Source organism: Exiguobacterium sp. UBA1053, from assembly GCF_002316465.1.
Classification (GTDB): Bacteria; Bacillota; Bacilli; order Exiguobacteriales; family Exiguobacteriaceae; genus Exiguobacterium_A; species Exiguobacterium_A abrahamii.
The window spans coordinates 171,760-229,430 of record NZ_DCDO01000003.1; the positions used below are offsets into that span (position 1 = coordinate 171,760).

General features: G+C 48.9%; 55 protein-coding genes and 1 other annotated feature (1 of these 56 running past the window's edge). Of the genes, 17 read left to right on the forward strand and 38 right to left on the reverse strand.

Annotated elements, in window-relative coordinates:
• The first annotated feature begins 4 nt into the window (after positions 1-4).
• The 4 genes from lexA (at position 5) to glpK (ending at position 3,555) form a co-directional block, all read left to right on the forward strand.
• A complete protein-coding gene (gene lexA / locus B3G15_RS01895; protein ID WP_023467770.1) occupies positions 5-619 on the forward strand; it encodes a transcriptional repressor LexA in 615 nt (204 codons plus the stop codon).
• Positions 620-650: 31 nt separating this feature from the next.
• Positions 651-1,121: a metal-binding protein gene (locus tag B3G15_RS01900; RefSeq protein WP_290715034.1), complete on the forward strand. Its 471-nt coding sequence runs from the start codon at positions 651-653 to the stop codon at positions 1,119-1,121.
• 186 nt (positions 1,122-1,307) lie between these two features.
• Positions 1,308-2,009: an MIP/aquaporin family protein gene (locus B3G15_RS01905; RefSeq protein WP_023467768.1), complete on the forward strand. Its 702-nt coding sequence runs from the start codon at positions 1,308-1,310 to the stop codon at positions 2,007-2,009.
• A gap of 43 nt (positions 2,010-2,052) precedes the next feature.
• Complete coding sequence (gene glpK / locus B3G15_RS01910) at positions 2,053-3,555, forward strand: glycerol kinase GlpK (RefSeq protein ID WP_290715039.1); 1,503 nt, start codon at positions 2,053-2,055, stop codon at positions 3,553-3,555.
• A 469-nt stretch (positions 3,556-4,024) separates the two neighbouring features.
• On the opposite strand, the gene dhaM is transcribed toward glpK, so the two are convergent.
• Genes dhaM through dhaK form a run of 3 tightly spaced genes read right to left on the reverse strand, consistent with a single transcriptional unit; the run spans position 4,025 to position 5,981 of the window.
• Positions 4,025-4,393 carry a dihydroxyacetone kinase phosphoryl donor subunit DhaM gene (gene dhaM, locus B3G15_RS01915; RefSeq protein ID WP_195865422.1) on the reverse strand — a complete coding sequence of 123 codons (369 nt, stop codon included), beginning with the start codon at positions 4,391-4,393 and terminating at the stop codon, positions 4,025-4,027.
• A complete protein-coding gene (dhaL, locus tag B3G15_RS01920; RefSeq protein WP_290715043.1) occupies positions 4,386-4,988 on the reverse strand; it encodes a dihydroxyacetone kinase subunit DhaL in 603 nt (200 codons plus the stop codon). Before dhaL ends, dhaM begins: the two co-directional genes overlap by 8 nt.
• 24 nt (positions 4,989-5,012) lie before the next feature.
• Positions 5,013-5,981: a dihydroxyacetone kinase subunit DhaK gene (dhaK, locus tag B3G15_RS01925; protein WP_290715045.1), complete on the reverse strand. Its 969-nt coding sequence runs from the start codon at positions 5,979-5,981 to the stop codon at positions 5,013-5,015.
• A gap of 155 nt (positions 5,982-6,136) precedes the next feature.
• Here dhaK and B3G15_RS01930 point away from each other — a divergent pair, with 155 nt between their 5' ends.
• Both B3G15_RS01930 and B3G15_RS01935 read left to right on the forward strand, forming a co-directional pair.
• Positions 6,137-6,838, forward strand: a complete 702-nt coding sequence (locus B3G15_RS01930; RefSeq protein ID WP_023467762.1) for an AzlC family ABC transporter permease — start codon at positions 6,137-6,139, stop codon at positions 6,836-6,838.
• Positions 6,817-7,143: an AzlD domain-containing protein gene (locus tag B3G15_RS01935; protein ID WP_290715050.1), complete on the forward strand. Its 327-nt coding sequence runs from the start codon at positions 6,817-6,819 to the stop codon at positions 7,141-7,143. Before B3G15_RS01930 ends, B3G15_RS01935 begins: the two co-directional genes overlap by 22 nt.
• Positions 7,144-7,456: 313 nt before the next feature.
• Here the strand turns inward: B3G15_RS01935 and B3G15_RS01940 are convergent, their stop codons facing one another.
• The 6 genes from B3G15_RS01940 to hflX form a co-directional block, all read right to left on the reverse strand.
• Positions 7,457-7,732 carry a GNAT family N-acetyltransferase gene (locus B3G15_RS01940; RefSeq protein WP_290715053.1) on the reverse strand — a complete coding sequence of 92 codons (276 nt, stop codon included), beginning with the start codon at positions 7,730-7,732 and terminating at the stop codon, positions 7,457-7,459.
• Positions 7,707-7,943, reverse strand: coding sequence for a (4Fe-4S)-binding protein (locus B3G15_RS01945; RefSeq protein WP_050678346.1), 237 nt, complete (start codon positions 7,941-7,943; stop codon positions 7,707-7,709). The genes B3G15_RS01940 and B3G15_RS01945 overlap by 26 nt, the downstream gene beginning before the upstream one ends.
• Before the next feature lie 116 nt (positions 7,944-8,059).
• Complete coding sequence (glnA, locus tag B3G15_RS01950; protein ID WP_023467759.1) at positions 8,060-9,406, reverse strand: type I glutamate--ammonia ligase; 1,347 nt, start codon at positions 9,404-9,406, stop codon at positions 8,060-8,062.
• A gap of 45 nt (positions 9,407-9,451) precedes the next feature.
• Positions 9,452-9,850 (reverse strand): MerR family transcriptional regulator, encoded by a 399-nt coding sequence (locus tag B3G15_RS01955; RefSeq protein ID WP_023467758.1) that lies wholly within the window; start codon positions 9,848-9,850, stop codon positions 9,452-9,454.
• Positions 9,851-9,990: 140 nt separating this feature from the next.
• On the reverse strand, positions 9,991-11,268 hold the full coding sequence (locus B3G15_RS01960; protein WP_290715064.1) for an aminotransferase class I/II-fold pyridoxal phosphate-dependent enzyme: 1,278 nt from the start codon (positions 11,266-11,268) through the stop codon (positions 9,991-9,993).
• A 2-nt stretch (positions 11,269-11,270) separates the two neighbouring features.
• Positions 11,271-12,512 (reverse strand): GTPase HflX, encoded by a 1,242-nt coding sequence (hflX, locus tag B3G15_RS01965; RefSeq protein ID WP_290715067.1) that lies wholly within the window; start codon positions 12,510-12,512, stop codon positions 11,271-11,273.
• A gap of 138 nt (positions 12,513-12,650) precedes the next feature.
• On the opposite strand from hflX, the gene B3G15_RS01970 reads away from it, so the two are divergent.
• Positions 12,651-13,622 carry a tyrosine-type recombinase/integrase gene (locus tag B3G15_RS01970; RefSeq protein WP_064300207.1) on the forward strand — a complete coding sequence of 324 codons (972 nt, stop codon included), beginning with the start codon at positions 12,651-12,653 and terminating at the stop codon, positions 13,620-13,622.
• Between the two features lie 107 nt (positions 13,623-13,729).
• Here B3G15_RS01970 and hfq read toward each other — a convergent pair whose 3' ends face one another.
• Positions 13,730-13,978: an RNA chaperone Hfq gene (hfq, locus tag B3G15_RS01975; RefSeq protein WP_023467753.1), complete on the reverse strand. Its 249-nt coding sequence runs from the start codon at positions 13,976-13,978 to the stop codon at positions 13,730-13,732.
• Between the two features lie 48 nt (positions 13,979-14,026).
• Positions 14,027-14,953, reverse strand: a complete 927-nt coding sequence (gene miaA, locus B3G15_RS01980) for a tRNA (adenosine(37)-N6)-dimethylallyltransferase MiaA (RefSeq protein WP_290715072.1) — start codon at positions 14,951-14,953, stop codon at positions 14,027-14,029.
• A gap of 507 nt (positions 14,954-15,460) precedes the next feature.
• On the opposite strand from miaA, the gene B3G15_RS01985 reads away from it, so the two are divergent.
• Positions 15,461-15,988: a hypothetical protein gene (locus B3G15_RS01985; RefSeq protein ID WP_290715075.1), complete on the forward strand. Its 528-nt coding sequence runs from the start codon at positions 15,461-15,463 to the stop codon at positions 15,986-15,988.
• A 37-nt stretch (positions 15,989-16,025) separates the two neighbouring features.
• Here B3G15_RS01985 and B3G15_RS01990 read toward each other — a convergent pair whose 3' ends face one another.
• Together B3G15_RS01990 and B3G15_RS01995 are read right to left on the reverse strand one after the other, a co-directional pair.
• Positions 16,026-17,024 (reverse strand): ABC transporter permease, encoded by a 999-nt coding sequence (locus B3G15_RS01990; protein WP_034785942.1) that lies wholly within the window; start codon positions 17,022-17,024, stop codon positions 16,026-16,028.
• On the reverse strand, positions 17,017-17,937 hold the full coding sequence (locus B3G15_RS01995; protein WP_029341234.1) for an ABC transporter ATP-binding protein: 921 nt from the start codon (positions 17,935-17,937) through the stop codon (positions 17,017-17,019). The genes B3G15_RS01990 and B3G15_RS01995 overlap by 8 nt, the downstream gene beginning before the upstream one ends.
• Before the next feature lie 126 nt (positions 17,938-18,063).
• Here B3G15_RS01995 and B3G15_RS02000 point away from each other — a divergent pair, with 126 nt between their 5' ends.
• Positions 18,064-18,828, forward strand: a complete 765-nt coding sequence (locus B3G15_RS02000) for an SGNH/GDSL hydrolase family protein (protein WP_023467747.1) — start codon at positions 18,064-18,066, stop codon at positions 18,826-18,828.
• Between the two features lie 38 nt (positions 18,829-18,866).
• On the opposite strand, the gene B3G15_RS02005 is transcribed toward B3G15_RS02000, so the two are convergent.
• Positions 18,867-19,217: a DoxX family protein gene (locus B3G15_RS02005; RefSeq protein WP_029341233.1), complete on the reverse strand. Its 351-nt coding sequence runs from the start codon at positions 19,215-19,217 to the stop codon at positions 18,867-18,869.
• Positions 19,218-19,424: 207 nt separating this feature from the next.
• On the opposite strand from B3G15_RS02005, the gene B3G15_RS02010 reads away from it, so the two are divergent.
• Both B3G15_RS02010 and B3G15_RS02015 read left to right on the forward strand, forming a co-directional pair.
• The gene (locus B3G15_RS02010) at positions 19,425-20,555 is read left to right on the forward strand and encodes a S1C family serine protease (RefSeq protein ID WP_023467745.1); all 1,131 of its coding nucleotides are present in this window, start codon (positions 19,425-19,427) and stop codon (positions 20,553-20,555) included.
• Between the two features lie 77 nt (positions 20,556-20,632).
• Positions 20,633-21,880: a lysine N(6)-hydroxylase/L-ornithine N(5)-oxygenase family protein gene (locus B3G15_RS02015; protein WP_047391148.1), complete on the forward strand. Its 1,248-nt coding sequence runs from the start codon at positions 20,633-20,635 to the stop codon at positions 21,878-21,880.
• A gap of 57 nt (positions 21,881-21,937) precedes the next feature.
• Here B3G15_RS02015 and B3G15_RS02020 read toward each other — a convergent pair whose 3' ends face one another.
• Together B3G15_RS02020 and B3G15_RS02025 are read right to left on the reverse strand one after the other, a co-directional pair.
• Positions 21,938-22,798: a DUF4003 family protein gene (locus B3G15_RS02020; protein WP_064300209.1), complete on the reverse strand. Its 861-nt coding sequence runs from the start codon at positions 22,796-22,798 to the stop codon at positions 21,938-21,940.
• A 124-nt stretch (positions 22,799-22,922) separates the two neighbouring features.
• A complete protein-coding gene (locus tag B3G15_RS02025) occupies positions 22,923-24,635 on the reverse strand; it encodes an ABC transporter ATP-binding protein (protein ID WP_214857183.1) in 1,713 nt (570 codons plus the stop codon).
• 195 nt (positions 24,636-24,830) lie between these two features.
• Here B3G15_RS02025 and B3G15_RS02030 point away from each other — a divergent pair, with 195 nt between their 5' ends.
• Positions 24,831-26,264, forward strand: coding sequence for a C40 family peptidase (locus tag B3G15_RS02030; RefSeq protein WP_064300211.1), 1,434 nt, complete (start codon positions 24,831-24,833; stop codon positions 26,262-26,264).
• 251 nt (positions 26,265-26,515) lie between these two features.
• Here the strand turns inward: B3G15_RS02030 and B3G15_RS02035 are convergent, their stop codons facing one another.
• Positions 26,516-27,718 (reverse strand): helix-turn-helix domain-containing protein, encoded by a 1,203-nt coding sequence (locus B3G15_RS02035; RefSeq protein WP_290715093.1) that lies wholly within the window; start codon positions 27,716-27,718, stop codon positions 26,516-26,518.
• Between the two features lie 120 nt (positions 27,719-27,838).
• On the opposite strand from B3G15_RS02035, the gene B3G15_RS02040 reads away from it, so the two are divergent.
• The gene (locus B3G15_RS02040; protein WP_290715096.1) at positions 27,839-29,107 is read left to right on the forward strand and encodes an MFS transporter; all 1,269 of its coding nucleotides are present in this window, start codon (positions 27,839-27,841) and stop codon (positions 29,105-29,107) included.
• 19 nt (positions 29,108-29,126) lie between these two features.
• On the opposite strand, the gene B3G15_RS02045 is transcribed toward B3G15_RS02040, so the two are convergent.
• Positions 29,127-30,137, reverse strand: coding sequence for an LLM class flavin-dependent oxidoreductase (locus B3G15_RS02045; protein ID WP_023467737.1), 1,011 nt, complete (start codon positions 30,135-30,137; stop codon positions 29,127-29,129).
• Positions 30,138-30,300: 163 nt separating this feature from the next.
• Here B3G15_RS02045 and B3G15_RS02050 point away from each other — a divergent pair, with 163 nt between their 5' ends.
• The 3 genes from B3G15_RS02050 (at position 30,301) to B3G15_RS02060 (ending at position 32,167) form a co-directional block, all read left to right on the forward strand.
• Entirely contained in the window at positions 30,301-30,786 is a 486-nt protein-coding gene (locus B3G15_RS02050) for a pyridoxamine 5'-phosphate oxidase family protein (RefSeq protein WP_290715101.1), read from the forward strand.
• Positions 30,787-30,905: 119 nt separating this feature from the next.
• Positions 30,906-31,874, forward strand: coding sequence for a cation diffusion facilitator family transporter (locus B3G15_RS02055; protein WP_029341224.1), 969 nt, complete (start codon positions 30,906-30,908; stop codon positions 31,872-31,874).
• Positions 31,871-32,167: an MGMT family protein gene (locus tag B3G15_RS02060; protein WP_023467734.1), complete on the forward strand. Its 297-nt coding sequence runs from the start codon at positions 31,871-31,873 to the stop codon at positions 32,165-32,167. Before B3G15_RS02055 ends, B3G15_RS02060 begins: the two co-directional genes overlap by 4 nt.
• Before the next feature lie 63 nt (positions 32,168-32,230).
• On the opposite strand, the gene B3G15_RS02065 is transcribed toward B3G15_RS02060, so the two are convergent.
• The 9 genes from B3G15_RS02065 to B3G15_RS02105 form a co-directional block, all read right to left on the reverse strand.
• Positions 32,231-32,752, reverse strand: coding sequence for a hypothetical protein (locus B3G15_RS02065; RefSeq protein WP_214857180.1), 522 nt, complete (start codon positions 32,750-32,752; stop codon positions 32,231-32,233).
• 61 nt (positions 32,753-32,813) lie between these two features.
• On the reverse strand, positions 32,814-34,463 hold the full coding sequence (locus B3G15_RS02070; protein WP_290715109.1) for an aromatic amino acid hydroxylase: 1,650 nt from the start codon (positions 34,461-34,463) through the stop codon (positions 32,814-32,816).
• A 60-nt stretch (positions 34,464-34,523) separates the two neighbouring features.
• Positions 34,524-34,728, reverse strand: a binding site (T-box leader).
• A 70-nt stretch (positions 34,729-34,798) separates the two neighbouring features.
• Positions 34,799-35,944, reverse strand: a complete 1,146-nt coding sequence (locus tag B3G15_RS02075) for an FUSC family protein (RefSeq protein WP_023467731.1) — start codon at positions 35,942-35,944, stop codon at positions 34,799-34,801.
• A 105-nt stretch (positions 35,945-36,049) separates the two neighbouring features.
• Positions 36,050-37,984: a PTS fructose transporter subunit IIABC gene (locus B3G15_RS02080; protein WP_290715114.1), complete on the reverse strand. Its 1,935-nt coding sequence runs from the start codon at positions 37,982-37,984 to the stop codon at positions 36,050-36,052.
• An 18-nt stretch (positions 37,985-38,002) separates the two neighbouring features.
• Entirely contained in the window at positions 38,003-38,923 is a 921-nt protein-coding gene (gene pfkB, locus B3G15_RS02085; RefSeq protein ID WP_035408794.1) for a 1-phosphofructokinase, read from the reverse strand.
• Entirely contained in the window at positions 38,920-39,666 is a 747-nt protein-coding gene (locus B3G15_RS02090; protein WP_029341218.1) for a DeoR/GlpR family DNA-binding transcription regulator, read from the reverse strand. The genes pfkB and B3G15_RS02090 overlap by 4 nt, the downstream gene beginning before the upstream one ends.
• A gap of 287 nt (positions 39,667-39,953) precedes the next feature.
• Positions 39,954-40,778, reverse strand: coding sequence for a fumarylacetoacetate hydrolase family protein (locus tag B3G15_RS02095; RefSeq protein ID WP_064300220.1), 825 nt, complete (start codon positions 40,776-40,778; stop codon positions 39,954-39,956).
• 131 nt (positions 40,779-40,909) lie between these two features.
• Complete coding sequence (locus B3G15_RS02100; protein WP_023467725.1) at positions 40,910-42,352, reverse strand: SulP family inorganic anion transporter; 1,443 nt, start codon at positions 42,350-42,352, stop codon at positions 40,910-40,912.
• A 72-nt stretch (positions 42,353-42,424) separates the two neighbouring features.
• Entirely contained in the window at positions 42,425-43,333 is a 909-nt protein-coding gene (locus B3G15_RS02105) for a TetR/AcrR family transcriptional regulator (RefSeq protein ID WP_035398167.1), read from the reverse strand.
• Positions 43,334-43,502: 169 nt separating this feature from the next.
• On the opposite strand from B3G15_RS02105, the gene B3G15_RS02110 reads away from it, so the two are divergent.
• A complete protein-coding gene (locus tag B3G15_RS02110) occupies positions 43,503-44,975 on the forward strand; it encodes a DHA2 family efflux MFS transporter permease subunit (protein WP_023467723.1) in 1,473 nt (490 codons plus the stop codon).
• Here the strand turns inward: B3G15_RS02110 and B3G15_RS02115 are convergent.
• The 11 genes from B3G15_RS02115 to B3G15_RS02165 all read right to left on the reverse strand — a co-directional run.
• Positions 44,954-45,484, reverse strand: a complete 531-nt coding sequence (locus B3G15_RS02115; protein WP_064300221.1) for a 4Fe-4S single cluster domain-containing protein — start codon at positions 45,482-45,484, stop codon at positions 44,954-44,956. The genes B3G15_RS02110 and B3G15_RS02115 overlap by 22 nt on opposite strands.
• The gene (locus tag B3G15_RS02120; RefSeq protein WP_290715128.1) at positions 45,456-47,285 is read right to left on the reverse strand and encodes an anaerobic ribonucleoside triphosphate reductase; all 1,830 of its coding nucleotides are present in this window, start codon (positions 47,283-47,285) and stop codon (positions 45,456-45,458) included. The genes B3G15_RS02115 and B3G15_RS02120 overlap by 29 nt, the downstream gene beginning before the upstream one ends.
• Positions 47,286-47,525: 240 nt before the next feature.
• On the reverse strand, positions 47,526-49,565 hold the full coding sequence (locus B3G15_RS02125; RefSeq protein WP_064300223.1) for an ATP-binding protein: 2,040 nt from the start codon (positions 49,563-49,565) through the stop codon (positions 47,526-47,528).
• Positions 49,566-49,666: 101 nt separating this feature from the next.
• The gene (locus B3G15_RS02130) at positions 49,667-50,191 is read right to left on the reverse strand and encodes an AAA family ATPase (RefSeq protein WP_064300224.1); all 525 of its coding nucleotides are present in this window, start codon (positions 50,189-50,191) and stop codon (positions 49,667-49,669) included.
• 101 nt (positions 50,192-50,292) lie between these two features.
• The gene (locus B3G15_RS02135) at positions 50,293-50,976 is read right to left on the reverse strand and encodes an LrgB family protein (protein WP_023467718.1); all 684 of its coding nucleotides are present in this window, start codon (positions 50,974-50,976) and stop codon (positions 50,293-50,295) included.
• A complete protein-coding gene (locus B3G15_RS02140) occupies positions 50,969-51,358 on the reverse strand; it encodes a CidA/LrgA family protein (RefSeq protein WP_050677344.1) in 390 nt (129 codons plus the stop codon). Before B3G15_RS02140 ends, B3G15_RS02135 begins: the two co-directional genes overlap by 8 nt.
• A 428-nt stretch (positions 51,359-51,786) precedes the next feature.
• The gene (gene mutL, locus B3G15_RS02145; protein WP_290715136.1) at positions 51,787-53,619 is read right to left on the reverse strand and encodes a DNA mismatch repair endonuclease MutL; all 1,833 of its coding nucleotides are present in this window, start codon (positions 53,617-53,619) and stop codon (positions 51,787-51,789) included.
• A gap of 10 nt (positions 53,620-53,629) precedes the next feature.
• Positions 53,630-56,161, reverse strand: a complete 2,532-nt coding sequence (gene mutS / locus B3G15_RS02150) for a DNA mismatch repair protein MutS (RefSeq protein ID WP_290715139.1) — start codon at positions 56,159-56,161, stop codon at positions 53,630-53,632.
• A gap of 62 nt (positions 56,162-56,223) precedes the next feature.
• Positions 56,224-56,661, reverse strand: coding sequence for a RicAFT regulatory complex protein RicA family protein (locus B3G15_RS02155; RefSeq protein WP_023467714.1), 438 nt, complete (start codon positions 56,659-56,661; stop codon positions 56,224-56,226).
• A gap of 112 nt (positions 56,662-56,773) precedes the next feature.
• The gene (locus tag B3G15_RS02160; protein WP_290715142.1) at positions 56,774-57,601 is read right to left on the reverse strand and encodes a DNA-3-methyladenine glycosylase family protein; all 828 of its coding nucleotides are present in this window, start codon (positions 57,599-57,601) and stop codon (positions 56,774-56,776) included.
• Positions 57,598-57,671: the 3' end of a DUF445 domain-containing protein gene (locus tag B3G15_RS02165; protein ID WP_290715144.1), read on the reverse strand. The gene runs 1,195 nt beyond the window's last position; only the last 74 of its 1,269 coding nucleotides appear in the window; its start codon lies beyond the right edge, outside the window; the stop codon is at positions 57,598-57,600. The genes B3G15_RS02160 and B3G15_RS02165 overlap by 4 nt, the downstream gene beginning before the upstream one ends.

Genomic DNA, 57,671 nt, shown 5'->3' on the forward strand with positions numbered 1-57,671 from the left:
TCGTATGCGGAAAATGTCTAAGCGCCAACAAGAGATTCTCGACTACATCGTCTCTGAAGTGAAACTGAAGGGGTATCCACCATCAGTTCGTGAAATCGGAGAAGCAGTCGGACTCGCGTCTAGCTCGACGGTACACGGTCATTTGGATCGACTCGAGAAACGGGGAATGATTCGCCGTGACCCGACGAAACCACGTGCGATTGAGATATTGCTTGATAAGCCTGAAGAAATCACGGAAGCCATCGTCCATGTTCCCGTCATCGGGAAAGTCACAGCAGGTCTTCCGATTACAGCGATTGAAAACATCGAAGAACAGTTCCCGCTCCCTGCACATTATGTAGGAAACGAAACGGTCTTCATGTTGACAATCGATGGTGAATCGATGATTAACGCAGGTATTCTTGACGGCGATCGTGTCATCGTGCGCCAACAAAACACAGCAGAAAACGGAGAAATCGTCGTAGCTATGACCGAAGATAGCGAAGCGACGGTGAAACGGTTCTTCTTAGAAGATCAACAGGTACGTCTACAACCAGAAAATGACTCGATGGATCCGATGTATTTCGATAATGTCTCCATTCTTGGTAAGGTAATCGGCGTGTATCGGACGATTCATTGACGGAGGGACCAGTTACGACTGGTCTTTTTTCATGCCTTCAGGAAATGTACATGATACCGTCAATACCGTCGCACTGACGGGTTACGTTGCGTATTCGGTCGCAACGCAACAAACCGATTGGTTACCAACCGCCATCGGTATCGCTGTCGGTACCCTTTGGTTGTCACCCGACCTCGATTTAAAGTCAGAACCGTATTATCGCTTTGGACCATTTCGAGTCCTTTGGATGCCGTACGTCAAAATCATGCCCCATCGCTCGATCTGGTCACATGGACTGATCATCGGAGACATTATCCGGCTTCTTTATAGTGCTGCGATTCTGATTCCGCTACTATTTTTAAGTCTATATTTTCAGGTTCTTGATTCTACTATGATTGATTCGTGGTTCGCTTCCTTGCCTGCATTCGTCGTCGGTATCATGGTGGCAAGTACGATTCATATCCTACTAGATTATTCCAGCAGTTGGTTTCGACCTAAAAAAAGAAAAAAACGTCGTCGGTAACACCTCTTTTGCTTGCTTGCAAGCAGAATGAGGTGTTTTCTTATCCACTTTTTCGTATCTTTAAACATCAAAATAAAAAATTTCCATTCCTATATTTCAATTATATGTATTGAAAACGTTCTCAATTCGGAGTAATTTAAAGTAGAAAGGCCATTATCTGCTTTAATCCAAAGGGAGGGTTTTTGCATGAATAACTTTGTATTGGAAATGATCGGTACGATGATCCTCATCCTGCTCGGGGATGGAGTCGTCGCCGGTGTCGTCTTGAAAAAGACGAAATCGGAAAACAGCGGATGGATCGTCATCACGTTCGCTTGGGGTCTTGCCGTCATGACAGCAGCATTCGTCGCTGCTGAAAGTGGAGCACACTTGAACCCCGCATTGACGATCGCACTTGCTTTGAACTCTGACCTACCGTGGGCAGACGTTCCGATCTACATTGCCGGACAACTTGTCGGAGCTTTCATCGGCGCCATTCTCGTTTGGCTTCATTACATGAAACATTTTGAAGCGACTGATGATCAAGCTGCAAAACTCGGTGTATTCGCAACAGGTCCAGCGATTCGTCATACGCCGTCGAACTTGATTTCTGAGATCATCGGGACATTTGTTCTCGTCTTCGGTATCTTGGCACTCGGTTTAACAACGTTCGGAGATGGCTTAAAACCACTCATCGTCGGTTTACTCGTCGTCGTCATCGGTCTCTCGCTCGGTGGTACAACAGGGTATGCCATCAACCCGGCTCGTGACCTTGGACCGCGTATCGCGCACGCTATCCTACCGATTCCGAATAAAGGTTCATCTGACTGGGGCTATTCATGGATTCCTGTCGTCGGTCCGATCATCGGTGGAGCGATTGCCGTGTTCATCTATCAATTGATCTACTAAGATCACGTCTCACTAACACATACCGCTCAAGGGGGATTTCGAAATGGAAAACAAGTATATCCTAGCACTCGACCAAGGTACGACAAGCTCACGTGCAATCATCTTCGATCACGATGGGAAAATCGTCAACTCGGCACAACGGGAATTCAAACAGTACTTCCCACAACCAGGCTGGGTCGAGCATGATGCAAACGAAATCTGGGGTTCGATTCTTGCCGTCATGGCCGAAGCACTCGGAACTGCAGATATCAAACCTGAGCAAATCGCTGGAATCGGCATCACGAACCAACGTGAAACGACGGTCGTCTGGAACAAAGAAACAGGTAAACCGGTCTATCACGCACTCGTTTGGCAATCGCGTCAAACGTCTGGTATCTGTGACGACTTAAAAGAACAAGGTTTGAACCAGAAGTTCCGCGATAAAACAGGACTTCTGATTGATGCCTACTTCTCTGGAACGAAAGTCAAATGGATCCTCGATAATGTCGAAGGTGCGCGTGAGCAAGCGGAGAACGGTGAATTGCTCTTCGGTACGATCGATACGTGGCTCGTTTGGAAACTGTCTGGTGGAAAAACGCACATCACGGACTACACGAACGCTTCACGAACATTGATGTATAACATCTACGAACAAAAATGGGATGAAGAGTTACTCGATATCCTCGGTGTTCCTGCTTCGATGTTGCCAGAAGTTCGTCAGTCGAGTGAAGTCTACGACAAAACGGTACCGTATCACTTCTTCGGTTACGAAGTGCCAATCGCTGGTATTGCGGGTGACCAACAAGCCGCACTCTTCGGTCAAACGTGCTTCGAAGCGGGTGAAGGGAAAAACACATACGGAACAGGTTGCTTCATGCTCATGAACACAGGTGAGAAAGCTGTTTCTTCTGATCATGGACTCTTGACGACGATCGCTTGGGGCGTTGATGGAAAAGTCGAATATGCGCTAGAAGGTTCAATCTTCGTCGCTGGTTCTGCGATCCAGTGGCTCCGTGATGGACTCCGGATGTTGAAACACGCGAAAGATTCGGAAGGTTACGCAACAAAAGTCGACTCAACAGACGGTGTTTATGTCGTTCCTGCCTTCGTTGGTCTTGGTGCGCCGTACTGGGATTCAGATGTTCGCGGAGCAATCTTCGGATTAACACGCGGAACTGATAAGGAGCACTTCGTTCGGGCAACGCTTGAATCACTCGCTTACCAAACACGCGACGTGTTAACAGCGATGGAACAAGATTCTGGTATCGAACTGAAGACACTCCGTGTCGACGGTGGTGCTGTAGCTAACAACTTCTTGATGCAGTTCCAATCGGACATTCTCGGCGTTCCTGTTGATCGTCCGCAAATTAACGAAACGACAGCACTCGGTGCAGCCTACCTTGCTGGATTAGCTGTTGGTTACTGGAAAGATAAAGCGGAAATCAAACAACAATGGAAGCTGGATCACCAGTTCAAACCAGAGATGAAAGAAGACGATCGCGAACAACGCTATGCTGGATGGCAAAAAGCGGTGGAAGCGACAATGGTCTTCAAACCATCAAAATAAAACAATTGACCCGGTTCCTTTTGCAGAGGGACCGGGTTTTTGATATCCAATAATATAAAAAACCACTCTTCGCTTTATTGCAAAGAGAGCTCAGACTGTAGACAAAAGGGCTGATTCCAAAAAATGATGCGTTTTTTCACGCCCTTTCCTCAGGCGAGACACCAGCCAGTTTTCCTGCTTCATTCAAGCAGGAAAGCGGGTCTTATTTGTCTCTGACAGCGTAAATATGCGCTTGTTCCTGTAGGAGTGGCGTGTGACGCATCTTTTTTTATACTCGGAAGAAAGATCAGAGAAGCGTTTTGTTCACTCGACATCGCTTCCTAGGGAAAAACAAGCAAGAGCGACCCTGCAGCGAAGCGAAGCGGCGCGATGCTTGTCCCAGGAAAACGATTCGAGGCGAACAAAAAAGCGCAATCCTTCTCATTAGAGAACAATTGCACTTTGTCTTCAGTATCGAGGGCTTCACCAATTATTTACCGAACTCTTTTTTCAATCCGTCTTCAATCTCATCAACGGATTTCGACTGTCCGCTAAGAACAGCCGCTAAAAACGCGCCTTCGACGAGTGGTGCGTCGATAAACCGAACCGTCCGTTCGCCACTATATAGTTCAAGGGCCAGTTCCGTGTTCATCGTCGCAGAACCGATATCCGTTAAAACAACTCCATCATCGTCCAGTGTATTTAGTGTTTCTTCGATTCGCGTCGCGTCCGTTCCGATGCTACCGTCCTCAAGACCTGCCGCTACTAAGACTGGCGTATCCGGTGCCATCTCTGCTAACAGTTCCTTTAGTCCAGCTGCAAGTTTTTCACTATGGGAAACGAGTACAAGATTAACCATGAAGCACCTCCGCGATTTCGCCGAGTAACAAAGCACTCGATAGACTACCTGGGTCCTGAACGCCTTCCGTCGCTTCACCGAAATAAGACGCACGCCCTTTCGTTGCGATACGCGCTTTCGTATCAGCAAGCGCTTGATCGATTGCCGCTCTCAAATCCCCTTCTTGCGAGAGCGCCTCTTGGAACGGTGTCCAGATATCGACCATCGTCTTTTGACCGAATTCCGATTTCCCACGCGATTTGATGCCTTCCGTCGCTTCATGGAAAGCATCCGCGAGTTCTGCACCTTCGACTTCCGTTTTCCCTTTGAACGCACCAGCGAACTTAACGAATGCCGTGCCGTACAAAGGACCGGATGCCCCACCGACCGTCTTGATCAGCGTCATCCCGACCTCTTTCGACAAAGCTCCTAAGTCCTCATACTCGCCGTGTTCTTCTAACGTCTTTTGGACTGCTTGGAAGCCACGTGACATATTGATCCCGTGGTCCCCGTCCCCGATTTCCCGGTCAAGGTCCGTCAATTCATCCTTGTGCTGTTCAATCTTTTCCGCTGCTTTGATGAGCGCGCTTCGTAACTGTTCCGTCGTCAACTTCATCTTTGTACACCCCGTTTATCTAAATTAGAATCCAATCACTTTCGTTTCTGCATCGAGATACCCAAGCAGTTCATCATCCACTGGTAAAAGCGTGATTGAGAATCCGTGCATCTCGAGCGACGTCATATAGTTTCCAACGAACGAACGGGCAATCTCGTAACCATGTGCCTGAAGTTCTTCCGCGACGTATTTATACGTGATATACAGTTCGGATTCTGGTGTTCCACCCATCCCATTCACCATGACGGCAACTTTTTTGTCTGGTACCTCTTTCGTCAGACGATCGAGCAACTCTTTAACGATCGCATCCACGGAAGCGACCGCTTTTCGCTCGAGTCCTTTTTCACCGTGGATCCCGATTCCGATCTCCATCTCGTCATCATGCAACTCAAAGCCTGGCTTGCCACTCTCCGGCATGTAACATGGCGAGAGTGCCATTCCGATCGAACGAACGCCCTGGATGACTTTTTCCGCGACTGCTTTGACTTCACTCAGTGATTTTCCATCTGCAGCTGCAGCACCAGCAATCTTATGGACGAAGACGGTTCCCGCGACACCACGACGGTCTTCCTCTTTTTTGATAGCAATGTCATCATTGACGATTACCGTGTCGACTTCGATGTCCTCGAGTTCAGCGAGTTCCTTCGCCATATCGAAGTTCATGACGTCACCCGAGTAGTTCTTGACGACGAGTAACACACCTTTTCCACCATGGGCTGCCTTGATACCTTCGAGCACCATGTCCGGTGTCGGTGACGTGAAGACTTCCCCGCAGACAGCCGCAGCAAGCATACCGTCCCCAACGAATCCAGCATGTGCGGGTTCGTGACCACTTCCTCCACCAGAGACAAGACCGACTTTTCCATCGAGCGGTACTTTCCGTGCGACGACATTAACACCTTCGACCTTCTTATACAAATCAGGGTGAGCTAGTACGAGTCCGTCGACCATGTCTGACACGAACCGGTTTGAATCTTTCATTAATTTGTGCATGAAAAACGCTCCTTTACCAATCTGATTTTTGCCGTACCACTTACTCTTTACCACTAAATCAAGCCGAGTATGTCGAAAAAAACGATGAAAATATTGACCAGTTGGTGACGATATTCCGCATGAGTGCTATGCTCTTAAAAAAGAGGAGGAATCGAATGTCATCAGCCTTTCAAGCAGGCGTCCGTGCCTGTCTACCCACTGTCCTCGGATATATCGGCATCGGTTTTTCAGCTGGGATCGTCGGTCGTGCCTCCGGCTTATCCCCTCTTGAAGTCGGATTCATGTCCGTCTTCATCTATGCCGGCGCCGCTCAGTTCATCATCACGAGTCTCTTACTCTTAAATGGTCCTGCTTCTGCCATCATTCTGACGACGTTCATCGTCAATCTCAGGCACTTGTTAATGAGTCTGACGCTTGCGCCACATGTTGAGACACGTCATCTCCGCGACCGCCTCGGTACCGGAACGCTACTGACGGATGAGTCGTTCGCTGTCGCGATGAACACTGCCCAAAAAGGGAAGCTCTCCCCGTCCTTCATGCATGGCTTGAATCTGACTGCTTACTTCAGCTGGATCGTCGCAACCGTTCTCGGCGCCCTTGTCGGCAGCTGGTTCCCTGATCCCGAGCGCTTCGGTCTCGATTTTGCCCTGACAGCGATGTTCATCGGCTTATTGTACTTACAGTTTGAAGGGGAACGTTCCCGTATTGCCGTGAATAGTTGCCTTTTACTGATTGTCTTACTATTGCTTTACATAACCATGCGCTACTTTTCTCCAGAAGTCGCCGTTCTTTGCGCGACGCTCGGTGGTGCAAGTATAGGAGTCGTGATCACACGATGGAAATCCGCCCGGAATTAATTGCTCTTTTTTTAGCTTGTGGACTCGTAACATGGATTCCACGCGTCTTACCGTTTCTCGTCCTTCAAGGACTGACGTTACCGCGCCTCGTAACAGAATGGCTCTCGTTCATTCCGGTCTGCCTGCTCGGTGCCCTTTTCTTTCAAAATCTTCTCATCGCTCAAGATGAGGCGTTTCCGACGGTTTCGACGCTTCATGTCTTCGCCGCCCTCCCGACCATGGCGGTCGCGATTTTCAGTAAAAGTTTATCCTGGACGGTCGTGACTGGTGTTGTCACGATGGCGTTTCTACGATTGTATCTATAAGCAAGTCATTCATCTTTAGCCTATTTCGATGCATCTCTTGTGTTATCCTTATAATAGAAATAAATGGATAGTGAAGGAGGTCCTGATATGCCAAATAAGCAGTTCATACCCTATTTGATATTGCTGTGCGTCATTTTTATAATCGCGAGTCAAATGGATCTACCTTATCTGCTAAAACAAGGATTGATTGTGTTGTACGTCATCGCCTATTTCGGTACGATGATGGTTTCTCGCAAAATGAAAGTCAGGGATCATAAACAATGACTCGAAAAAATCTCCTCTGGTCTTGAGAGACTAGAGGAGATTTTTGTGTTCACGTATTTGCTTGTACGTCCTGATAATCGGATTGATGTTCAAACTCTTTTTTCGCAAACGGACATAACGGTAACAGTTTGACGTTTGCTTCTCGTGCCCAGTTGACGATTTCGGCAACGAGTTGTTCCCCAATCTGTTGATTGCGGTGCGCGGGATCGACGTATGTGTGATCAATGATCCACATGCCGTTGTTCGTATCGCTGTAAGTGATTTCCCCAATCACTTCATCTTCCTGATGGGCTTCGATTTTACGTTCCGCTCGTTTCAGCTCCATTTGCTTCCCTCCGTTCGTAAGATAAGGCGCCGCTCGGACAACCGTCGACAACCCGCATGACGTCTTCGACTGGTGCTCCGTCCGCTTCAATCCATGGACGCCGCTTGACATCAAAGACAGTTGGTAGACTTCGTACACAATGACCAGAGTGAATGCAGACTTCCGAATCAAAATAGACCGTGATCTCTTTGCCTTCATATCCTTTTTTCATGATGTATCGTCTCCCTTTCTTTGTACTCTTGTATCTTTCCACACCCTTGACTCAATCCCTGTCGGCGCTATGAAAAAAGCACTTCCGGACAGAAGTCCGAAAGTGCTTGAGTTGGATTAGAACAAGACCATGTACTGATCGCGTTCCCATTCCGTGACTTGCGTCCGGAACATATCCCATTCGATTTCTTTCAATTCAACGAAGTGCTCTGCGATGTGATCGCCGAGAGCGTGCATGACGACGTCATCCGCTTTCAAGACTTCGAGTGCGTGGCTGAGTGTTGATGGAAGATCATCAATTCCGTTTGCAACGCGTTCCGGTTTGTCCATGACGTAGATGTTGCGGTCGATTGGAGCCGGTGCTTTCAAGTTGTTCTTGATTCCATCAAGACCTGAAGCGAGCAATGTCGCAAGCGCAAGGTACGGGTTCGCTGCTGGGTCGACTGAACGAACTTCGATACGAGTCGAGAGTCCACGTGCTGCAGGAACACGGACGAGTGGTGAACGGTTACGTGCTGACCATGCGACGTAGCAAGGTGCTTCGTAGCCAGGAACAAGACGTTTGTATGAGTTGACTGTCGGGTTACAAACCGCTGTGAACGCACGAGCGTGTTTGAGGATACCTGCCGTGAAGGCACGTGCATCATCCGACAATTGCATGTCTTCGTTGCCTTCATCGAAGAAGACGTTCTCGTTGCCTTTGAAAAGCGACATGTTCGCGTGCATGCCTGATCCGTTGACACCGAAGAGTGGTTTTGGCATGAATGTCGCGTGCAAGTTGTGCTTCGCAGCAATCGTCTTGACGACGAGTTTGAACGTTTGGATGTTATCCGCTGTCGTGATCGCATCTGCATATTTGAAGTCGATTTCGTGCTGACCTGGAGCGACTTCGTGGTGTGATGCTTCGATTTCAAAGCCCATGTTCTCGAGCTCGATGACGATCTCTTTACGGCAGTTTTCACCGAGGTCGACTGGTGCGAGGTCGAAGTATCCACCTTGGTCGTTCAATTCAAGTGTCGGACGACCTTTTTCATCTTTCTTGAAGAGGAAGAATTCTGGCTCTGGTCCAACGTTGAATGATGAGAAACCGAGCTCTTCCATCTCTTTAAGTACCCGTTTGAGCTGACCACGTGGGTCTCCTGCGAACGGCGTGCCATCCGGATTGTGGATGTCACAGATTAAACGTGCAACTTTCCCTGTTCCATCTTCTGTCCATGGGAAGACGACCCATGTGTTCAAGTCTGGGAAGAGATACATATCTGATTCTTCGATTCGAACGAATCCTTCGATCGATGAACCATCGAACATCATTTTGTTATCAAGTGCTTTTTCCAATTGGCTTACTGGAATCTCAACGTTCTTGATCGTTCCGAGGATATCTGTGAACTGTAAGCGAATAAAGCGTACATCCTCAGCTTTAGCGATTTTCAAAATGTCTTCTCGTGTAATGTTGCGACGTGTCATGTGACAAATCCCCTCTCCGATTCGTTTTTATATGGTTACAGGTCCTTACTTGAAGAAACGCCCGAGCTCACCTTGGATGAGCGACGTCTTTCCATGTCGTCCTGCTTCCTTCAATTCATTTTTCAGGAGTTTATACAATTCGCCGTCAGATAGTTCCGGGCGCGTCTCGACGACGCTCTCCGCAACGCGTTCGCGTTTGACGAGATCGTTTTCAAAAATCAATTTGATCCCTGCGATATTCAGTCCCTGATCCAGGTATTCCTTGATCGACAACAAGCGATCGACATCGTTGAACGAATAGAGGCGACGCTTCGTCTCTGTCCGCTCCGGTTTGATCAGTCCTTGTTCTTCGTAGTATCGGATCTGGCGGGCAGATAAAGCGGTCAACTCTTGAACGACTCCGATGGGAAATAGTGGCTTGGACTGGCGTGATGAGTCTGCCATGTGGTTCCTCCTTTTTCCTTACTCCATGAGAATAAACCTCTGTCAGGCAACTTGTCAAGCGATGTAAGAAAAGTTAACACAACTTTTTTAATCACTTTACATGAAGTCGTTCAGAGGTCTTTTCACGAGATATTCTAGTATTAAACGTTTTTTTCTGGAATTAATTGTTTTTCCATCAAGTGATTGACGGCTGAGATGATGGCAATCTTAACGTGGCTATACGTCAAACCACCTTGGACGTACGCGGTATAGGGCGCACGGATCGGACCATCCGCTGACAACTCAATCGATGATCCCTGTACGAATGTTCCTGCTGCCATGATGACATCGTCCGCATATCCCGGCATATAATCCGGAATCGGTAACGCATGTGCATTGACGGGTGAAGCAGCTTGAATCGCTTGACAGAAGGCAATCATCGGCTCCGGCGCATGGAACGAAACCGATTGAATCAAATCCGTCCGTTCTGCCGTATGATGCGGTGCCGTATCAAAGCCGAACTGACCGAGCATGCTCGACGTGAACATCGCGCCCATCAACGCTTGGCTCACCGTATGTGGTGCCATATAGAAACCTTGATACATATCCGGAAGTGCGGATAACGATGGACCGGCTTCGGCGCCAATCCCTGGCGTCGTCATCCGGAACGATGCCCGTTCGATCAAGTCCGTTCGACCGACGAGATAACCGCCAGTCTTCGCAAGACCACCACCCGGATTCTTAATCAACGACCCTGCCATCAAGTCTGCCCCGACGTGCGTCGGTTCGATTGTCTCGACGAATTCACCGTAGCAGTTATCGACGAAGATCAGTACGTGCGGATGGACAGCTTTGATGGTGGCGATCGCTTCTCCGATCTCGTTGACCGGCAGACTGCGTCGCGTCGCATACCCTTTTGAACGCTGAATCCCGACGACCTTCGTCTGCGGTGTGATTCGTTCGAGAACGGCCGGTACGTCGATCGTCTCGGTGTTTTTCATCTCGACGACATCATACTGGACGCCCAGTTCCTTTAATGAACCGCGTCCGTCACCACGAATTCCGACGATCTCTTCAAGCGTGTCGTATGGTTTTCCTGTGATATAGAGCAATTCGTCTCCTGGCAATAACAAACCGAATAACGCGATACCGATCGCATGGGTTCCGCTAATGATTTGCGGACGACAAAGACCGGCTTCCGCACCGAAGACATCGGCATAGATCCGTTCGAGCGTATCGCGTCCTTCATCGTTGTAGCCGTACCCTGTTGACGGCATGAAGTGAAAATCACTGACCTTGTGACGTCGGAACGCATCGAGGACACGGAATTGATTGTATTCCGCGACCTCTTGCGCTTTCTTGACGTACGGGGCGATCTGTTCCTCCGCCCGGTCAATGAGCGGACGGAGCGTTTCGTAATGGGTTAATTCTGAAAACATGTTTACACCTCGTATTGTTTCAATGTCGCGTATAGACGCGTATCTTTACGCAAGTAACCTTTTAAGATGACAGAGCCATCTTCTTCGAACGATTCCTTCAAGTTCATCATGACTTCCTTCGCCGGATTGTAGTGGGCAAAACCGTCAACCGGAATGCGAATCTCGAGATACTCGAGGATTTCGCTGATCGAACGTTCGATCTCTTCGATCAAGCGCTCGATATCTTGCGGATCAAGCGCAGAAATCAACAGCTTTCCACCGGTGAACAAGCGGTTCAGTTGATCCTTTTTGTTGTAGACTTCGAGCTGCGGAATGTCACCGGCACCGAGTTCATCGAGGACATCGTTCGTCGTCTGCATCTGATTCAAGTAATGCTCACTCGACGCATCAACAACGTGAAGGATCAAGTCTGCTTCCAACACTTCCTCGAGTGTCGAACGGAACGCCGCGATCAACTTCGTCGGGAGATCTTGAATGAAACCGACCGTATCCGTCAGGAGGATTTGACCACCTTCCGGCAAATCAACTTGACGTGTCAACGGATCGAGCGTCGCGAACAACTCATCCTTCTCGTATGTGTCGGCCTGTGTCAACCGGTTGAAGATCGTTGATTTGCCGGCATTCGTATAACCGACGAGCGCGATTTGGAATGTCTGGTTCTCTTTGCGACGTTCCCGGTAACGGGCACGGTGGGCGACGGATGTCTCGAGTTGTTTCGAGATCTCATCAACCCGACGCCGGATATGACGGCGGTCCGTCTCGAGTTTCGATTCACCTGGTCCACGCGTCCCGATTCCGCCACCAAGACGTGACAGTTGTGTTCCCTGCCCGGCAAGACGTGGTAAGAGATAACTCATCTGTGCCAGTTCGACCTGCAATTTCCCTTCGCGTGACTGGGCACGTCCAGCGAAGATATCGAGGATCAACTGTGTCCGGTCGATCAATTTGATCCTTTCCGGGTCCGACAAGGCGATCCGGATATTCTTCATCTGACCGGGCGTGACCTCGGCATTGAATATGATTAAATCAGGTTCAAGTTCGTCTGCTAAGGCAACGAGTTCTTCAACCTTTCCTTTTCCGATGAACGTACGGCGATCAATCGCTTGTCGTTTTTGATCCAGACGACCGACGACGACACCATGCGCAGTCGTTACGAGTGCTTCAAGCTCCGCGACCGATTCTTCATAGACATGGTCCGGGACACCGGGGAGCTGGCAACCAACGACGATAACGCGTTCTGACATAATATCATTCCTTTCACGAGTAAAGACGTACTGCGCCCCTTATCATACCACAGGCACCGGTTCGTCTGAACTTTTTTGGACAGGAAACATCCGTTCGGTTTATGATGGAAGAAAGATTACGATAAGGGGAGGAAAACCATGGCACGCGAACAGTCGTATACGCTTCCAGAGTTCATTGAACGCTATTTGTTTTATCTAACGACAAGTGGACGGCAACTTTCGACCGTCCGCCGCTATCGGTATGATTTAATCGAAGTCCATCGTTACATGACGGATGTCGACCAGCCGCTCGAGACGATCGATGATTTCAAGGCGATTTCAATCGAGACATGGAAGACGTTCATCAATGAGTACTTGATCGAAGAGAAACTCTACCAGCAAGCGACGGTTGCCCGAATCGTCACCGTCATCAATCAAGTCAATTACCAGATCCGGCAAACGAAGGCGAAGCTGATCGAATACGCACAACCGACGCACGAATTGACGGCAAAACACGTCGCTTCCTTCAAAGAATACGAACAGTTGGTCCGGACGAATCAATCCGATCGCGGCTTGACGGAACATCAATTGAAGGCACGTCCGTATTTGATCGATCGAAACGAATTGATTCTTCGTCTGTTTTATCTTTACGGCTTACGTGTTCATCACATCATTGGTTTGAAGATGCACGACCTCAATTTCGCCCAGCAAGAGATGACCGTTCATGACCGACTCGGCAACCGTTACCTGCTTCACCTCGAGCGGGAGGATCAAGATATCATGTTGCGATACTTGAAGACGATCCCGGAGCCGGTCCGCCCCCGTTATAACAGTACCGATCCCTTTTTCGTCGCCTTCGACTTCGCTCGGATGACATTCCGCTGGGTCTACAGCAAAAATGCACCGAAGCAATTGTCGATCGTCATGATTACGAAGATGATGCGTCAGCTGAATGAACGGTCGGATAATAAACGGATCTTGACGCCGTCGATGTTACGCAACAGTTTTATCCTGAAAACATATCAGGACGAGATGACGAAGGAAGAACGCCTACAGAAGACATGCCTCTATAAGGATGTCTCGCTCCGACGTTATGAAGAAGCAGTCGAGGAACTGACACCATTACTGTAACGACACGTTTACGATGGAGTGAAGCAACTGTCATTTTTCGCTTCACTTACGAAGCGCCACACCTGAATGAAACCTAAAAAAAGACGACCCCCCGGTCGTCTTTTTGCTTAGCGAGAGACTTCTTGTGTCTCTTCTTGTTCATATAACGTCACGTTGCGCGCTGGTGCGAACGTCGAGATCGCGTGTTTGTAGATCAATTGCTGTTTGCCTTCCGACTCCAAGATGACTGTGAAGTTATCGAATGACTTGATCAGCCCCCGTAATTGATACCCACTGATTAAGAAAACCGTTGTCGGGACTGCATCTTTCCGTAATTGATTTAAAAAGACGTCCTGAATGTTGTATGTCGCTTTCATGATTCCCCGTGCCCCCTCTTTTTATCTGTTTCTGTCTTCGGGCAACTCTTATTTAACCGCTTTCAGAAACTTTACAGTTCTATCATAGATAATTTTGAACGTTTCTTCAAATGAAAACTTTCCCATATCCACCCAAACGCCATCAAATTGGTGCCGGAACCACGTCAATTGACGTTTAGCGAAGCGTCGCGTGTTCCGTTTCAGCATGTCGACGGCAGGATTGAGTGGTGCCCCGTCAAGGACCGGTAACATCTCTTTATAACCAATCGCTTGCAACGCCTTCGTTTGTCGGTACCCGGCAGCGTCAAGACGCGCCACTTCTTCAAGAAGCCCACTTTCGACCATCATATCTACCCGCTGATCGATTCGATCATACAAGCGATCCCGGTCTTCCATGTGTAGGACGAACAGTAGACTCTCGTAAAGTGCAGGCTTACTACCGGTCGTTTGTGTCTGACCCGTCCGCGCGACCTCAATCGCCCGCACGACCCGCTGAATGTTATTCGGATGAATCGCTTCGGCACGCACCGGATCAAGTTCCTTCAACTGATCATGTAGCGCATTCGCTCCATGTGTCGCTGCATACGCTTCGAGTTCAGCCCTTAAGGCTGGATCTTCTGCCTGCTCGGTGAACTGATAATCATATAAAATCGAACGGATATAAAGCCCTGTTCCACCGACGATGATCGGTAACTTCCCCCGACTTGCGATCTCATCGATCGTCGCTCGGGCAACCGTCTGGAAACGCGCTACACTCATCTCATCATCAGGTGTAACGAGATCAAGCAGATGATGCGGCACCCCTTCCATCTCTTCGGTCGTCACTTTTGCCGATCCGATATCCATCCCTTGATAGACTTGGACAGAGTCTCCAGATAAGACTTCTCCGTTTAATCGTTTGGCTAGTTCAATGCCCGTCTTCGTTTTTCCGACTGCCGTCGGTCCGACGATAACGATGACTGGTTGTTTCTTCATTTTTCTTCACCCATTCTCTATCTTTTCATTCTGATTCGAGTGTACCACAGCCACTTACTCGGATTGAAAAAATCAACAAAAAAACCGCCCTCCTTGGACGGTTCACGTTTGCTCGTCTTATACGCGACGGATGAAATCGTCATAGATGGCACTAAAGATGCACCACCCACAAATGACGACGCCTGTCAGCATGATGCCCCAATCTGCCATGGTCGTTCCTCCTCTAGTCATCGTTATTCTCTCTTTTGACGGTTTGAAAGGTTTGTAAACCCTTTCGAGCAGGTTTGACACCAATTCTTGGAATCAGTATGATAAAAGTACGATTGGTACGTAGCGCGGAGGCTGACCTGCATCGGCTTCCTATTTAGAGGCACTGCCTCTCGATTCCATGTCTTATGCTTGCATAAGGCGACATAGGGAGAATTCGTTCTTCCAAGCGACAGGTCCGGCATCATGCCCGGGCCTGTTCTGCGTGCCGGTACATTATTTCGAAAGGAGCCGATTGTTGTGCGTATTCAAATCATTGGTGGCTCAGGTACCGGAAAAAGTACACTGGGCGCCTTCATCGGGCAAGCTGAACAGATTCCCTGGATTGATACCGACCATTATCTTTGGACAGATACGACGTTCACTGAAAAGCGAGACGTTTCCGAGCGATTTTCCATGTATGAAGCAGATCTAATGTCTTACAACGATTACATCGTCTCCGGTTCTGTCTTCGCCTGGCACCCGGACGGTTTCATCAATCGGGACTTGCTTGTCTTCCTGTCGCTCGACGAATCGGTTCGGATGGAACGTCTCATCGCACGCGAAGCAGCACGATACCCAGATTTTACAGGCTCCAATGAATTCCTTGACTGGTGCCGGACGTATCACACGGCGACGGACCCATCGATGATCGGTACGTTCGCAGAACACCAGTATCAAATGGACCGGTCAATTTCCCCGATTCTCATAGTAGATGCTTCGTTATCGACACAACTTCAGTATCAAAAAATAATCGAGACATACGATCGTTTGTCGCTTCATCCATGAAAAAACGGGTCCCCCTCTATAGGTGGACCCGTTCGTCTTAATACATATCTTTTTGTGTGAAGTTCCAGAACGCAACGACTAGTGCCGCGACCGTCCAACAACCGAGGACGGCAAGGGAGAACGGAAGCGTCATCCCCTCGATTGGTGGTGCTTGTCCATCGAGGTAATTGATCAGTCCGAAGTTGACGTTGACGAGATATTTCGAGCTCGTCCAACTTGAACCGAGCGTCGTCAGTAACGTACCGGAAATCAAGACTGCCATCATGATCCCGATCCCTGTCGCTGTATTTTTGACGAGAACAGAGACCATCAAGGCGATCGTTCCGACGACAGCTGTGACGATCCATGCTAGACCGACGGCCATCAAGAGGTACTCCCACATCGGTAACGTATGCACGAACTCCGTCGAGAACGTACCGCTCGGTGAAGCTTGGAAACCGGTCAAGATCGGTGCGGTCCAGCCGTCATAGCCGAGGACGATCCCGGATATCGCGTAACAGACGGCGACGGTCAATGCCATCAGCATCGACGTATAGAGCAACACCGTCAACCATTTCGCCATCAGGATCTTCCAGCGCCGGACTGGTCGCGACAGTAGCGTCTTGATTGTTCCGTCATTTTGCTCCCCACTGACGATATCCGCCATGATGACGATGATGAACAGCGGTAAGATCAGCGTCAATCCTTGCGAGAAGAAGATCCGGATGAACGTCGGGGCTCCCGGATAGTTCGGGTTGATGTCATTGTCGAGATAGTATTGATTTTGTTTTAGGTCAAACTCAAGGAACTGACGGAACTCATCTTGAATACTGCTGGAAGCAAGACGGTTCTGCGTGTCGACGATGTCTTGTTGTAACTCAACCCGCCAATCGAGCGTTCCCTGCTTTTTGATTTGTTCTTGGATGTCTCGGTACTGTGCGTACGTAAACATCGAGACAAGGACGATCAAAATGATCGCAACGACAGCAAAACGACGTTTTGAAGCGATTTTCGTCACTTCATTTCGAACGAGACCGATCATGTTCGGATTACGCAATGTGATCGCCTCCCGTTAACGTGATGAACAGATCTTCGAGCGTTTGGACTTTCCGTTCAATCGTCCAGACTTCGACACCTGCTTCGAGCAACTGTTTGTTGAGCGCTGGTGTCTTGCTTGCATCCATCAAAGTATGAACCGTATTCGCATCGACGACTTCGGACACTTGGACTTGATCCGATGCTGATAAAATCTCATTTGCCTTAAAGGCATCATCGACACGCCAGTCAACGCCTGGTGCGAGCGACTCGACCAGTTCCTTGACCGTTCCGACTTGAACGATTTTGCCATAACTCATGATCGCAACTCGATCGGCAAGCATTTCGATCTCAGCCAAGATATGACTCGAGACGAGGACCGACAGTCCCGTTTCCTCGACGAGCCGGCGGATGAATTGACGTAAATCCCGAATCCCCATCGGATCGAGACCATTCGTCGGTTCGTCGAGAATCAAGACGCTTGGTCGTCCGAGTAATGCTTGTGCGATTCCGAGGCGCTGCCGCATCCCGAGCGAGTATGTCCGGACTTGATCATCAACACGCGCCGTCAAATCGACGAGATCGATGACTTCCTGAATCCGGGCATCATCGACATTCGGTAACATCCGGGCAAAGACTTGTAGATTTTCGCGACCCGTCAAATACTTATACAACTCTGGATTTTCAACGATCGAGCCAATCCGCTCCATCGCTTGGACGAACTGTTTGCGGACGTCGAAGTCACAGACCGTGATTTTACCGGACGTCGGTTTGATCAAGCCGACAAGCATCCGAATCGTCGTCGTTTTTCCTGCCCCGTTCGGTCCAAGGAAGCCAAAGACTTCACCTGGTTGAATCTCAAACGAGATATTATCAATGATCGTCTTTTTTCCGATCACCTTTGTTACACCTTCTAATTTCACTGTTGGTTTCACGTCTCTCACCTCTTATTGTCTATTCTAGCGGAATAATGAATCATTTGACTTGTCAGAACACTTCATTTCCGCACATTCTTTCAACTTTTGCTACAATCAGGTTAGAACCTAGAAGGAGGAACGTTCATGAAGCGATTACGCTGGCCCCTGTTTTTAACCGTCTCACTCGTTTTGACGGCAATCTTTGGATACGGCTTCGTCAGTGCCTATAGTGACGTCGTCAACCCACCAAAACGTGCCGTCTTGACACCTACGAAGGAAGAGCCTGTCAAAAAAGGCGGGACGTACGTCGCGCTTGGTGATTCCTTAACACGTGGTGTCGGAGCATCAAACGGCAATAGTTACGCCGCGATCGTCGGACGCGATCTTGTCAAAGATAACACTGTCGAGCGCTTCCAGAATCTTGCCGTCAGTGGTGCCCGGACGGAAGATTTACTGAAACAACTAGAACAAAAAGAAGTCTTACGTTCAATCAAACAAGCAAAAGTCATCTCGGTGACGATTGGCGGAAATGACTTATTCAACCGTGGTGAAGGCGTCGCGAACTTCAATGCGAAGAAGACAGCCGAAACCGTCACGACGGCACAAGCGAACTTGAAAAAGACGTTCAGTATCCTACGAGAACAAAATCCGGATGCTGTCATTTTCTACGTCGGGCTCTATAATCCTTTCCGTGCAACGGAAAACGGTGAAGCATTCGATGCCATCGTACAAGATTGGAACGCAAAATCACGGACGCTCGGTATCGAGTACGATGTCGAGATCATCGACACATTCAATCTCGTGCGTGACGTCAAACGCGATTTGTCGAGTGACCAATTCCACCCGAACGATTCTACCTACGAAGAGATTGCAAAAGCTTCCTTACTTGCTGTCAATAAACGTTTCTAACAATAAAAGCCGCCATTTAGGCGGCTTTTTGTTCCGATTCATTTCAGACGTTTCGCAAGAGAGACGAGCCCCCATTGGAGCGGCAACCGTGTCCAAAGCAACCAAGACGGAAGACGTTTCCCATTAATCGGCTTTGGATTGACTGCCATGTTGACGTTTGCGGGTAAGACAGCATATAAGAAGGCAGGAAGAGTCTTACGAACGAGGTGCACCCCTTTTCCTGTCAACAACATGACACCGTAAGCGATTTCGATGACCCCTGTCACTTGGACGAAGAAGCGCTTGAACGGAATGAACGACGGCATGATGCTGACGAACCCTTTTTCATTGCGGAAATGACCAACTCCCGCAAACAGTAATCCTGCTCCATAGACTAGACGCAATAGCATTATGTTCCACACTCTCTTTCTGTTAATGAAATATATGTTCGAGACAGCTTCAGTGTATCGAAATGACCTGATTATCTCAACTTTTAGAAATTGTCGTCGAATTATGGGGAATGATGAGTCATTTCGGAATGTCTCCCGTAATCAGAGAAGAGGTTGCTTCATTTGCTATGATGAAGTCAGAAATCATACAGAGAGGAATGATGACTTATGGCTGGAAAAACGAAAGCACTTTTACCTGGATTGACTGGAGGCATCATCGGCGCGGTCTTGACGGCTACGGTTGCCTTTCCGATCCTACTCGATCAAGAACAGCAAGTCGCTGATACACCACTATCAAATGGTATGCCCAAACAAGTCTCAACGACGACGAATGATCCGGTGACGAACGCAGTCGCCACGGCTCAAAAATCCGTCGTGACCGTAACGAACTATCAAGCGGGCAACTCGATGTCCCAACAAGAAGCAGCGGCTGGTTCAGGGTCCGGTGTCATCTATAAGAAAGAGGACGGCAAAGCATACATCATTACGAATCATCACGTCGTCGATGGGGCATCAAAACTCGATGTAACGTTGAATGACGGCAAGACGCTCTCGGCTAAACTGCTTGGTAGCGACGAAACCTATGACTTAGCTGTGCTTGAAGTTGACGCAAGTGATGTTCCGGGCGTCATCACACTTGGGAAATCAGCGGACTTAAAAGCCGGACAAACGGTCCTCGCAATCGGTAACCCGCTCGGTGAGTTCCAAAACTCCGTCACACGCGGAATCGTCAGTTCGAAAGACCGGACCGTACCGGTCGATACGAACAGTGATGGACAAGACGACTTCAATACGACAGTCATTCAAACGGATGCTGCCATTAACCCAGGGAACTCGGGTGGTGCCTTAATCAATGAACAAGGACAACTCGTCGGAATCAACTCGATGAAAATCGCTGAGTCTGGTGTCGAAGGTGTCGGCTTCAGTATCCCGATCGATGATGCATTACCAATCCTCAAACAGCTTGAAACAAACGGTAAAGTCGAGCATCCGACGCTCGGTGTATCCTTACAAGACGTTGCGGCGTTCCCTGCCGGTTATCTTAAAGATCAGGTCAAACTACCAGACAGTCAAAAAACAGGTGTCGTCGTCATGTCAGTCGAACCGAACAGTCCAGCTGCTGCGGCTAAACTGAAAACAGGTGATGTCATCACGAAAATCAATGATTCCGAAATCAAAGCATTCGTTGACATCAAAACGGCACTGATTAAATCAGATGGACCGCTCTCCTTGACGATCATCCGTGATGGGAAAACGATGACGGTCGAAACCAAAACAACGACGACCGACCAGCTGTAAAGCTTCAGCCTGACGTTTCGTCCGCCTTCCTTTTCGGGTATTGTTTTAGAACAATATCGAATTGGGAGGCTTTTTCTATGTATGACTTAATCGGCATTGGCATTGGTCCAATGAATTTAGGATTGAGCGCACTTGCGCATCCGACAGATTTAAAGACGTTATTTTTTGACGAAAGCGAACAATTTTCCTGGCATCCCGGCATGATGATCCAGGACTCGATGATGCAGACGAGCTTCATCTCCGATCTCGTCACACTCGCCGATCCGACAAGTTCGTTTTCCTATCTCAATTACTTACGATCGATTCACCGTCTCCACACGTTTTACTTCTATGAAAAACTTCTGATTTCAAGACAAGGTTACAACGATTACTTACGTTGGGTCGCAACACAGCTTGAAGATCTCCGCTTTTCGACGCGTGTCATCGACGTGCAAGACACCGGTGATAGTTTTGAAGTCCTCGTCGAAGATGTCTCGACCGGTAAACGTGAAACGTTCGAAGCACGAAACGTCGTCATCGGCACTGGTTCAAAACCTGCCATCCCGGATACGTTTGATGAACGCGTCATCCACAATACGCAATATGTCATGAATAAGGCAGATTTACTTCAGCGCAACAAAATCAGCATCGTCGGCTCCGGTCAAAGTGCCGCCGAGATTTTCCTTGATCTCTTGACGACGCCTGCTCCAGAGCGTCCTGAACTCGAGTGGATCGCGCGTTCGACACTGTTTGAGACACTTGAGACCGGCAAACTCGGAGAAGAAATTTTTTCACCGAGCTACGTCACGTACTTCAACCAGCTTCCACTCGAAGTACGACAAGAATCGGTTAAGAAGTTCGCCCGCTCTCAGAACGGTATCAGTCCGGAGACACTTCAATCAATCTATGCCCATCTCTATGATTTGACGGAAGAGGAACAACGACAGGTCGCGATCCGCGCGAATCTCGAAGTAAAAGAGATTACGTACGATGAGCGGTTCACGATTGCGATGCAACATCAAGAACTTGAGGACGAGCGCTCGTCTGTAACCGATGCCGTCATTGCAGCAACTGGTTTTTCGCCATCCCTTCCGAGCTTCATCGACCGACTTGATATTGTATTCGAAGCACCGAATGCCTGGAAAGTCGATGCCGACTACCAAATCGTGCGTTCGGTCGAGACAGCCCATCATCTTTACGCAACTGCTAATTTAGAGCTGTCACACGGTCCGGCTGCGGATAATCTCGGGATGTCCGTCTCGCGGAATCAGTTGATCTTGAACGCTGTCGCCGGTACGGAACTGTATCCGGTCGAACGACATGCGACGTTTACGACGTTCGATTGAGTCACTAAACCAAACGAACGAGGAATGGCGCGCGCCACTCCTCGTTCGTTTTTCGTTTTACGGTTTTTTCGTCAACTCTAGTGCAGCCAGCAATAGCAACGTGGCTTGAACTCGTGTCACACCTGTTTTAGCGAGCAACAAATGAAAGGCAATCAACCAGTTGACTTCGTCTGAAAATCGATTCCGTGCCCGCTCCCGGTCGACGATTCGGGTCACATAAATCCAGTCGACACGTTCCATTGTAGGCAGTAACGCAAGAATCGGCATTAAACGATCCCAGATGATGATTTCTCTCCGCTCTAACAGTTCCCGCCACGCAATGATTCGTTCCTGTTGCGCTGAAGGATCTGGATGCGCCGCTAAGATTTGCGCCGTAATGACACGTTCACTCGTCCGTTCCATATATTGCGCGAGCCATTCTTCCGATGTATCGACACGCTCTAAAAATTCCTCTGGTAATGGCTGCTGTTCAAGCAATGTCGATGTCACGACGTACTGTTTCGCGGCATTCAAATGAGGTCGTGTCGCATGTAATCGTTCCATATAAGGGAACGCATCAATTCCTTGTCGACGGTTCAGCACTTCGTTGAGTGCAAAAAATGGGCGAACTCCTTTATCACGAATCAAGCGATGTTTAATCTTCTTTTCCGCAACGATGATTTCTTCGATGAGAACATCGGGATCCGTGCTATTTAATTGAACATGGGCAACGAGCAACGGTGTATAGCGGCTCCGAAGTGCTGAAAAACGCGACGTCTTATGTTTGATCGTCCGCATCAGCCGTTCGTAGACAGTTTGTTCAAAAACGGTATCATGAATCGTGTAGGACAGCGCAAAAAAACGATGGAAATCATGTGACGATTCCTCCCGCAAGACGGGATAACTCTCATCATAGTTCTCACAGAATTGACCGTACATCCTTCCACCTCGCCTTCTTTTCTATAAATGGTTTTCCCTAAAATTGGCTTGTACAACCTTATTTTTAGACGAACAAAAAAAGGCGACAGAACATGTCCGTCGCCTCTCATTCTTTCAATTCGATTCAAACTCGTTGTCTCTCTAACAGACGGGAGAAGTAACCACCTTGATCCATTAGTTCATCATGCGAGCCTTCTTCGACGATGCCGTCCTTCGTGACGACGAAAATCTTATCGGCATTTCGAATCGTTGCTAAACGGTGGGCGATAACGAGCGTCGTCCGGTTCTCAGACAGCTCGGCAAGCGATTCTTGAATCAGTGCTTCCGTTTCCGTATCAAGCGCAGACGTCGCTTCATCAAGAATCAGAATCGGTGGGTTCTTCAGGAACATCCGCGCAATCGCGAGTCGTTGCTTTTGTCCACCCGACAATTTGAGTCCCCGTTCGCCGATTTGTGTCGCGTAGCCATCAGGTAGATCCGCGATCATCGGGCCGAGATGGGCACGTTCTGCCGCTTGTACGATGTCTTCTTGCGTCGCATTCAGATCACCGTAGGCGATGTTTTCAGCGATCGTCCCTGAGAACAAAAAGACATCTTGCTGGACGATCCCGATTTGTTGTCGCAGAGACTCCTTCGTCATCTGCCGGATATCGATTCCGTCAATCGTGATTGCGCCATCTAGAACATCGTAAAAACGTGGAATCAACGAACAGATCGTCGTCTTCCCTGCCCCTGATGTTCCGACGAACGCGACGGTCTGTCCCGGGTCGACCGTCAAATTGATATTCTCTAGAATGAGACGATCGGCTTCATAACCGAACGCGACATCCTTGAATGTGATACCACCGTTCAACCGATCAACGACGAGTGCGTCTGGCGCATCCGGAATCGATGCATCCTCATCAATCATCGAGAGGAAGCGTTTGAAGCCAGCCATCCCTTTTGGATACATCTCAAGTAATGCCGTAATCTTATCAATCGGCTTCAGCAAGATGTTCATATAAAGAATGAATCCAACGAGCTCTCCGGCCGTTAAAGTGCCACGATACGTCAAGTACGCACCGACGACTAAGACGGCGAGCGTCATCAAACGGGTCGTCAAGTAAATGCCAGATAGACTCTTACTCATGACTTTGTAAGCATTAATTTTCGACTGCCGGAACGTCGCGTTGTCTTTTTCAAAACGCTCGATTTCGTAAGCTTCGTTCGTGAATGACTGAACGACACGGACACCAGAGACACTGTCCTCGACGCGTGAATTAACTTCCGCGATGTTACCATACATCCGGTCCCACGATTTATTCATCCGGACGTTCGCATAGCTGATCAACCAGATTAGGAATGGTACAGCGATGATCGTCACGAGCGCGAGTGGCACGTTGATCGTCAACATGATCGAGAATGCACCCAGCAATGTCATGACGGCAATGAAGGCATCTTCCGGACCGTGATGGGCAAGTTCCCCGATATCAAACAAATCATTCGTGATCCGACTCATGATATGCCCCGTCTTCGTATTGTCGAAGAAACGGAACGACTGTTTCTGCACATGGCTGAACAGTTGACGACGCATATCGGTCTCGATATTGATCCCGAGCTTATGTCCAAAATAGTTGACGACGAATTGCATCAACGTACTGATGATGTAGAGCGCTAATAATCCGACGCTGACGAGGATGATCCAGTTCATCTCACCGTTTGGCAACAAGGAGTCGATGAACCACTGGACAGCGAGTGGAAAAGCAAGTTCTAAAACCCCGACGAATAAAGCAGATATGAAATCGAGCCAGAATAATCGTTTGTGCGGGATATAATACTGATAAAAACGGCGTAACATGTGTAACCTCCTTCCGAGTACTTCTAGTGTACTTGAACTTTTTTGAAAATACTCATTCTACCTATTCGTTTTTTTGAAAAACGGTATTACAGTTTTCCAGACAAAAATTATATTTTTAAATCAGGGGAATCAGCGCTTTTTATGACAAAATGGTAACAACGATTTTTACCTATCTATTGGAAGGAGCTATGTCACGTGAAAAAGACTGTTCTCGCCCTCACGACGCTCGCTTTGATCGGTACCACGGTTCCGGTTTCAGCCGCGTCAACGACACTGACTTTGACGGATAACGTCAACATTCGCACGGCTGCCTCGACTTCCGCGAAGGTCATCACGACGCTCAAAAAAGGTACGAAGCTGACAGCTGTCAAGAAAGTCAACAGCTGGTATGAAATCCGCTATCAGTCCAAACCAGCCTTCATCACTTCAGCATATGTCAAAGCGACGACGGAAAAGGCTCCAACAACTACGACTTACATAACGAATACCGATGCCGTCAACATTCGCCAAAAAGCAACGACGAGTTCGAAATCACTCGGAAAACTAGCAAAGAATACAATCTTATCTGTTAAGAAAAAAACAGGAGATTGGTACCAAATCACGTATAAAAAACAAACGGCTTACGTCCATGCGACGTTAGTCAGCAAAAAGACGTCGAACGTCACGACGGATTCAAAACCACCCGCAACGACTCCCGTCAAAAAAGTCGTTAAAGCGGTTGATCGATCGAAAGTCTACACGGTTAATGCGAAGGAAGGCTTGAACGCACGGACTGCTGCAGCGACGAACGCAAAAATCTACAAGACATTACCGCATCAGACGGTGCTCGATGTCACAGGTGCCGTTGATTCGTGGTACCAAGTCAAGCTTGACGGAAAAGAAGCATATGTCGCTTCGACCTATGTCAAAGCTTCAACAAAAGCATCACCACCAACAACACCGACGACTCCCGGAGTCTCTTTGACGCCAGTTGATGCTTCGAAGACGTATCGCGTCAATGCCCCAACCGGTCTGAATGTCCGTACGTTGCCTTCGACGTCGTCTAAAGTCTTCACACAAGTCGGACACGGTTCGACAGTCAATGTCACAGGTGAAACGACAGGTAAAGATAGCGGCTGGTACCAGATCAAGATCGGAACGGGTCTCTACTATGTCGCGAAGAGTTACATCACGACGGGATCCGTCACGACGACGCCTCCGGTCACTCCGACGACACCTCCTGTGACGACCGTTCCTGGTTCAACATTGATGGAACGTGCGATCTCGATTGGTCAACAATATCTCGGTACACCATACGTCTGGGGATCAAGCAGCCCCGTTAATGGTGGATTCGACTGTTCTGGATTCGTTAACTATACCTTGAATGCCGCTGGCTATGCAGTCGGACGAACGAACGTCAACGGCTACTGGAACGATGATCGGTACCTCGGAGCGAAGTTATCAAAATTACGTCAACCGAAGCGTGGCGATATCATCTTCTTCGAAAACACATATGCTGCTGGTCCGACGCATATCGGGATCATGCTGAACAACGATCAGTTCATCCATGCCAACACACCGGCACTCGGCATCAGCCGTGTATCGGAACGCTACTGGACACAAAAACTATTAGGCTTTAAATCACTTTAAACTTTCCTCATCCATCCCTCTGGGGTGGATGTTTTTTTGTCTTATCACTTCACTTTGGGATATACTGGATATGGAAAGGATGTGTCTGCATGTCTTACAAATCACTTTATGTCCGGCTTCTCTTTCTTGCCTTATTGATTTTTGGTGGCTCGATGCTCTTGCATTACATCCAGACGGGAGATGTCTATATCGGACACTTGATCGTTTCCGTCCTTGCATGCGTCTTGTTGATCTTCAGAAGAACGACATCCTCACACGAACAGGCATTGAACATTAACCAACGCTTGTATCTCTCGCTCAAGATCGCCTTTGAGGCGTTCACTTTGAAGGTCATCCTTCAATCGAATGACATCCTCCAGCCGTTCTTGACCAATTCCTCGTTGCATCGCTAGTACGAGCGTCTGTAACATCATCGCTTGGTCGAATCCACTCGCAGCAAGCCACGCATCTTGCATCTCCCATATCTTATCGACGCTCTGCTGAAGCGTCTGATTCGGTAATTCGATGCCATTGACAAGGAGATGGACTTCAAGTTGTCCGATGTAATGCTTCGCGTCATCGATCGCTACAGTGACGAGTTTTTCCCACGCCATCTGCATGCCGTCCGTATCGTTTTCAAAAATCGCGATGAGTCCTTTCGTCAAATCGACTTCGATTCGTCCGACGGCAGTCGTTTCACTAAATGCAAAAAACTGCTCCAATCGATCAAACTCTTGCTGTGATTTTTCGATTTCCCCTTCTAGATATAAAAACAGTCCGAGAAAACGTTGAAACGAAATGACATGATAATAGACATCTTGCTCCCGCATATACTGAACCCCTTCACGCAATAAAGCGATCGCTTCTGTGTAGTGATCATCGAACAAACTTGCTCGAAGTGCACGCAAGATTTGGAAATTTAAATAGGTTTTCGGTGCAAGTGGAATCTCGCGTGGTACATCCATTGCTTCGATCAGCTCGTATGCTTCCTTTGTCCGTTTGAGATTGAATAAAAAATAGACTTTCGAGATCTGAACGAGCAACTGCTCATCTTGACGACCGAGCTGTCGAAAAATCCGCTCTGCTTTCTCATAATATATCAAACCAAGCTCCGGGTCAGACGCTCGGAGGGCATCGCCGTATTTATGATAGACCTGCCCTTGCCAATAGGAAGTCGTTTCCGGAACCAAGTAAGGTTCTAGAAGTTCCTGAATTTTTTCGTCTGAAAAATATGGGGTATGCCGCGAACGGATTGTTTCGATGAGTTCCCGCATCTGAACATCTCGCGGATCGAGCATTAATTCTTCGACTGTCACCTGTAATCGCCTAGCAATCGCCTGTAATGCGGGCACAGACGGTGTCGCTTTCCCGTTCTCGACCATACTGAGCATTGACTTCGTGATGATGCCGGTCGCAACATCCGTTTGCGTCATTTTTTTCTGTTTTCGGATCTGTTTGATACGTTCCCCTAACACACTGGTCACTCCTTTTATCATAAAAGTTAAATTATATTGAACTTTATCTTTACATTTTTCTTCCACTCCTTTATTCTACACTAAAGTTCAATAATATTTAACTCTGAAGGAGTGAACAGGATGTCATTTAATTTAAAGCGTGTCTTATTCGGAAAGTTTTGTTCATTATTCGCAGCTAGTCTCTTTACGTTCGTCGCCGGACTGACCGTCTTACGGGAAACGTCGTCTGGTTTTCAGTTTGCGCTCGTCCTGCTTGCAGGATCAGTGCCACGGATTTTGCTCTCACCGGTTGCTGGTGTCCTCGCTGATTGTTGGAACCGGAAACGAATCATCGTCATGACCGAAAGCTTAAGTGCACTCGTCTTGTTTGGACTTTTGCTCTATTCGTTACAAGCCCCTCTACATACCGTTCATTACATCATCGCTAGTGTCCTTTTGACGAGCCTGTCGACGTTCCTGTCCGTTACCTTATCAAGCTCGTTACCGCGACTCGTAGAAGAAGAGGAGTTACAACGCGGAAACGCGCTCTTCTCGACGATTCAATCGACCTCAACGATCACTGCTCCACTCGTTGCGGGATTGCTCATCGCCACTGTCTCCATCACGCAATTCTTGATCTTACCGTTTCTCTTGTTTGCCTCTGCTGCCTGGTGGAATAGCCGCCTCCGCTTTCTTGCAGTGGATACCTCTCCTCCGGCTACTACCGATACTCCGTCTTTCGTCTCGGAGTTTAAAGAGGGCTACCGCTATCTGTTCCGTCAACCAGTATTGACGACACTCGTCCTGATGGCGATCGTCCTGAACTTCTTTTTTGTCGCTTTCGAAATCTTGTTACCGATCATTTTGCTCGATCGACTACAATTCACACCATTTCGGTTTGGAGTGGTCGAGTCCGCACTAGGTGCCGGTCTTCTTGTCGCTTCGTTGCTTCTTGCCTTACCTCGCTTTACGGTGAAACGTCCGTTACGAACGATATTCGAGTCGCTCCTTTTAATCGCCTCTTGTTACGCACTTCCTGCACTTGCTCTACTCGGCTATGTTCCATCTGCTCTACTACTACCTTTTTTCATGATTCTATTGTTCATCGACGGCATGCTCGTCTTACGGATGAACATTCCACTACAGCTCATCGTTCAAAAACAAACCGATCCGACTTACCTCGGACGTGTCATCGGTGTGCTGGAATCGGTCGCAATGGCGATGATGCCGATTGGTACCCTATTGTTTGGTTTACTCAGTGATCATGTGTCTATCATCGTGCTACTTGGAGTCGGTACAGTCGGCTTATTCGGTGCGGCATCATTCGGATTCCTCCGACTTCGTAAAGACATCTTGTCCGAGAGCATTCCTGTAGCAGACGTAAAAAACACGTCCTCCCTCACTTCGTGAGAAAGGACGTGCGAATCGGTCAGACCGTCGCTTTGACGGCATCCATGATTAATTTTAATGATTGTTGTTTTGCTTCCTTGTCTGCGATCATCGAAGCGATCATCACTTCGTCTGTGCCGTAGGAATCGGCGAGCTCTTGCAATTGTTTTGCAACGGATTCCGGATTACCGACGATCATCCGCTTCCGGTTTTCAGCAATCCGGAATTGGTCTTGGAACGTATACGGATACGCCGCTGCCTCTTCCGGAGTTGGCGTTCCTGTCGACGAGACCCCTTTTTCCAGTAAGAGTAGTGACAGATCCAGACTTGAAGCTAACCGTTCTGCTTCTTCTGTCGTTTCAGCACACGTAACGAAGATCGAGACGAGCGTTTGTGGTGTCTCATTGAATGACGTCGCCATGAAGTTATGACGGTAGTAATCCATCACTTCTTGTCCACCTTGTCCATTGATGAAGTGAGCAAAGGCAAATCCGAATCCGCGTTGTGCGGCGTTCAAGGCACTACCCCCACTTGATCCAAGCAACCAGCCCTCTGGTGTCGTATCGACTTCTGGTGTTGCGACGAGTCCCGCGAACCGGTGTCCGGCAGGCGCCCCGTCTTTCAAGTAATCGACGAGATCATCGAGTTGTTCGCCGTAATCGGCTCCACCAAAACGTGGCGACGATCCTTCTTGCAACGCACGTGTCGCAAGCGGCATACCGCCCGGTGCCCGACCGAGTCCAAGGTCGATCCGGTTTGGTGCAAGCCCTTCAAGAACACGGAAGTTCTCTGCGACTTTATAGGCACTGTAATGCGGCAGCATGACACCGCCTGAACCGAGGCGAATCTGTTTCGTCACTGCCGCCATGTAAGCAATCAGGACTTCCGGGCTCGAACCAGCTAGTGTTTTGGCGAAGTGGTGCTCGGATACCCACAGGCGATGATAGCCGAGTTCGTCCGCGATTTTCGCGAGCTCGACCGTTTCGTGTAAGGCATCAGATGGGGATTGTCCTTTAGAGACCGGGGATTGGTCTAAAATACTAAGTTTCATGTATGTCTCTCCTTTTTCTTTCGAATGCGTACCTACACTGTACGCCTCCTCGTTGTACCGTGCAACGAAACTGCTTCTTTCCATCATGGGGACGTTTTCATTTTGAGATTCAGGGAACAATGCCTAAGTGAGCATAAAAATCTAACGAATGAGGTGGAGTTACATGTCAACACATACTACGAATCAAGAAGCAGTCGAAACGGTCAAGAAACTGATTGATAAAATCGAAACAGCGATGCTGACGACGATTTCAACAGAAGGGCTCGTATCGCGTCCGATGCAAACGCAGGATATCGAATTTGATGGCGACCTCTGGTTCCTCACTTCAAAAGAAACAGACAAGTATCAAGAACTACTTAAGAATCCGAGCGTCAATGTCGCATATGTTGACAAATCATACGTCTCGATCCGTGGGACAGCGGAACTCGTTGAAGACATCGAACGGAAGAAAGAGCTCTGGAGCCCACGCTATGAAGCCTATCTCGGAACGACATATGAAGATCCGAAAGTCGTCTTGATTAAAGTCAACACGGAAGCAGCCGAGTACTGGGAAACTGGAAATACTGCTAAATCCGTCAAACAAGTCTTGAAGAAAGTCGTCGGCAAGGACGATGAGAACGAAATCAATAAAACAGTCGACTTGTCTTAACCTCTTAACCCCTACGCGAAAAGCGTGGGGGTTTTATGTGTCGGAGTGGTCGTTTCAGAAAAATTAAGTTAACATAAGAAAGTGAACTAATACGTAACTTAACTAAAAGGAGTACAATCATGGGAGAATTTTTTACGTTATTACGCCGGGGAAACCGGTCGGCGCTGACGGCAGGCATCGTTAACTCTGTCATCGCCATCATCAAGGCAATTGCCTACGTCCTGACGGGAAATGTCGCGATGTTCGCGGAGATGATGCATACGCTCGGGGACGCTGCCAACCAATTTTTCGTCTTCATCGGTTCTGCCCTCAGTAAAAAGGCACCAACGAAACGATTCCCGAACGGCTTCGGTCGTCTCGTCAATCTCGTGTTGCTCGGCGCCATCCTCTTCGTCGGCATCATGGCGTACGAAACGATTCATGAAGGGATCGCCCACATCATCGAACCGACGGAATCAACTGGCTTTTGGATCACGTTGTCTGTCTTGTTCGTCGGTGTCGTCTTAGAGAGTGGCGTATTTGTTAAAGCGATGCAAGAGATCGCACACGATGCGAAGTTAGACTCGAAAGGACCACGCTTGATTCTTGACAGCTTCCGCTCACTCAAACAAGCAAAACCAGCCACACGCCTTGTGTTTCTAGAAGATTTGGTCGCAACGGCCGGTGGCGTCGTCGCGATGATCGCCGTCATTATCTCGCATGTGACACCGTTCCATCAGGCAGAAGGAATTGCTTCGATCCTTATCGGACTGATGATGTTTTACGTCGTCGGGAATGTCTTCCTACAAAACGCAGCTGGTGCACTGGGTGAAGCCGATGAGACGATGGCAGCACGTCTCGGTGGACTAATCATGAAGGACCCTGACGTCAAAGACATCAGTAAACTCGAAGTCATTAAGGAAGGCGATCATTTCCACGTCGAAGTCGAGATTGAAGTCGACCCGACGTTGACGATCGCACAAGCGGACGATATCAAGGACCGTCTCGAGCTCCAGATTCGCCTGCAACAAGGCATCATCGATGTGACGATCGGCTTTGATGAAGACGATAAGATTCAACAGTATGTCGTTGCTACGGACGAAACATGACACCATTCACGCAAGATGTCCTGACTATCATTCGTTCGATCCCTGCTGGTCGAGTCATGACTTACGGGCAAGTCGCTCGACTCGCCGGTCATCCGCGTAGCGCACGACAAGTAGCGCGGATTCTTCACAGCATGAGTAAGACGGAACGTCTACCGTGGCACCGCGTGCTTGCTGCTGGCGGAAAACTATCGCTTGAAGGCGATGAACAGCGACTGGCGCTTGAAGCAGAAGGTGTCGAATTCCTCACCGCCCGTCAACTCGATTTATCGCGTTATCAAGTCAAAAGTGAATAGATACAACAAGAGAGGGATGACCGGTTCGCAGACCAGTCATCCCTCTCTTTTTATCGTCATGAATCACGCTTTCGACGTACTCGAAGCTACAGCGATTTGCCGACGTACTTCTGCTTCCAGTTGTGGTTCCGGTGGTTGCCAGCCTTCCGGTTTCATGACCTTTTGGTCCGATTCCCGGAAGATTGGTTTTCCGTCCGGTCCAAGCTTCGCCATGTTCGCACGCTGGACGATCTCGAACAATGGAGCCGGATCAAGCCCGATCTCAACGAAGCTTCCCATGATGAAGTAGAGGGCGTCCGTCAAGGCATCCCCCTGTCCGACGAGCCGTTCGACATCTGTTTCGGGTTGTTTCATCTGGAGCGATTTTTCAACCGCTGTATCAAGTCCTGACTTGAAACGTTCGATCGCTTCAAGAAATTCTGCTTCACTCGTCGCCGATTGATGCAGGAACTCAACGACCGCTTCTTCCGCCGTCCAGGTCGAGCGTTTGATTCCACGATCGACCGTCATAGGTGTTGGCGTCGTTGCGCCAGGGTGTGAAAATACTTGGTGAAATTCCTTTACGTCTTGATAATAATTTGTCATAACCGATCATCCCCTTTTACCGAATGTCTCCATTCTAACAGGTTCAGAACCGGAGTTCGACTCATTGATGAACGACGTCGAGTAAGGCCATCCCACGCGTGATCAATTCATCTCGCTGCTCAGATGTCGCTTTTAAGCGCTCGAGATCTGCAATCAGACGTGGTTGATCGACTTCATCCGCTAACTCGAGTAATTCAAGACGGAGTAACCAAGCGTCCGGTAACTGGACGAGTGTCTGATCGATCAGTTGCGGTAACCGTTCCCGACCAGCACGACCTTCGCGAATCTCGCGGACGACTTCGAAGATCGGATCAGCCGCTGTCAACGGACGTTCGATTCGTTCGAACTCGACCGTTTCCGGAATCGGCTTCAGTGCTTCAACTTCCGTTCCCGGGAATGCTGACGTAATGTCACCGACGATCAATTCCATCCGGTCCATCGTCATCGTTTTCCCGTCGTTTGCAAGCGTCGCTGCTTCTAAGACGACGAGCGCCCGGTTTCCATTGACGTTTTGAATCGCTGTGATGTCCCCTGTGACACGAACATTTCCTTCTGCCCAGTCGAGACGTTCACCGACTTTGACTTGCATCAATACTTCGTTCAATTCCTTGCCGTGAAGGAGTGTAAAGCCTTCCGGATGATCTGCAAGTCCTTGACCTGTCAACACTTCACCGTTCGCAGCAAGCGCTGTCGGGCCTGTTAGTTTGACGAGATGTAGCGAATCGTGGATCTCTTGCGTTTCAGGAACACTGACGAGCGAGAGACCACTGTCGAAGACGAGCGTCGATAGGTTACCCGATTCGACCGCTTTCGTCAGTCCGTGAATACCACCGCGGATGTAAGACATCGACTGTGCGAATTCTTCAAGTGCATCGCGGAGCTGTTCGAACGATTCACAAACGAAGAGTTCTTTTTGCATGCTCGTCACGTCATGTTTCGTCGCAAGTGCTTTCTCAAGCGAGAATGGATGTTTAACGACCGCGTCCGTTAAGCAGTGACGGCTTTCACCGACTGATGATAGAAGACCTGCCCCGTAGATTTGTGGATTGTCGATATCACCAATCAGACCGAATTCAACCGTCCACCAGAACAGACGTGAGATTTCGTTCGCTTCCGAAATCCCTTTGACGTGTGTCCGTGTCTCCGCGAGCTCAATTTCAGCTTGTTCGATATCGGCTGGCGTCGAGAATGGGCTCTCTTTGACGATCGTCAATTTCTTTAGTGCCTTGAATACATCATGCTCGGCTTTATGGTTAAAGGCATGTGCCCCGATCTCACCGAAGCGACGAACGAATTCCGCGTAAACCGGATTCATCAAGATTGGTGCGTGCCCCGCTGCTTCATGCAAGATATCTGGCGCTGGTGTGTAAAGAATGTTATCGACCTTCCGGATGTCGGTCGCGATCGGCAAGAGTCCGTGCCCTTGGAAATCGAAGAAGGCGACGCCAGGAATGAGACCATCAACAGCGACTGTTCCCCAGCCTCCACGGCTTAGGTTCGCTGTCATTTCACGCACGTCCGGAATCCGTTCCGGGCTGATGCCCGATGCAGCAAGCCCTTCGAGGTATGCCGGGTGTGCTGTATCTTGTAACGTATTTAGATTCAGTCGCATGACGTATCTCCAAACGGCATGATCCGTTGGCGTGTAGTCTTCGTAGTGCTGTGGTGCGACGTGTGGACGTAAGTGACTTGGAATGATTGGTGTAGACATATGAGTTCCCCCTTGAATGAATGTGAGATAACAAAAAAGCCCCTGCCGAACGTATCGTTCGACAGGGGCGACGAAAGCCGCGGTACCACCCTGATTACCCAGTCATTGACTGAGTCACTCATGATCGGGATAACGGTTTGCTCCGCTCGCTTACGCAAGAAGCTCAGAAACTGTAATTCAACACCATCTGTGTACACGTTCGCAGCGCCACGTGCTCTCTGAAACAGGGAGATGGTCTTTACTTCGGTTTCATCATCGCTTAATCTTTCGTTCTGTTATGCTGTTATACTGTTATGCTTTTAGCAAGTAAAGTATCGTTAAGGAGGACTATACGCTTACTTTTTACTTTCGTCAATGGCTTTTTTACGTTTAAATCGATTAAATGTTTTATCGCGGACTGATTTTTGTTCGATCGTCAGTGATGTGATATGACGACGAAGCGCACCGTTGAGCCGTTTTTCGAATGCTTCAAGCTCTTGGATCCACTCATTCATCGAGACGACGATCGGTAAGATTTCCATGATGACTTCTTCCTCGAGTTCATCGCGGTCAAGGAAAGAGTGCTTGACGAAGGCGATGTTCTCTTTGACGAGATCCTCCATCGCGAGTGGTTCTTCCGTCAACAAGAGATCATATGTCAGCAAGACCTTCTCTTGTCGCTGTGCGATATGCATCAAGTGATAAAACAATTCACTCCGAAGATCGTCCGCAATCGAGTCAAGGGCCTTCTCTCGCTCTCTGAAGCGCTCTGCCGTCGCGACACCACGTTCGAGGCACGATTGCATATGTTTGAGAATCAAGAGGTTCCGTAAGAGCGAGGCGTGCTTTTGACGCGTTCCTCGAATCTCTTCCTTGTGTAGGTTGAACAGATTTTGTGTCTCAAGGAGCGAATTTGACATTTTATCAATCGCCGCCCGATATGGGGCGACCTTTCCTTCGAAGGCAATCGCTCGCGTGACGACGAGCAACTTCTCGAAGAGTTTCGTCGCTTTCTGGTAATAGACGTTGCCGTAACGCGGCGGGAAGATCAACGCATTGATGCCGAGCGCACAGCCGATCCCGAGCATGACGAGCAAGTAACGGATCAAGACGACTTGCCAAAGTGGTTCGGTCGCTGTCGCCACACTTTCGAGAATGACAATGATCATCAAGACGACGTGTGGAATCGTTCGCCCGAAACCAAAGGCTAGCAAAATCGAGATTGCTGCCATGATGACGATTCCGATCGCGAGCGGATTGGCTGGATTATCCCCTAAAATCCAAAGTGCGAGTAACGTCAAAAAGGCACCAATCAAGTTGGCCTCTGCTTCCTCGAGAAATTGTTTCCATGTCTGATAGACCGAAGGCAGGAGTGTCGTCGCTGCCGAGATTGCAGGCAGGATCGGGCTAAGGTTGAACAGATTACTGATCAACAGCGCCAAGATGACCGCAAGACCTGTCTTGATGGTCCGTGGTCCGATTTGTAAGGATTGTCCACCCATGTCCATCCCTCCTTCTTATTCAGTATGCCCTCTATTCTTCACCGTTAGCCGTCAAAATTCAACAAAAAATCCCCTCCGCTTGAAAACGGAGAGGATTTAGGTGAATTATGATGCTTTCGTACCTGTTCCTTCTGTCATTTCCGCTTTCGCGACCGATTGGTCAACAAGCGGTTTTTTGAGGAAGGATAGGATTGCCGCACCGACGAGTGAACCGATGAGGATCGCACCCGCGTAACCGACGATTGCCATGACCGTACCTGATGGACCATCAAGGAGCGGGAAGACGAAGATACCGCCGTGTGGTGCCGGGAGCAAGACGCCGAAGACGATCGTCAACGCACCAGCGATAGCTGAACCGATGACGCTTGACGGAATGACGCGGAGTGGATCGGCTGCAGCGAATGGAATCGCACCTTCTGTGACGAACGATGCCCCCATTGCGTAAGCAGCGATACCTGCTTCACGTTCTTGCGGTGTGAATTTCTTACGTGCGAACAATGTTGATGAAAGTGCAACGATGAGTGGTGGAACCATCCCACCTGCCATGACGGCTGCCATGACTTCCGTGTTACCTGCTGTAAGAGCAGCTGTACCGAAAACGTATGCTGTTTTGTTGATTGGACCACCCATGTCGATTGCCATCATACCTGCGACGAGCATACCGAGGAGGATTGCGTTCCCACCACTTAGTCCGTTCAACGAATCCGTGAGCCATGTCATGAACTTCGCGATCGGCTCATTGATGACGAGTAACATGATCATCCCTGTGATGAATGAACCAAACAGTGGATAGAGCAAGACTGGTTTGATTCCTTCAAGAGCTGCCGGGAGACCTTTGAAGACTTTAACGAGTAAGAGCACGACGTAACCAGCAAGGAAACCGGCAATCAATCCACCGAGGAAACCAGCGTTACCACTGCTTGCAAGGAACCCAGCGATCAGACCAGGAGCAAGACCTGGTTTATCAGCGATCGACATCGCGATGAATCCGGCGAGAATCGGAATCAAGAGACCAAACGCTGCTTTCCCGATCGTCATCAACTGAGCTGCAAACTCATTGTATGACGGATCTTTCGGGTCAGCGGAGTTGATTCCCCAGAAGAAGCTGATCGCAATCAAGAGACCACCAGCAACGACGAGTGGCAACATCGCGGATACCCCACTCATTAAGTGTTTGTAGAATCCACCACGCGCTGGTTTTGAGCTTTCGCTTGAACCGCTCGCTTTATAGACAGGTGCGTCTTGTTTGACGGCACGGTTGATCAATTCTTGTGGTTTACGAATCCCTTGCGCGACCGGTACTTCAACGACGTGTTTCCCATTGAAGCGATCCATCTCAACCGCTTTATCCGCAGCGACGATGATCGCTGTCGCATCGTTGATGTCTTGTTGTGTCAAACCGTTCTTGACGCCTGTCGATCCGTTCGTCTCGACTTTGATACGGACACCCATCTCTTCCGCTTTTTGACGAAGCGCATCAGCCGCCATATACGTGTGCGCGATTCCTGTTGGACAAGCTGTGACAGCGAGGATGTACGGTGCATTTTGGTCGACGTTGTCGCTTGAGACGTCAACTGGACCTTCTTCTTCGCGTTCCTTCGCTTCGATTGCTGCGATGACTTCGTCTTTCGTTTTAGCCGCAAGAATCGTATCGCGGAAGTTCATATCCATCAGATAAACGGATAGTTTCGAAAGTGTTTCAAGGTGCGCATTATCTGCGTTCTCACCTGCTGCGATCATGAAGAACAACCGACTTGGTTGACCGTCGAGTGCTTCGTAGTCAACGCCTGCCGAACGACCGAAAGCGATCGCTGGTGTTTTGACTGCTGCTGTTTTTGCGTGCGGGATGGCAATGCCTTCCCCTAAACCTGTCGTACTTTGCGCTTCCCGTGCGAGAATCGCTTCTTTATATGCCGAGCGATCGTTCAGTTTTCCTGCCCGATCGAGGACGTTGACGAGTTCGTCGATGACAGCGGCTTTAGATGACGCTTGTAAATCGAGCTGAATCGTATCGCGTGTCAAGAGATCAGTAATTTTCATGAGTAGTCACACTCCTTTTTAGGATTGAATGAGTTCAACGACGTTGACGTCTACGAGAAGACGATCGATATCTTCCTTCGTACAAAGACCAAAGGAATAAGCAGACGCGCTACCAGTCGTGACCGCATAGCGGAACGCTTCTTCTGGTGATTTACCGAGCGCGTGGCTGGCGACGAATCCAGCGACGAGTGAATCTCCGGCACCGACGGAATTGACGAGCTTCCCTGCCGGTGTGTTTGCCGTATAGGCACCTTGACGATTGACGAGCAGTGCTCCGTCTCCTGCAAATGAGATGACGACGTTCTCGGCACCACGCTCGACGAGCTGCTGGGCGTATGGAACGGCCATCTCCTTCGACGTAATCTCGACGTCGAAGATTTCACCGAGTTCATGGTGATTCGGCTTGATTAAAAATGGACCGAGCGGTAAGACTTCAAGCATCGCTTCCTTCGTCGTATCGACAGCGAAGCGAACGTTCCGTTCATTCAGGATCGTCGCGATATGACGATAGAGATCATGCGGCAGACTGCTTGGGATACTACCTGCGAAGACGACGATGTCACCGGCTTGCATCGTCTTGAATCGGGATAATAAATGCTCCAGCTCTTCCGGTTGAATCTTCGGTCCCGCTGCATTCAGCTCAGATTCTTGATCGGCGCGAATCTTTACGTTGATCCGCGTCTCATCTTGAATCGGTGTGAAGTCCGTCAACACGCCTCGTTTCTCAAGTTCCGTCCGGATGAATTGTCCGGTACTTCCTCCAAGGAATCCGAGTGCTTGTGTTTCTACCTCATAGTTTTTTAGGACGAGAGAGACGTTGATTCCTTTCCCTCCGGCCACTTTTTCCGCCTGTTCGACACGATTGACTTGTCCTGCCTCAAATACCGGTAACGTGACATAATAGTCGATGGATGGATTGAGTGTCAGTGTATAAATCATTTCGCGTTCACCACCTCTGTGTATTGACTGTATTTCGCTTCTTGCTCGCTGGATGTCGTCGTGATGATCGTCGCCGCTTGCAAGGACGCTACCCGACTGAAGCTGATTGCATCCAATTTCGTCTCATCGACGAGTACATACGATTGTTTTGCTAACTCGATCGCTGTCTTCTTTACGAGTGCCTCTTCCGGATCTGGTGTCGTGAAGCCTTGTGTCGGATGAACACCGTTCATCCCAAGGAACGCGACATCAAAATGGTAAATCAACATTCCTTCACGTGCGTTGTAACCGACGAGTGCTTGCGTTGAATGCTTCAGTTGACCTCCGACGACGAACGTCGGGATACGGTGATAGAGTAACGTGTTCGCTAGAGGAAGACTGTTCGTCACGACCGTAATCGCCTTCTCTTCGAGATACGGAACGATGGCAAGCGTCGTCGTTCCGGCATCGAGGTAGACATACATGCCGTCTTCGATCAGGTCAGCGGCCGCTCGTGCGATCCGTTCCTTTTCTTCGACATGTTTGTCACTCTTTTCGAAGTAACTCGGTTCCTCAATTTGCAAATGGTTCGCTGTCGCGCCCCCGTGCACCCGACGCAGATGACCTGCTGTCTCAAGCTGTGATAAATCCCGACGAATCGTAGACTCACTGGCACCGGTTTGCTCGACGATTTTTTGCATCTTGACGACTTCTTCTCGAGCTAGTAATTCGAGAATGAGTTGATGGCGTTTTTTCGTTAACATAAGGTTTCCCTCCACATCTATAATATAAAGCGTTTACATTCAAAAATCAATCAAAAACGTTCAAAAATTATATAATTTCTCTATAAAACGTTCAAAATACGACTTTTTTCGACATTAAACCGTCCTTATAGTTTCATTATACATCAAAAACGGTCATATGATGACTGTTTTATCGAATAAAATCAATCATTTTTCAAATTATCTATGTATTTCGCAAAATAAAACACCGCTTTCCAAAGTAATGTGGAAAGCGGTGAATGAAATTCAATCATTTCGGTCATCTTCGTTCACTGGACTTCATTTTGCAGGCGACCGATTCCTTCAATCGATACCTCGACGACATCCCCTGTCTGAAGGTAGACCGGTGGTTTCATGCCGTGACCCACACCAGCTGGAGTTCCTGTCGCAATGATGTCCCCTGCTTCAAGCGTCATTCCGCGCGACACTTCAACTAAAATCGTCACGACATCACGCAACATCAAGGCCGTTGATCCCGACTGTCGGAGTTGCCCGTTCACGCGCGTCTCGACGAGGACGTCACTTGGATCAAAGCTGTCCGCTGAGACGATGACCGGTCCGAACGGACAGAACCCATCAAGCGATTTACCACGGAAGAACTGGACGTGTTCTTTTTGTAAATCCCGCGCTGTCACGTCATTGACGATACTATAGCCGAACACGTGATCAAGTGCATTCTCAGGTGTCAGATCACGCCCCGTCGTGCCGATGATGATGGCGAGTTCACCTTCATAATCCAGTTGCTGTGTCAAATCCGCATGCCGTTCGATCGGTTCGAACGGTCCGACGATCGACGTCGGTGCTTTCGTGAACAAGACGAATTTCCCCGCTCCCGCCGTATCCATCTCTTTGATGTGATCGGCATAGTTTTTGCCGACACAGATGACGTTTCGTGCTGGAACATACGGTGCCAGTTTTCGAACATCTCCATTAAGTAGTGGCGCGATATCTAAATCAAGGTCAACATCGAACTCACGTGAAATCACTTCAAACAATGAATCCGTATAGACTTGTGCCGTCACATCATATGTAGCCCCATCCTGCTCAACTCCGATGCCTACTTTTCCTTCTTGCTCAAATCGAAACCATTTCATCTTAACTGCCCCCTTTTGTTTTTAGTATAGCGAAACCAATCAATGGGCGCACTTCTCATCGTCAATCAGAAGAAAACAAAAAAGCAGTCGACACGATGCCGACCGCTTCCTCATATTTTCTTCCTGTTCTCTTATGCAATCCGTTGAGCTAGTCGATCGACAAGAGCCTGCGACTCTTCATTCAATCCAACGAGTTCAACTTTTTTTCCAAGTCGTTCGTATTTCAAGACGACGTTCTCGATCGCTTCGATGGCAGAATCATCAAACAAGTGACACGCCGAGAAATCGAGCGTGATGACGGACGATGGATCAGTTTCGAGCTGGAACTGTTCTGCAAATGCTGTCGTCGATGCAAAGAACAACGGTCCACGAATCGTATAACGGACTCGATCTGTTTGCTCCTTTCGCTCGACTTGAATACGAGAAATTTTTGACGCAAATAATAACGCAGCAAGCAAGATTCCGACAAGAACGCCCATTGATAAATCGTTCGTCAATACGGTGACGAGAACGGTTGCGAGCATGACAGCAGAATCACTCTTCGGTGACGTCTTGAGCATCTTGAATGATCCCCAGTCAAACGTCGCATACGAGACGAAGAACATGACGCCGACGAGTGCTCCCATTGGAATCGTCATCAATAGATCGTTCATCGTAAACATCAACAGCATCAGGAACACACCCGCTGTCAACGTCGACAATCGACCACGCCCACCGGACGTGACATTGATGACCGATTGACCGATCATCGCACAGCCCGGCATGCCACCGAACATACCAGCGATGATGTTCGCAATTCCTTGTCCGCGTGATTCCATTGCTTTGTTTGACGTCGTATCCGTCATCTCATCGACGATTCGTGCTGTCAGCAACGATTCGATCAAACCGACGAATGCAAGTGACAAAGCATACGGGAAGATGATTTGGAGCGTCTCAAGTGAGAACGGGACGTCCGGCAAGAAGAAGCTTGGTAACGCCGCTTCGATTTGTCCCATGTCTCCAATGACTCGTGTATCGAGTGAGAAGACGACCGTCAACACCGTCATGATCGTGATCGCAACGAGTGGTGCCGGAATCGCTTTCGTCACGCGTGGGAATAACAAGATGATGGCGAGTGATGCGGCGACCATTGCGTACATGATCCAGTTCTGACCTTCAAACTGCGGCAGTTGTGCCGAGAAAATCAAAATCGCTAAAGCATTGACGAATCCGACCATGACGGATCGAGGAATGAATCGTAATAACTTAGCAATCCCTAAAAATCCGAACGCGATTTGTAGAATTCCGGCAAGGATACCGGCAGCTAGTAAATAGTCGACACCATGGTCTTTGACGAGCTGGACGACGACGAGTGCCATCGCACCGGTCGCAGCTGAAATCATTCCGGGACGACCGCCGGCAATCGAGATGACGATCGCAATGATGACGGAAGCGTATAACCCGACCATCGGATTAACGCCAGCGATCAGCGAAAACGCGATTGCTTCCGGAACGAGTGCCAAGGCAACGACGATTCCGGATAGCAAATCCGCTTTTGGTTGCAGGAACCACTCTTTTTTCCATTGAGTAAACATATGATGATTGAGACCCCTTTTCTAACATGAATGGTCTCAGTGTAATCCGATTAGTTTCAAAAAGCAACCTTTTTAGGAAGTTTTGGTCCGCACACGGGCAATCTCATCGACCATCGCCTTATAGGTCGCCATGATTTCCTGACCCGCAAAGACCGGATCTTCGTCCATCGTCTCGAGTGCACGGCGTAGAAGATGAATTTTCGGTTTCTTCCGTTCGAGTAGTTCTTCATAGATGAAATCAAGAACCTCTTCATGGGCTTCCTTCGATTCATCGGAAATCGATGACAAGGTAATCAAGCGCTTCATATGCGCACTCGTCTTCTCGAACAAATCCTTCCGAATGACGACTTCATCTTGTGGACGATCGAGCCAAACGGATAGGAAGCGCGGGGGAATCAACTGTTCTTCTGTCCGACTGACGTCTTCGACGAGATGCGTCAATCGATTGAATACATAACGGACGACCCGTTCCGGTTGTGTGTTCGGTTCGGATTGACGGAAGAAGTACATCGCATATTGCAACATCCCCGTGTAAATGACCGCTAAATCTAGAAGATACGGTTCCTTCGTCTGACCGAATAAATCACGTAATCGTTCAAACGTCCATTCGATTTCAAGAAGACGGTTATTCTCCATGAACGTCTTCAGTTCTTTTTCATTCGAAGCAATCGCCTCTTCGAACAACGTATACAATTTATATTTTTGCATCAGTTCCAAGTAACAGTTACCTTGTTGGATGAACGTCTCATAATCCGAAACATCTCGTCCGACGAGAATTTCTTTGCGCGCCGTCCGCATCTTTTCAAAGACGGTATTAAATACATCGATGAATAATTCATTTTTAGAGGAGAAATAGTTATAGAACGTTCCCTTGGAAACGTTACTGTGCTCAAGAATGTCCTGGATGGACGTCGATTGATAACCTTTTTCGACGAATAGCTGATAGGCAGCATCTAGTAGTTGTTTCTTTTTTGGATTCATGGTCTTGTCCTTTTCTGTTCAAATGATTGCAATGGTTTAACAACCACTTATTTTAGTGTATGAAGCAAATAATTTGAATTCATTCGACTTAGCCTGGTAAGATAGCCAAGTTAGTTATAGAATTCAAGTCTAACATTTTAGACTCATAGTACAAAAGGAGCATAACGAAATGCAATCAAGCAAGCAATCATCACGACTTTATTTAATTTTAACTGTCCTTATGGCAGGTGCGTTCGTTGCGGTCCTGAACTCAACGTTACTTAATATCGCCTTACCGTCGATCATGGGATCCTTCGGTATTCAGGCAAGCACTGCCCAATGGTTGACGACGGGCTATATGCTCGTCAACGGAATCATGATTCCGACGTCGGCCTTCCTTGTCCAGAAGTTTTCGACACGTCAACTGTTTTTGACGGCGATGACGCTGTTCTCACTCGGTACGATCATCGCTGGACAAGCACACGTCTTCCCGCTTCTACTCGGTGCGCGGATGATGCAGGCATCTGGTTCTGCGATCATGATGCCACTGCTAATGAACGTTCTTTTGACCGGTTTCCCGATCGAGAAACGCGGACAAGCAATGGGCATCTTCGGACTTGTCATCACGTTCGCCCCAGCCATCGGACCCACATTGTCTGGCTGGATTCTTGAACACTATGAATGGCGGATGTTGTTCCATCTCGTCACACCGATCGCATTACTCGTGCTCTTCACGGGTGCCTTCTTGTTGAAGAAAGAGACGGTTCGTAGCACTCTCAAACTCGATTTATTTTCACTCGTTCTCTCAAGCTTTGGTTTCGGTGGATTGCTGTATGGATTTAGTTCCGCTGGTTCAGCCGGATGGGGGTCTTGGACGGTCATCGGATCATTGATCATCGGTGTGATCAGTCTGACTTCCTTCATTATACGTCAATTCATGCTCGAAGAACCGATGCTTGAGTTCGGGATTTTCCGTTATCCGATGTTCGCCTTATCGCAAGGAATTTCGATGGTCTTGAACATGTCGATGTTCTCCGCCATGATCTTGATGCCGATCTATATCCAGACGATTCGCGGTATCTCACCGTTTCACTCTGGTCTCTTGATGTTACCGGGTGCGATCGTCATGGCAATCATGTCACCGATCACAGGTCGTCTGTTCGACCGATTCGGTGCCCGGATCCTTGCGATCATCGGCTTATCACTGACGGTCTTAACGACCTTCTCGTTCAGTCAGCTCGCTGCGGATACGTCATACGCGTTCCTCGTCATCATGTATACGCTACGTTTCCTTGGAATCTCGATGGTCATGATGCCCGTCATGACGAACGGATTGAACCATATTCCGCAACACTTGACGCCACACGGTACGGCATTGAACAATACATTGTCACAAGTATCGGGTGCGATCGGTTCAGGTCTGCTCGTGACGATCATGACGTCGCGGACGAAGCATCACGTCCCGGAATTCGCTTCACAACCAGAAGCTGCTAATCCGGAATGGTTACAGATGCAAGCGATGATCGAAGGGATCAATGATACGTTCTTCATCGCGACGTTACTTGCACTCGCGGCATTGATCTTATCGTTCTTCATCAAAAAACGACGGACGACGACACTCGCAGTCGTCGAATCCGTCGATCAAGAACAAAAATATGCATGATCTGATTCTCCCCTGTCTGATGAGACGGGGGAGTTTTTGTTTTTGTGTAACACTCTTTTTTGCAGTTGCTGTCGATCATAAATTCGTTGATTTGTACTGCCCCGAAAACGTGTCGTTCGGTCGAGTTTCGACAGGATGAACGGACCATCGATGAGTCCGTCTAGTCGCAGTATTAGTGGATGCCACCGTCGACGCTGTAAGATTTCCTCTAGTACATAGCCAGTATATAAAATGACGTCATAATCTGGTCCAAGTTGTTCGAGAAGTTGCACAAGTGCTGCCGCTTGAAGCATCGGCTCGCCGCCGGATAATGTTAAACGACGATTTCCGATCGCCTGAATCCGTTCCACTGTTTCTTTAATCGTCCAATCCACTCCACCTGCCGGATCCCAGGAGGACGGATTATGACAGCCGACACAGTGGTGTGGACAACCGGCAAGAAACAGGACCGTTCGCAAACCGGGTCCATCAACGACAGAATCAGGATGAAGGGAGAGAACGCGTAACATCGTGCTTCACCCGATTCTGCTCTTCAGCCCGTTTTGCCTCATTCCAACGGTCCAGTGTACCGACGAGATATCCTGTGATGCGTCGAATCCGTTCGATTGATCTACTTCCGCAAACCGGACACTGATCCTCGATTGTCTGCTCCGTTCGACAATCAAGACAACGATCGACGGGATGATTGATTGACCCATAGCCGATTCCAGCTTCCGCCATCAAACGAACGATGTCTTCAATCGCTTGTGGATTTCCGGCAAGTGCGCCATCTGTCTCGACATAGGTGATATGTCCACCATTACATAATGCATGAAACGGTGCTTCGAGTTGAATCTTTTCACGGATCGTCACGGGCGCATCGACAGGGATATGAAAGGAATTCGTGTAATACGGCTGATCGGTCACTCCTTTGATTTCACCGAAGTCACTGGCATCACGACGTGTGAACTTACCTGATAACCCTTCAGCTGGAGTTGCCAGTAAACTGAAGTTCAATCCCGTCATCTCGCCATAGTTGTCGATGACCGTTCGCATCGCTTGAATCAAGGCAATACCAATCTGGTGTGCCAGTTCGGAATACCCATGATGATTGCCCGTCAAAACGGTCAAACATTCCGCGAGACCGATGAAGCCGACCGCTAACGTCCCGTGCTTGAGGACCGGACCCACCTGATCCGTACTTTTTAGCGTCTCACCGTCTTTCCAGACATGTTGATATAAAAATGGAAACGCGTCAGCCGTTCGACTTGCCTGGAACTCATAACGCGCGATGAGTTGCCGGCATGCAAGTCTTGTCGTCTCTTGGACGGCTTCGAACATTTGATCGACGGTTTGACTCTGAAGTGCCAAACGGACGAGATTGATGCTCGTAAACGATAAGTTGCCTCGACCTGTGACGGACGGGATGTCTCCACGATCTTCAAACACACGGGTCCGGCATCCCATGTACGCGACTTCGGCTCCCCCCGGTTGCTCCTGACGGTTGAATGGTGCATCAAGAAACGCAAAGTTCGGAAACAATCGTTTTCCTGTCACGCGGGTGGCAAGTTGAAACAAATCGTAGTTCGGGTCTGTCGGTGACAGGTTGATGCCTTGTTTGACTTTAAAGATTTGAATTGGAAAGATCGGCGTCTCCCCTCTTCCTAACCCACGTTCCGTCGCTGTCAGCAAGGCGCGCTGGAAGAGCCGCCCTGCCTGCGTCGTATTCGTTCCATAATTGACGGATAAAAACGGCACTTGTCCCCCACCGCGTGAATGCATCGAATTCGTATTATGGATGAACGCTTCGCACGCCTGAAACGTCTTTTCATACGTCTCCTGCCATGCGCGCCGCTCCCGCTTGCGTCGCTTCCAATGCGGCACAAGGGCGTTTAGTTTGGTCCATTCGCGTTGGTAGGTCTTTTCGACGAATGGTGCTATATCATCGTCAAAGGTCGCAAAGGCTTGTCCGCCATGCTGCATGTTTTGATTCGCCTGGACGATGATTGCTGCAAGGGCGAGGGCGGAACGGATGTCTTGCGCTGGTCGGATTGAACCGTGTGTCGTCTGAAATCCGTTCGAGAGTAGCTGACCGAGCGGAATCTGAGCACACGTCGTCGTACCGGTCACGTAATAATCGGCGTCGTGGATATACAAGATGTTGTCGTCAAGCGCCTCCAAGACATCTGCTTCGAGATGTCGTCGCATCATCTGCCGCGCTGCTTCCCCAGCAATCCGCTGTAATTTCGCAAGCGGTGTTTTGCCATCAATGTTTGCATTCTCTTGTTCGATATCTTGCGGTGGTGTGAGTAACGCTTCTAAGCTCTCCATGATACTTCTTCCTCTCACGCTTTTTTGTAATCACTATAGCGAGAGTACAGAAACGTTCGCAATCCCTGCACAATTTACGATTTTTTCAACTGTTTCAGCCGTTCTGTCATCAATCTGTTCGATTTATCGTTCAAATGTCTGCATCTTACTCGTTTTAGCCAAACGCATGAATTTGGACGAATCTCACACGTGAAACGACAAAAAAGAAGAGGCGCATGATATCGCCTCTTCTTCGTCTCTTCATTCTGCTTCGAGTAACGCGTCTGTCGCACTCGGCAATTTGACCCGGAAGACCGTTCCTTCTCCAAGGATCGATTCGACTTCGATATTGCCATCATGTGCGCGAACGATTTCCTTACAGATCGATAATCCAAGACCTGTCCCGCCAATCTTTCGGCTGTCTGAGTTGTCGACCCGATAAAACTTACTGAATAGATGCGGCATCGAATGACTCGGAATCCCGATCCCGAAATCACGAACGCTGAGTTCGATCTGATTGTGCTGGTGGGTCATCGTCACGACGACATCCCCGCCGTCCGGTGAGTACTTCACCGCGTTATTCAAGAGATTACCGAGTAACTGTTTCATGCTATTCGCATCTGCCTCGACCATGAAGTCCTGTTCATCATTCAAATCAAGCTGCAGACTGTGTTGCTCCGTCGCTGCTTGATAAAACTGAATTTGTTCCTTGACGATTTCTTTCAGGTCAAAGATTTGTTTGTCATACTCTTGCTTTCCTGACTCCATCCGCTGGACGTTCAAGAAGTCACTGACGAGATCGGTCAGACGTTTTGATTCATCGTGAATCGTCTGCAAGTATCGCTTGTTCCGCTCAGGATCCAAATCCCGTTTCAACATGAGCTCCGTAAAGCCATAAATTGAAGAGAGCGGTGTTCGAAGTTCATGCGATACCGTTGAGACGAGTTCCGACTTCACACGGTCCACTTCTGTCTCAGCCGTGACGTCACGGAAGACGAGAATCGTTCCTTTTGAATGTCCCCCGTGCGCAATGGCTTCGGCATAGACTTGAATGAAGTATTCACCTTGGTCGATCGACAAGGAGAACATGCCCTCCGGAATCTCACCCGATAAGACTTCTTCAAAGTATGCTTCAAACGCTTCCTTTTGGTCCATCTGCTCGAACATCGTTTCCGGTCGGACTTCGAGGAAGGTCATCGAATCGTTGTCTTCTTCGACTTGTAACGACTGGAAGATATCGAATAACGCCTGATTTCCTAAGATCGTCTTCTCTTCGTGTTTGATGTAGAGAATCGCTTCCCGAACGGAATTCAACAGTTGTGCCGTCTCTTTTCGTTCGTATTCCATCTGTTCGTAAAGTGACATTCGCATCAATGAGATCGCGATTTGTTTCGAGAACGATTCCAGTTCCGCTAGATCCTGCTGGTTGAATGGTGCGTCAAACCGTGCTAGATAGAGACAGGCAATCAATTCTTCTTTTGCTGGATCCATGATCGGAATGACACCTTCATAGACGTGATACGGATACTTGATGAGATCGTCGTTCGCGACCTTTTTTGAGGAATGTGCGGTTTCCTTTGAAATCATGACTCGCTTTAGTAGTAACGACTCCGTCTTCAGACTCTCTTGTTGTTCTTCTGTCATTTCTTTTGGAACGACTTGAGCGATTTCATTATTCTTGATCAATAACAGAGCACCGAATTCCGTCTTCGTCAACCGGACGATCGTACTGATGACGGATGAATAATCGAATAAACTCTCCTTTGAAGCAAGCGTCTCGATCAGTTCATTCCGATCCTGCAAATGGAGTTCATTCGTCCGCGTCAATTCAAGAGCACGCTCAAGCTCGTTCTGTTTTTGCTTCAATACTTCCTGATTGTGTTCCATTTCTTGATTCTTAGCTGACAATTCCGCATGTTGTGATGAGATCGACCGTGCCATCTGGTAAAATGATGCCGTTAATTGACCGACTTCATTATGGCTGTCGACATCATGCTCGAGCGAAATCGACTTGCCTTCTGCAAGGCGACGACTCTTGACGTTTAATTCGCGGAGTTGTGACGTCACCCGATGAATCAATGGGCGAACGATGAACAATAGACAAAATAAAAATATCATCAAGTTCAAGAACCAGAACCATTGTGTCTTTTGTAACTGGTCGAGTACTTGTTCCTTCGTCCGACCGTCTGCATTATCCACGTATAAATAACTGGCAACCGATGTGATGACACTTAGTGCAAAGACACTATAAAAAATCGCCATCAACTGTCTGCCCAATTTCTCAGTCATCCAGTGTTTCATATTCATAAATCCTCCTAGCAATAAGTTGCCCTTCGTTCAAGATTGTTTCCTCCTCATCTATTATCATCTAATGATTCCCGGAAACATCTTTCTTGAATCCTTTATGGTCGGGCAGGCGAGAGTCCAATCCCGGTCACGAGGGCAATCGCATCGACGATTTGTCCTTTCGTCAGATCATCCGTCTCGATCTGTTGACTGAACAATGGATCGGTCAGTTGACGTAAGCGTTGTTCTGCCTGTTGACCACCCCATGAATTCGGATGCTCGAAGCGGCTAATCAACCGACGTTTGACAGTCGTCTCCTTCGCCATCAAGGCAATATGACGGACGTCATGACCGTTCGCTCGTAACGTCCCGATGATTTCCTGAAAGTACGCTGGATTCGTCAATGTCATCGGTACGATGATCCGCGCCTTTTCCGTATCGAGCTGCTCGAGGAGCTGTCGATTGAACGCACGCCACAACGGCTCATCCTGAAAATCATCCTTGTTTTCCGGCAGTTGCGCTCGTAAAAAATAGCCTGTCTCCTCTGGATCAAAGATGTGTGATCCGCTCCAGCGTTGTTGTAGCCCTTTTGCTGCCGTCGTCTTCCCGACGCCAAACGTACCGTTAATCCAAATGATCATCTGATTCTCCTCCACCCTGTTTTCTGTTGTACTATACTGCAAAAGTGGTCGACAAGTTTCAATCGGTTACAAAAAAACACTCCGTTTAAAAAACAGAGTGTTTACCCATATAACCATGTGATTAAAAACGGTGCGATGACACTGGCACAGACGGCCGTCAAGACCATCGTCAGCAGACCGACCGCCCCTTCCCGTTGGTCAAGACTCATCGATTTCGTCGCGCCCATGACGTGGGCAATCGAGGCTAGTCCAACCCCACGGCTGACGAAGTGACGAATCTTCAAGCCCGTCATTAATTTTGGTCCGACGATTGATCCTGTCAATCCTGTCAATAAAACGAAGGCAGCCGTCAGCGTTGTCGTCCCGCCAGCTTTTTGTGAAATCGCTAAGGCAACGGGTAAAGTGACCGATTTGGGTAACAAGGCAAGATTCGTCGTCCGCTCAAGATGGAGTAGCAGACCGAGTAACAGATCTGAACTCATTGCAATACATGTTCCAAGCAAAACACCAAGCCCGATTTCCGGTAGAAAACGGCGAACGTGATGCCGGACCCGGTAGAGCGGAATCGCAAATGCCGTGATCGCTGGACCGAGCATCTTCGACAAGTATTGTCCACCCTGCATGTATTCTGCATGTGAGACGCCGCTATAGACGAGAATTACGATCAGGACAGCCGTCACCGTCAGGATCGGTAACGTCCAGACACGAGGATGACGTTGATAAAGGAACATTGCGCCACTGAATAAAAGAATGGTCAGGATGATCCAAAAAAGTGTCTCACTCATGTGGGGTCACTGCCTCTTTTCGGTGTGCCAAGCGATCGACGATATACGCTGATCCGACTAACGTCAGCAGGCTGCTGACGACGACGATCAACACGACTTGAAGACCAGATGTTCGAAGGAATGCCGTATAATCCATGATTCCGGACAGTGCTGGAACGAAGAATAACGGCATGACGAACAGCAGAAAGGTTCCGCCCCGTTCAACAGCGACGAGAGGAAGCAGTCGACTTTTTAACGTCACGTACAGAAGAATCAAGCCGATGATGTTACCGGGTAATGGTAACTGGAAAGTTTCGCTCACCCAGTCCCCACTGAGTGAAAAACAAAAAATAAGTGCGATTTGAGCAATGATTTGAATGATACGCATAACGCGTGAAAGCATGATAAAGGTCCCCTTGTTAACAGTTTCGGGTCTTATTATCCGCCTCTTTCCTTCAACAATCAATGAAATCTAGTTAATCAACTGAAGTAACCGTTCTCATGAAAATCCATACCTTTTTTGTATTAGGACAAACAAAAACCAGTCAGTCGTGTATCAGTACAATAAATGATTCGAGACGAACAAAAAGGGGCTGACTCCAAAAAAGAATGACGCGTCTTTTCACGCTCTTTCCTCAGGCGAGACACAAGCCAGTTTTCTTGCTTCATTCAAGCAGAAAATCGGGTCTTGTTTGTCTCTGATAGCGCATAAATGCGCCTGTTCCTGTAGGAGTTGCGTGTGACACGTCATTCTTTACAGAAACTGACTTTTGAGTCAGCTCCCTTTTTAATCTGAGACGACACCTGAATGGGATCGTCTCCTCTTCATGATTACATGACCCGTTTAAATAACTTCTCAAGTTCATACGTCGTCCATTCGATGATGACCGGACGTCCGTGTGGACACGTGAACGGCATCTCCGTCTTCGCTAGATCGTCAATCAACCGGCGCATCATCTCATCGTTCAACGGATGATTCGCCTTGATTGATTTTTTACATGCCATCATGATGGCGGCATCTTCCCGGTACGTCTCAAGATCGATTTTTCGCTTCATCAAGGCTTCATCGAGTAATTCCTGAATCGTCTCTTCCTGCCGATGGGATGGGAACCAGGTCGGAACTTCTCGAACGATAAAACTTTGTGGACCGAATGGTTCGAACTCGATGCCGACGTCTTTTAGCAACGGAAGGACCTCATCCATCCGTTTCATATCATCCGACGAGATTTCAAACGTATACGGCAAGAGCAATTGCTGTCGTTGTTCCGGTGGTCGACCGAACATGACCTTATACGTCTCGTATTTGATTCGCTCCTGTGCTGCATGTTGATCAATCATATACATCCCGTCTTCCCCGGCACAGACGATATAGGATGAATGGAGTTGACCGATGACGTCGAGATGCGGAAAGCGCGGACGCGCGGGTGGTTCCTCAATCGGTTCGACAAACTCCTGTTTGACCGGTTCGATGGGCTCGAACAGATCATCCTCGTTGCTAAACGGTAATGATTTCACTTCAGGTGGTCGATCGTCCTCTTGCGGCTTTTTCGGAATCGGATAATTCCAAACTGCTCGCGATGACGTTTCTTCGACTGGTTCCGCGACGTAAGAAAAATCGAGTTTTTCCTGGCTACTCGGATCCTTTTTTGGTTTCGATGGCGTCACTTTCGGAATCAGCGTCTCCCGGCTGAGCGTCATCTTGATTGTCTCCTGGATCAACTGGCAGAGCTCCATCTCTTTTGAAAGACGGACTTCTCGTTTCGCCGGATGGACGTTGACATCGATCAGGAGTGGATCCATCGTCACCTCGATGACTGCAATCGGATACCGCCCAATCGGTAAGAGCGTATGGTAACCGTTCAAGACCGCTTGCGTCAGGGCGAAGTTTTTGACCGAACGTCCATTCAAAATCAACGTGATGTAATTCTTTGAGGCACGGGTCACTTCCGGTTTGACGAGATGACACGTCAATTGATAATCGGCATTCGCACCTTTTGCGACCAACGTCCCTTGGATCGTTTGATGACCGTAGACGCTCGCCAGCGCTTGCCGGACGTCTCCTAATCCGTTCGTCTGAATTAACGTCTTCCCTTCATGGGTAGCCCGAAGCTTGACGTCCGGATGGGCGAACGCCATCCGGTTCAACACGTCCGTGATCGCCGCAAGCTCCGTATGCGTCGTCTTCAAATACTTCAATCGAGCCGGTGTGTTGAAGAAGAGATGCTCGACCGTCAATTCCGTTCCCCGGTTCATTGCTGCTGGCGTCCGTTCGACGACCGTCCCGTACTCCAGCGTCACTTGAATCCCTTCCGCGTCCTCACGTTTCGTCTTCAACGTCACTTTACTGACGGACGCGATCGAGGCAAGTGCCTCTCCGCGAAAACCAAGTGTCTTGATTCGGAACAAGTCATGCTCGTCCTTAATCTTACTCGTCGCGTGACGGACGAAAGCCAGTTCAGCGTCATCCGGGTAAAACCCGTGTCCGTTGTCGCGGATCGTCATCCGTTTCATTCCGGCTTCTTCGAGTTCGACATCGATTTGGGTCGCACCGGCATCAAGTGCGTTCTCAACCAGTTCCTTGACGACCGACGCTGGTCGTTCGACGACTTCTCCCGCAGCGATCCGGTTCGCTAAACTATCGGATAATTCACGAATGATTCCCACTGCATTCTCCTCACTTTCTCGCTTCGGCTTGTAGGCGGTACAGCGTATTCAATGCTTCGAGTGGCGTCATGTTGATTAAATCAAGACTCGCCATCGTCTCACGCAGCGGATCCGCTTCTGAGAACAGACTGAGTTGATCAACCGGCTCCTCCTGAACAGGAGCTTTGACAGGTGCTGCGACCGGAACAGGCTCAGACTGCTCGAACTCGGACAAGAGGACTTGCGCCCGTTCGATCAGACTATCTGGTAAATCAGCTAACCGTGCGACATGGATTCCGTACGATTGGTCGGCTTTTCCGTCGCGTACTTCATGTAAGAAGACGACACGCCCATCTTGTTCAACGGCACGGACATGAACGTTCGCTAATCGATCAATCGATTCTTCGAGCACCGTCAGTTCATGATAATGGGTCGAAAATAGCGTCTTCGCCCCGACGTGCCGGGCGATGTGTTCAACGATTGCTTGTGCGAGTGCCATCCCGTCGTACGTCGAGGTCCCGCGACCAATTTCATCAAGCAGGATCAACGACCGGTCCGTTGCACGCGTCAAGGCTTCTTGTGTCTCGACCATCTCGACCATGAATGTCGACTGTCCACTGACGAGGTCGTCTGCTGCCCCGATCCGGGTGAAGATTTGATCGAAGATCGGCAGTTCCGCTTGAGCAGCTGGTACGAACGAGCCAATTTGATGCAATAAAGCAATCAAGGCGAACTGTCGCATATAGGTCGATTTACCGGACATGTTCGGTCCAGTGATCAACAGCATCTCGCGTCCTTCGTTTAAGGTAATCCCGTTCGCGACGTATTCACCGCGCGGTAAGACTGTCTCGATGACCGGGTGACGTCCTTGCTGAATATCAACCGTTCGTCCGGTCGTCGTGATTGGTCGGACATAGTCATGCGTCTCAGCAATCTCAGCCAGTGCGACGAGGACGTCGAGTTCCGCGATCCGGCGACTGACCCGTTGCAAGCTTTCGATATGTCCTTTGACTTCGTCACGCACTCCACAGAAGAGATCGTACTCGAGCGTGACACTCTTCTCTTCCGCACCAAGGATCAGCGCTTCTTTTTCTTTTAATTCCGGTGTGATATAACGCTCAGCATTGGCGAGTGTCTGCTTCCGTTCATACCGTCCTTCTGGCAACAGCTTGGCATTCGCACGCGAGACCTCGATGTAATAGCCGAAGACACGGTTGTAACCGATCTTCAACGTCTTGATGCCGGTTGCTGCTCGTTCATTTGCTTCGAGTGTCGCAAGCCACGTCTTGCCGTCTTTTGAAGCGACAAGTAACTCGTCGAGGTCTGGGGAATAACCGGACTTGATCATCCCGCCCTCTTTCGTTGAGATCGGTGGGGCTTCAACGAACGCACGATCGAGTAGATCGCTCAATTCGTCGTGTGGATCGAGTCCGAGACTGAGCTGACCGAGACGTTCGCTCATCATCTCTTCAAGTGCTGATTGGATACGGGGAATCAAACGCAACGTTGACTTCAATTGAACGAGATCACGCGCTGACGCTGTTCCATACCCGACTTTTGCGACGAGTCGCTCAAGATCATAGACTTCGCGTAACGTATCTTTTAATTGCTGACGCTCGAAATAGTGTTGCAACAGTTCCTCGACAGCGTCGAGCCGCTCGGTGATGACACGTTCCGATAACAACGGTTTTTCCAGCCAGCGTTTCAGCATCCGTCCACCCATCGCTGTACCTGTCACATCAAGCAGACCAAGCAACGAACCCTTTTTGTCTCCTGTCCGTGCCGAGCGGACGAGCTCAAGATTCTTGACCGTATTCGGTTCGAGTTGCATGAAATCGCTCGCTTCGTAGACAATGGCTGGTTGCAGATGTGTCAACGCTCGTTTTTGTGTATCGTGCATGTAGGCATAGAGGACAGCAAAGGCTTCCGCTTGGGCTGTATCAATCGCGCGATCTCCATGTGGATGTGTCTCGCGTCGTGAACTACGCGTTAGCGGGATCCGTAAGGACGCAAGTGCCGTCTCATGTTCCTCTGTCGTGACGATGATTTCCCGTGGCAAGATAATGCTTAATTCTTTGATTACACCATCGAGTGTTGCAACGCTTGTCAAGGCACTCTCACCTGTTGAGACATCACCGCGGGCAATCCCAAAACGACCGTCCTGTTCGACGACCGCTACTAGGTACCGATTCTCTTTTTCCGTCAACGCAGACATCAACGTTCCCGGTGTGATGACTTGGATGACTTCGCGTTTGACGAGTCCTTTCGTCAACTTTGGATCCTCGACTTGATCACAAAGCGCCACTTTATAACCACGCTCGATCAACTGTTCGATGTAGCCGTTCGCTGCGTGATGAGGCACGCCACACATCGGAATCGGATGCTCCGCGTTTTTACCGTTTTTCGCCGTCAACGTCAACTCCAGTTCATGGGCGACTTTCTTGGCATCCTCAAAAAATAATTCATAAAAATCTCCGAGCCGATAAAACAAGAAAGCGTCCGGATAATCTGCCTTAATCGAGAAGTATTGTTTCATCATCGGTGTGTTGTGTACTGCTTCCATTCTTCCACCTCATTCGTCGAAAAAGCCGACGGATGTCCGTCGGCTTTTCGTTCATTTCGTGATTAGTAGCCGCAACCGCCGCTTTTGTTTTCTGCTTCCATGCCGCTACCTGTCTTACCTGCAAGAACGTCTCCGTCCGTTGCTTCGATGATTTGATCCGTAATCCCGTTCGAGATCGTCACCGTGATGTATTGGAGAAGTCCGTTGACTTCTTCTTGCGTTTCTTGGAACTGTTGGACGACAGGCATCTCATCAAGCTCAGCGAACAATTTATCGAGCTTCGCTTCGACACGTGCGAGTGCTTCTGTTTTGCCGTAATGTTGGCAGTTGACTGCCTCTTTTTGAAGGAACTTGATTTGTTTCATCATCTTTTGGACTTTTTCATTCCCATTGATGTTGGCTTCTGCCGCTTTGAATCGTTCTACTTCCGGTGTCTCTGAAATCATTTTGGCGATTTCATTGGCTTTTTCGATGATTTGTTCATCTGTATACATCCACATTCGTCCCCTCTATCGTTAGCGAACACGTCGCTTCCCTTAGCATTTCTGAACGATTCCTCGTTCTATCGCATTCATTATACCGTTCTCGCGATAGAGTGACAAGAATAGTTCCTTATTCAATCGAACGCCATAATAGATAGGCAGCGTGACTGCGAACAGGAGCGAATTCCTCTGCCAGTCGCGTCGCTTCTTCTACTGTCGGTCGATATCCAAGTAATCGTTCAAAAGCCCGTAATATCCCAATGTCCGATGCCGGGAAAAGATCCGGACGACCGTACCCGAACATCAGGACGTTTTGGACCGTCCATGGTCCGACACCTTTCAGTGCAATCAATGTCTCAGCGATTTCTGCGTCGTCGGCTGACGTCAATGCATCATAATCAATCGTTGCTGTCGCTACACCAAGCAGATAATCGACTTTACGTCCTGATAGTTGCAGAGCGAGCAAGTCCTCGCGACGCGCTGCCGCTAGTTGGCGCGGTGTCGGCGGAAGAATGATTCCGTCCTTGACCGTTCCGAATGTTCGAAAGACACGTTCCGTCAACGTATGGGCAAATGACAGATTGATTTGTTGATGAATGATCGAGCGAATCAAGGCCGTGAACGGTGAATGATCAAGCACGAGTCGTTCGTCACCGAACTGTTCGACGATCGCGTGTAACGACGTCGCCTTGAGACGCTGCGCAGGATTCGGCTCATTGAGTCGAAAGCGTCGATTGATTTGCGTCAGCACCGCTGTTTGCGGTCCTGAACCGTCAATCCGTAACGTGTAACCATCGATGGCTTCCATCGTCGTGATGTATGCCTGATCGTTGATGAAGACCGGAACGACGAGTCGCCCATCCTGTTCGATTTGTAACGGGTCTCCCGTCAAACGAGACACGACTCCTTTAAAATCAAATGCTTCCGACAACGTCACATCATATGTCCACCGGCTCATCCGACGAACACCTTGATCGCACCGAGAATCAAACCGATGATGAATCCACACAATGCCCCGTTGACCCGAA

Excerpts from the sequence above, each read along its gene's own strand:
- lexA (WP_023467770.1), top strand. The coding sequence starts at position 5 with ATGCGGAAAATGTCTAAGCGCCAACAAGAGATTCTCGACTACATCGTC.
- B3G15_RS01900 (WP_290715034.1), top strand. The coding sequence starts at position 651 with ATGCCTTCAGGAAATGTACATGATACCGTCAATACCGTCGCACTGACG.
- B3G15_RS01905 (WP_023467768.1), top strand. The coding sequence starts at position 1,308 with ATGAATAACTTTGTATTGGAAATGATCGGTACGATGATCCTCATCCTG.
- glpK (WP_290715039.1), top strand. The coding sequence starts at position 2,053 with ATGGAAAACAAGTATATCCTAGCACTCGACCAAGGTACGACAAGCTCA.
- dhaM (WP_195865422.1), bottom strand. The coding sequence starts at position 4,393 with ATGGTTAATCTTGTACTCGTTTCCCATAGTGAAAAACTTGCAGCTGGA.
- dhaL (WP_290715043.1), bottom strand. The coding sequence starts at position 4,988 with ATGAAGTTGACGACGGAACAGTTACGAAGCGCGCTCATCAAAGCAGCG.
- dhaK (WP_290715045.1), bottom strand. The coding sequence starts at position 5,981 with ATGCACAAATTAATGAAAGATTCAAACCGGTTCGTGTCAGACATGGTC.
- B3G15_RS01930 (WP_023467762.1), top strand. The coding sequence starts at position 6,137 with ATGTCATCAGCCTTTCAAGCAGGCGTCCGTGCCTGTCTACCCACTGTC.
- B3G15_RS01935 (WP_290715050.1), top strand. The coding sequence starts at position 6,817 with ATGGAAATCCGCCCGGAATTAATTGCTCTTTTTTTAGCTTGTGGACTC.
- B3G15_RS01940 (WP_290715053.1), bottom strand. The coding sequence starts at position 7,732 with ATGGAGCTGAAACGAGCGGAACGTAAAATCGAAGCCCATCAGGAAGAT.
- B3G15_RS01945 (WP_050678346.1), bottom strand. The coding sequence starts at position 7,943 with ATGAAAAAAGGATATGAAGGCAAAGAGATCACGGTCTATTTTGATTCG.
- glnA (WP_023467759.1), bottom strand. The coding sequence starts at position 9,406 with ATGACACGTCGCAACATTACACGAGAAGACATTTTGAAAATCGCTAAA.
- B3G15_RS01955 (WP_023467758.1), bottom strand. The coding sequence starts at position 9,850 with ATGGCAGACTCATCACGCCAGTCCAAGCCACTATTTCCCATCGGAGTC.
- B3G15_RS01960 (WP_290715064.1), bottom strand. The coding sequence starts at position 11,268 with ATGTTTTCAGAATTAACCCATTACGAAACGCTCCGTCCGCTCATTGAC.
- hflX (WP_290715067.1), bottom strand. The coding sequence starts at position 12,512 with ATGTCAGAACGCGTTATCGTCGTTGGTTGCCAGCTCCCCGGTGTCCCG.
- B3G15_RS01970 (WP_064300207.1), top strand. The coding sequence starts at position 12,651 with ATGGCACGCGAACAGTCGTATACGCTTCCAGAGTTCATTGAACGCTAT.
- hfq (WP_023467753.1), bottom strand. The coding sequence starts at position 13,978 with ATGAAAGCGACATACAACATTCAGGACGTCTTTTTAAATCAATTACGG.
- miaA (WP_290715072.1), bottom strand. The coding sequence starts at position 14,953 with ATGAAGAAACAACCAGTCATCGTTATCGTCGGACCGACGGCAGTCGGA.
- B3G15_RS02000 (WP_023467747.1), top strand. The coding sequence starts at position 18,064 with ATGAAGCGATTACGCTGGCCCCTGTTTTTAACCGTCTCACTCGTTTTG.
- B3G15_RS02005 (WP_029341233.1), bottom strand. The coding sequence starts at position 19,217 with ATGCTATTGCGTCTAGTCTATGGAGCAGGATTACTGTTTGCGGGAGTT.
- B3G15_RS02010 (WP_023467745.1), top strand. The coding sequence starts at position 19,425 with ATGGCTGGAAAAACGAAAGCACTTTTACCTGGATTGACTGGAGGCATC.
- B3G15_RS02015 (WP_047391148.1), top strand. The coding sequence starts at position 20,633 with ATGTATGACTTAATCGGCATTGGCATTGGTCCAATGAATTTAGGATTG.
- B3G15_RS02020 (WP_064300209.1), bottom strand. The coding sequence starts at position 22,798 with ATGTACGGTCAATTCTGTGAGAACTATGATGAGAGTTATCCCGTCTTG.
- B3G15_RS02025 (WP_214857183.1), bottom strand. The coding sequence starts at position 24,635 with ATGTTACGCCGTTTTTATCAGTATTATATCCCGCACAAACGATTATTC.
- B3G15_RS02040 (WP_290715096.1), top strand. The coding sequence starts at position 27,839 with ATGTCATTTAATTTAAAGCGTGTCTTATTCGGAAAGTTTTGTTCATTA.
- B3G15_RS02045 (WP_023467737.1), bottom strand. The coding sequence starts at position 30,137 with ATGAAACTTAGTATTTTAGACCAATCCCCGGTCTCTAAAGGACAATCC.
- B3G15_RS02050 (WP_290715101.1), top strand. The coding sequence starts at position 30,301 with ATGTCAACACATACTACGAATCAAGAAGCAGTCGAAACGGTCAAGAAA.
- B3G15_RS02055 (WP_029341224.1), top strand. The coding sequence starts at position 30,906 with ATGGGAGAATTTTTTACGTTATTACGCCGGGGAAACCGGTCGGCGCTG.
- B3G15_RS02060 (WP_023467734.1), top strand. The coding sequence starts at position 31,871 with ATGACACCATTCACGCAAGATGTCCTGACTATCATTCGTTCGATCCCT.
- B3G15_RS02065 (WP_214857180.1), bottom strand. The coding sequence starts at position 32,752 with ATGACAAATTATTATCAAGACGTAAAGGAATTTCACCAAGTATTTTCA.
- B3G15_RS02070 (WP_290715109.1), bottom strand. The coding sequence starts at position 34,463 with ATGTCTACACCAATCATTCCAAGTCACTTACGTCCACACGTCGCACCA.
- B3G15_RS02075 (WP_023467731.1), bottom strand. The coding sequence starts at position 35,944 with ATGGGTGGACAATCCTTACAAATCGGACCACGGACCATCAAGACAGGT.
- B3G15_RS02080 (WP_290715114.1), bottom strand. The coding sequence starts at position 37,984 with ATGAAAATTACTGATCTCTTGACACGCGATACGATTCAGCTCGATTTA.
- pfkB (WP_035408794.1), bottom strand. The coding sequence starts at position 38,923 with ATGATTTATACACTGACACTCAATCCATCCATCGACTATTATGTCACG.
- B3G15_RS02090 (WP_029341218.1), bottom strand. The coding sequence starts at position 39,666 with ATGTTAACGAAAAAACGCCATCAACTCATTCTCGAATTACTAGCTCGA.
- B3G15_RS02095 (WP_064300220.1), bottom strand. The coding sequence starts at position 40,778 with ATGAAATGGTTTCGATTTGAGCAAGAAGGAAAAGTAGGCATCGGAGTT.
- B3G15_RS02100 (WP_023467725.1), bottom strand. The coding sequence starts at position 42,352 with ATGTTTACTCAATGGAAAAAAGAGTGGTTCCTGCAACCAAAAGCGGAT.
- B3G15_RS02105 (WP_035398167.1), bottom strand. The coding sequence starts at position 43,333 with ATGAATCCAAAAAAGAAACAACTACTAGATGCTGCCTATCAGCTATTC.
- B3G15_RS02110 (WP_023467723.1), top strand. The coding sequence starts at position 43,503 with ATGCAATCAAGCAAGCAATCATCACGACTTTATTTAATTTTAACTGTC.
- B3G15_RS02115 (WP_064300221.1), bottom strand. The coding sequence starts at position 45,484 with ATGTTACGCGTTCTCTCCCTTCATCCTGATTCTGTCGTTGATGGACCC.
- B3G15_RS02120 (WP_290715128.1), bottom strand. The coding sequence starts at position 47,285 with ATGGAGAGCTTAGAAGCGTTACTCACACCACCGCAAGATATCGAACAA.
- B3G15_RS02125 (WP_064300223.1), bottom strand. The coding sequence starts at position 49,565 with ATGAAACACTGGATGACTGAGAAATTGGGCAGACAGTTGATGGCGATT.
- B3G15_RS02130 (WP_064300224.1), bottom strand. The coding sequence starts at position 50,191 with ATGATCATTTGGATTAACGGTACGTTTGGCGTCGGGAAGACGACGGCA.
- B3G15_RS02135 (WP_023467718.1), bottom strand. The coding sequence starts at position 50,976 with ATGAGTGAGACACTTTTTTGGATCATCCTGACCATTCTTTTATTCAGT.
- B3G15_RS02140 (WP_050677344.1), bottom strand. The coding sequence starts at position 51,358 with ATGCTTTCACGCGTTATGCGTATCATTCAAATCATTGCTCAAATCGCA.
- mutS (WP_290715139.1), bottom strand. The coding sequence starts at position 56,161 with ATGGAAGCAGTACACAACACACCGATGATGAAACAATACTTCTCGATT.
- B3G15_RS02155 (WP_023467714.1), bottom strand. The coding sequence starts at position 56,661 with ATGTGGATGTATACAGATGAACAAATCATCGAAAAAGCCAATGAAATC.
- B3G15_RS02160 (WP_290715142.1), bottom strand. The coding sequence starts at position 57,601 with ATGAGCCGGTGGACATATGATGTGACGTTGTCGGAAGCATTTGATTTT.